At 37.3% G+C, this 57,671-nt stretch carries 49 protein-coding genes, 1 tRNA gene and 3 pseudogenes (1 of these 53 running past the window's edge); 37 read left to right on the top strand and 16 right to left on the bottom strand.

Going from position 1 to position 57,671, the window contains the following annotated elements; genetic code table 11:
- The 17 genes from FLS47_RS15665 to FLS47_RS15585 all read left to right on the top strand — a co-directional run.
- Positions 1–407, top strand: the 3' end of a protein-coding gene (locus FLS47_RS15665) for a glycoside hydrolase family 95 protein (RefSeq protein WP_223225359.1). Its footprint begins 1,990 nt before the window's first position; only the last 407 of its 2,397 coding nucleotides appear in the window; its start codon lies beyond the left edge, outside the window; the stop codon is at positions 405–407.
- A gap of 20 nt (positions 408–427) precedes the next feature.
- Positions 428–1,909, top strand: coding sequence for a xylulokinase (locus FLS47_RS15660; protein ID WP_149915269.1), 1,482 nt, complete (start codon positions 428–430; stop codon positions 1,907–1,909).
- 7 nt (positions 1,910–1,916) lie between these two features.
- A complete protein-coding gene (xylA, locus tag FLS47_RS15655) occupies positions 1,917–3,245 on the top strand; it encodes a xylose isomerase (protein WP_149915268.1) in 1,329 nt (442 codons plus the stop codon).
- Between the two features lie 148 nt (positions 3,246–3,393).
- Entirely contained in the window at positions 3,394–4,959 is a 1,566-nt protein-coding gene (locus tag FLS47_RS15650; RefSeq protein ID WP_149915267.1) for a glycoside hydrolase family 43 protein, read from the top strand.
- Between the two features lie 33 nt (positions 4,960–4,992).
- Positions 4,993–6,396 (top strand): glycoside hydrolase family 43 protein, encoded by a 1,404-nt coding sequence (locus FLS47_RS15645; protein ID WP_149915266.1) that lies wholly within the window; start codon positions 4,993–4,995, stop codon positions 6,394–6,396.
- Between the two features lie 6 nt (positions 6,397–6,402).
- The gene (locus FLS47_RS15640) at positions 6,403–7,779 is read left to right on the top strand and encodes a glycoside hydrolase family 43 protein (RefSeq protein WP_149915265.1); all 1,377 of its coding nucleotides are present in this window, start codon (positions 6,403–6,405) and stop codon (positions 7,777–7,779) included.
- A gap of 15 nt (positions 7,780–7,794) precedes the next feature.
- Positions 7,795–9,159, top strand: coding sequence for a glycoside hydrolase family 43 protein (locus FLS47_RS15635; RefSeq protein ID WP_149915264.1), 1,365 nt, complete (start codon positions 7,795–7,797; stop codon positions 9,157–9,159).
- A 15-nt stretch (positions 9,160–9,174) separates the two neighbouring features.
- Positions 9,175–11,037: a sialate O-acetylesterase gene (locus tag FLS47_RS15630; RefSeq protein ID WP_223225357.1), complete on the top strand. Its 1,863-nt coding sequence runs from the start codon at positions 9,175–9,177 to the stop codon at positions 11,035–11,037.
- Positions 11,038–11,057: 20 nt separating this feature from the next.
- Positions 11,058–13,151, top strand: a complete 2,094-nt coding sequence (locus tag FLS47_RS15625) for a glycoside hydrolase family protein (protein WP_223225355.1) — start codon at positions 11,058–11,060, stop codon at positions 13,149–13,151.
- Positions 13,152–13,417: 266 nt separating this feature from the next.
- A complete protein-coding gene (locus FLS47_RS15620) occupies positions 13,418–15,913 on the top strand; it encodes a glycosyl hydrolase 115 family protein (RefSeq protein ID WP_223225354.1) in 2,496 nt (831 codons plus the stop codon).
- Positions 15,914–15,936: 23 nt separating this feature from the next.
- A complete protein-coding gene (locus tag FLS47_RS15615) occupies positions 15,937–17,349 on the top strand; it encodes an MFS transporter (RefSeq protein WP_149915263.1) in 1,413 nt (470 codons plus the stop codon).
- 11 nt (positions 17,350–17,360) lie between these two features.
- A complete protein-coding gene (locus tag FLS47_RS15610; protein ID WP_149915262.1) occupies positions 17,361–18,506 on the top strand; it encodes an endo-1,4-beta-xylanase in 1,146 nt (381 codons plus the stop codon).
- 28 nt (positions 18,507–18,534) lie between these two features.
- Positions 18,535–19,500 (top strand): glycoside hydrolase family 43 protein, encoded by a 966-nt coding sequence (locus tag FLS47_RS15605; protein ID WP_149915261.1) that lies wholly within the window; start codon positions 18,535–18,537, stop codon positions 19,498–19,500.
- Positions 19,501–19,607: 107 nt separating this feature from the next.
- Entirely contained in the window at positions 19,608–21,653 is a 2,046-nt protein-coding gene (locus FLS47_RS15600) for an alpha-glucuronidase (protein ID WP_149915260.1), read from the top strand.
- A 7-nt stretch (positions 21,654–21,660) separates the two neighbouring features.
- Positions 21,661–23,220 (top strand): hypothetical protein, encoded by a 1,560-nt coding sequence (locus tag FLS47_RS15595; RefSeq protein ID WP_149915259.1) that lies wholly within the window; start codon positions 21,661–21,663, stop codon positions 23,218–23,220.
- Between the two features lie 3 nt (positions 23,221–23,223).
- Entirely contained in the window at positions 23,224–25,164 is a 1,941-nt protein-coding gene (locus FLS47_RS15590) for a glycoside hydrolase family 97 protein (RefSeq protein ID WP_149915258.1), read from the top strand.
- A 28-nt stretch (positions 25,165–25,192) separates the two neighbouring features.
- On the top strand, positions 25,193–26,920 hold the full coding sequence (locus FLS47_RS15585) for a glycoside hydrolase family 43 protein (RefSeq protein ID WP_149915257.1): 1,728 nt from the start codon (positions 25,193–25,195) through the stop codon (positions 26,918–26,920).
- An 82-nt stretch (positions 26,921–27,002) separates the two neighbouring features.
- Here the strand turns inward: FLS47_RS15585 and FLS47_RS18830 are convergent, their stop codons facing one another.
- The 3 genes from FLS47_RS18830 to FLS47_RS15575 form a co-directional block, all read right to left on the bottom strand.
- Positions 27,003–27,383 (bottom strand): MBL fold metallo-hydrolase, encoded by a 381-nt coding sequence (locus tag FLS47_RS18830; protein ID WP_262713888.1) that lies wholly within the window; start codon positions 27,381–27,383, stop codon positions 27,003–27,005.
- Positions 27,370–27,606, bottom strand: coding sequence for an MBL fold metallo-hydrolase (locus tag FLS47_RS19090; protein WP_394349537.1), 237 nt, complete (start codon positions 27,604–27,606; stop codon positions 27,370–27,372). The genes FLS47_RS18830 and FLS47_RS19090 overlap by 14 nt, the downstream gene beginning before the upstream one ends.
- A gap of 118 nt (positions 27,607–27,724) precedes the next feature.
- Positions 27,725–28,585 carry an AraC family transcriptional regulator gene (locus FLS47_RS15575; RefSeq protein WP_149915256.1) on the bottom strand — a complete coding sequence of 287 codons (861 nt, stop codon included), beginning with the start codon at positions 28,583–28,585 and terminating at the stop codon, positions 27,725–27,727.
- 247 nt (positions 28,586–28,832) lie between these two features.
- On the opposite strand from FLS47_RS15575, the gene FLS47_RS15570 reads away from it, so the two are divergent.
- The 13 genes from FLS47_RS15570 to arsB all read left to right on the top strand — a co-directional run bounded on the left by FLS47_RS15570 (position 28,833) and on the right by arsB (position 39,920).
- Complete coding sequence (locus FLS47_RS15570; RefSeq protein ID WP_149915255.1) at positions 28,833–30,473, top strand: alpha-L-fucosidase; 1,641 nt, start codon at positions 28,833–28,835, stop codon at positions 30,471–30,473.
- Between the two features lie 56 nt (positions 30,474–30,529).
- Complete coding sequence (locus tag FLS47_RS15565) at positions 30,530–31,540, top strand: SMP-30/gluconolactonase/LRE family protein (RefSeq protein WP_149915254.1); 1,011 nt, start codon at positions 30,530–30,532, stop codon at positions 31,538–31,540.
- A 28-nt stretch (positions 31,541–31,568) separates the two neighbouring features.
- Entirely contained in the window at positions 31,569–32,579 is a 1,011-nt protein-coding gene (locus FLS47_RS15560) for a zinc-binding alcohol dehydrogenase family protein (RefSeq protein ID WP_149915253.1), read from the top strand.
- Positions 32,580–33,014: 435 nt separating this feature from the next.
- Positions 33,015–33,593, top strand: coding sequence for a Crp/Fnr family transcriptional regulator (locus tag FLS47_RS15555; RefSeq protein WP_149915252.1), 579 nt, complete (start codon positions 33,015–33,017; stop codon positions 33,591–33,593).
- A 64-nt stretch (positions 33,594–33,657) separates the two neighbouring features.
- The gene (locus FLS47_RS15550; protein ID WP_223225352.1) at positions 33,658–34,026 is read left to right on the top strand and encodes a DUF4260 domain-containing protein; all 369 of its coding nucleotides are present in this window, start codon (positions 33,658–33,660) and stop codon (positions 34,024–34,026) included.
- A gap of 322 nt (positions 34,027–34,348) precedes the next feature.
- The gene (locus FLS47_RS15545; RefSeq protein ID WP_394349536.1) at positions 34,349–34,777 is read left to right on the top strand and encodes an ArsR/SmtB family transcription factor; all 429 of its coding nucleotides are present in this window, start codon (positions 34,349–34,351) and stop codon (positions 34,775–34,777) included.
- 4 nt (positions 34,778–34,781) lie between these two features.
- On the top strand, positions 34,782–35,348 hold the full coding sequence (locus FLS47_RS15540) for a hypothetical protein (protein WP_115170677.1): 567 nt from the start codon (positions 34,782–34,784) through the stop codon (positions 35,346–35,348).
- Positions 35,349–35,404: 56 nt separating this feature from the next.
- Positions 35,405–35,878, top strand: coding sequence for a DUF6428 family protein (locus FLS47_RS15535; RefSeq protein ID WP_115170678.1), 474 nt, complete (start codon positions 35,405–35,407; stop codon positions 35,876–35,878).
- A gap of 47 nt (positions 35,879–35,925) precedes the next feature.
- Positions 35,926–36,987 carry an ArsO family NAD(P)H-dependent flavin-containing monooxygenase gene (locus FLS47_RS15530; RefSeq protein ID WP_115170679.1) on the top strand — a complete coding sequence of 354 codons (1,062 nt, stop codon included), beginning with the start codon at positions 35,926–35,928 and terminating at the stop codon, positions 36,985–36,987.
- Between the two features lies 1 nt (position 36,988).
- Positions 36,989–37,762 carry a metallophosphoesterase family protein gene (locus FLS47_RS15525; RefSeq protein ID WP_115170680.1) on the top strand — a complete coding sequence of 258 codons (774 nt, stop codon included), beginning with the start codon at positions 36,989–36,991 and terminating at the stop codon, positions 37,760–37,762.
- Positions 37,763–37,777: 15 nt separating this feature from the next.
- Positions 37,778–38,389 carry an arsenate-mycothiol transferase ArsC gene (locus FLS47_RS15520; RefSeq protein ID WP_149915251.1) on the top strand — a complete coding sequence of 204 codons (612 nt, stop codon included), beginning with the start codon at positions 37,778–37,780 and terminating at the stop codon, positions 38,387–38,389.
- A gap of 1 nt (position 38,390) precedes the next feature.
- On the top strand, positions 38,391–38,882 hold the full coding sequence (locus tag FLS47_RS15515; protein ID WP_115170682.1) for a GNAT family N-acetyltransferase: 492 nt from the start codon (positions 38,391–38,393) through the stop codon (positions 38,880–38,882).
- Between the two features lie 6 nt (positions 38,883–38,888).
- Positions 38,889–39,920: an ACR3 family arsenite efflux transporter gene (gene arsB / locus FLS47_RS15510; protein ID WP_149915250.1), complete on the top strand. Its 1,032-nt coding sequence runs from the start codon at positions 38,889–38,891 to the stop codon at positions 39,918–39,920.
- An 86-nt stretch (positions 39,921–40,006) separates the two neighbouring features.
- Here arsB and FLS47_RS15505 read toward each other — a convergent pair whose 3' ends face one another.
- Positions 40,007–41,050, bottom strand: coding sequence for an IS110 family RNA-guided transposase (locus tag FLS47_RS15505; RefSeq protein WP_149915249.1), 1,044 nt, complete (start codon positions 41,048–41,050; stop codon positions 40,007–40,009).
- An 885-nt stretch (positions 41,051–41,935) separates the two neighbouring features.
- Here FLS47_RS15505 and FLS47_RS15495 point away from each other — a divergent pair.
- From FLS47_RS15495 to FLS47_RS15485, 3 genes and pseudogenes are all read left to right on the top strand, one after another.
- The gene (locus tag FLS47_RS15495; protein WP_149915248.1) at positions 41,936–42,475 is read left to right on the top strand and encodes an IS3 family transposase; all 540 of its coding nucleotides are present in this window, start codon (positions 41,936–41,938) and stop codon (positions 42,473–42,475) included.
- Between the two features lie 75 nt (positions 42,476–42,550).
- A complete protein-coding gene (locus tag FLS47_RS15490; protein WP_149915247.1) occupies positions 42,551–42,940 on the top strand; it encodes a hypothetical protein in 390 nt (129 codons plus the stop codon).
- Positions 42,941–42,956: 16 nt separating this feature from the next.
- Positions 42,957–43,631 (top strand): annotated as a pseudogene (locus tag FLS47_RS15485) (SDR family oxidoreductase).
- Positions 43,632–43,701: 70 nt separating this feature from the next.
- Here FLS47_RS15485 and FLS47_RS15480 read toward each other — a convergent pair.
- The 8 genes and pseudogenes from FLS47_RS15480 to FLS47_RS15445 all read right to left on the bottom strand — a co-directional run.
- Positions 43,702–44,304: an HD domain-containing protein gene (locus FLS47_RS15480; RefSeq protein ID WP_149915246.1), complete on the bottom strand. Its 603-nt coding sequence runs from the start codon at positions 44,302–44,304 to the stop codon at positions 43,702–43,704.
- A 76-nt stretch (positions 44,305–44,380) separates the two neighbouring features.
- Positions 44,381–45,070, bottom strand: a complete 690-nt coding sequence (locus tag FLS47_RS15475; RefSeq protein WP_149915245.1) for a VIT1/CCC1 transporter family protein — start codon at positions 45,068–45,070, stop codon at positions 44,381–44,383.
- 27 nt (positions 45,071–45,097) lie between these two features.
- Positions 45,098–45,673, bottom strand: a complete 576-nt coding sequence (locus FLS47_RS15470) for a cytochrome b/b6 domain-containing protein (RefSeq protein ID WP_149915244.1) — start codon at positions 45,671–45,673, stop codon at positions 45,098–45,100.
- A 2-nt stretch (positions 45,674–45,675) separates the two neighbouring features.
- On the bottom strand, positions 45,676–46,437 hold the full coding sequence (locus FLS47_RS15465) for a phosphatase PAP2 family protein (protein ID WP_149915243.1): 762 nt from the start codon (positions 46,435–46,437) through the stop codon (positions 45,676–45,678).
- Positions 46,434–47,561, bottom strand: a complete 1,128-nt coding sequence (locus FLS47_RS15460) for an efflux RND transporter periplasmic adaptor subunit (protein ID WP_149915242.1) — start codon at positions 47,559–47,561, stop codon at positions 46,434–46,436. The genes FLS47_RS15465 and FLS47_RS15460 overlap by 4 nt, the downstream gene beginning before the upstream one ends.
- A 7-nt stretch (positions 47,562–47,568) precedes the next feature.
- Positions 47,569–51,891, bottom strand: a complete 4,323-nt coding sequence (locus FLS47_RS15455) for a CusA/CzcA family heavy metal efflux RND transporter (protein ID WP_149915241.1) — start codon at positions 51,889–51,891, stop codon at positions 47,569–47,571.
- Positions 51,892–52,069: 178 nt separating this feature from the next.
- Entirely contained in the window at positions 52,070–52,399 is a 330-nt protein-coding gene (locus FLS47_RS15450) for a hypothetical protein (protein ID WP_149915240.1), read from the bottom strand.
- Between the two features lie 161 nt (positions 52,400–52,560).
- Positions 52,561–52,917, bottom strand: a pseudogene (locus tag FLS47_RS15445) (conjugal transfer protein TraG); the annotation flags it as partial.
- Between the two features lie 57 nt (positions 52,918–52,974).
- Between FLS47_RS15445 and FLS47_RS15440 the strand changes: the two are divergent.
- The 4 genes and pseudogenes from FLS47_RS15440 to FLS47_RS18655 form a co-directional block, all read left to right on the top strand.
- The gene (locus FLS47_RS15440) at positions 52,975–53,253 is read left to right on the top strand and encodes a transposase (RefSeq protein WP_149915239.1); all 279 of its coding nucleotides are present in this window, start codon (positions 52,975–52,977) and stop codon (positions 53,251–53,253) included.
- Positions 53,250–53,519: a hypothetical protein gene (locus tag FLS47_RS15435; protein WP_149915238.1), complete on the top strand. Its 270-nt coding sequence runs from the start codon at positions 53,250–53,252 to the stop codon at positions 53,517–53,519. Before FLS47_RS15440 ends, FLS47_RS15435 begins: the two co-directional genes overlap by 4 nt.
- Positions 53,520–53,523: 4 nt before the next feature.
- A complete protein-coding gene (locus FLS47_RS15430; protein WP_149915237.1) occupies positions 53,524–54,108 on the top strand; it encodes an IS3 family transposase in 585 nt (194 codons plus the stop codon).
- 63 nt (positions 54,109–54,171) lie between these two features.
- Positions 54,172–54,312 (top strand): annotated as a pseudogene (locus tag FLS47_RS18655) (recombinase family protein); the annotation flags it as partial.
- A 739-nt stretch (positions 54,313–55,051) separates the two neighbouring features.
- Here FLS47_RS18655 and FLS47_RS15420 read toward each other — a convergent pair.
- From FLS47_RS15420 to FLS47_RS15405, 4 genes are all read right to left on the bottom strand, one after another.
- Positions 55,052–55,124: transfer RNA gene (locus FLS47_RS15420), tRNA-Lys, on the bottom strand.
- Positions 55,125–55,403: 279 nt separating this feature from the next.
- Complete coding sequence (locus FLS47_RS15415) at positions 55,404–56,669, bottom strand: DUF3472 domain-containing protein (protein WP_149915236.1); 1,266 nt, start codon at positions 56,667–56,669, stop codon at positions 55,404–55,406.
- Positions 56,670–56,870: 201 nt separating this feature from the next.
- The gene (locus FLS47_RS15410; protein ID WP_149915235.1) at positions 56,871–57,410 is read right to left on the bottom strand and encodes a dihydrofolate reductase family protein; all 540 of its coding nucleotides are present in this window, start codon (positions 57,408–57,410) and stop codon (positions 56,871–56,873) included.
- A gap of 66 nt (positions 57,411–57,476) precedes the next feature.
- Positions 57,477–57,671, bottom strand: a 195-nt coding sequence (locus FLS47_RS15405; protein WP_149915234.1) for a transposase, incomplete at its 5' end; no start/stop codon positions are given.

The raw sequence follows: 57,671 nt of genomic DNA, 5'->3' as shown, positions 1-57,671 counted from the left end.
TTGGTTTGACAGCTGGGGTAGCAGAAATGCTCTTACAAAGCCACGATGGTGCTGTGCATTTATTGCCTGCAATACCAGAAGTATGGAAAAATGGTTCTGTTCAAGGAATTATGGCACGTGGTGGATTTGAAATTGATATGAATTGGGAAAATGGAAATGTTGCAAAAGTTAACGTATTGGCTAAGATTGGCGGCAATTTGCGTATACGCTCGCACGTACCATTGACGGGAAAAGGATTGAAGGAGGCTAAAGGCGCAAATCCAAATGTGTTGAATAATAGAATGGAAGTGCCTAAGGCATTAATTTCTCCGAAAGCTCAATTAAAAGGAAATAATTTGAAGAAAGTATATGAATATGATGTAGTTACTGTAGCTGGCAAGAAGTATTCATTCAATAGTGTTAAGTAAAAGTGTAGCAATAAATATATATGTTATTATTAGGAATAGATTTAGGCACTTCGTCAATCAAAGTGTCTGTCATAGATGCACATACAAATAAAAAAATAGCTTCAACTCAATATCCGGAGACCGAAGCAGCGATTTTGTCTGAGCAGCCAGGCTGGGCAGAGCAAGATCCTGCGTCGTGGTGGAATTATACGAAATCAGCTATTCTAAAATTGAATGGTTTGGGATTGTATAACCCCAAAAATATTGGAGCAATAGGTATTGCTTACCAAATGCACGGACTTGTGGTAGTGGATAAGGACTACAAACCAATACGTAATTCGATTATATGGTGTGATAGTCGTGCAGTGGAGATTGGTAATGCGGCTTTTGCCCAACTAAATCCGTCTGCTTTTTTGCATGCGCATCTTAATTCACCAGGAAATTTTACAGCTTCTAAATTAGCTTGGGTGAAGCAAAATGAGCCAGCGACTTATGAGCAAGTACACAAATTTATGCTACCAGGTGATTACCTCAGCATGTGCTTCACGGGTGAAATTAATTCAAATATCAGTTCGATATCCGAAGGCATATTATGGGATTTTCAGAAAAAAAGTGTTTCTGATACTTTACTAAATCATTATGGGATTTCATCCGAATTGGTTCCTGAGATTTTGCCTGTTTTTGGTAATTATGGAAGTGTTAAAGCAGATGTTGCCGAAGAACTAGGTTTGTCTACGGATGCTTTTGTGAGCTATAAAGCAGGTGATCAGCCTAATAATGCCTTGTCGCTCAATGTATTTGAAGCGGGAGAAGTTGCGGCTACAGCGGGTACTTCGGGCGTCATTTATGCGGTTACGGATCAATTGGTCTATGACAAAGAATCGCGAGTAAATACATTTGCGCATGTCACACATGAAAATGAAAAACCAAATTTGGGAGTATTGCTTTGTATTAACGGCACAGGGATTCAAAACAGTTGGATTAAAAAGAATACAGCACCATCATTAGATTACATGCAAATGAATCAATTGGCTGCAGATATATCAATCGGTTCAGATGGGTTAATCATCTTGCCTTTTGGTAATGGAGCAGAACGTATGTTGAATAATCGAATGGTACAAGGGCAAATAGAAAATATTGATTTTGTAAGACACAGCACAGCTCATTTGTGGCGTGCCGCACAAGAAGGCATAGCATTCTCATTCCGCTATGGCTTGGATATTCTAAGACAAAATGGTATTGAACCAAAAATCATTAAAGCAGGACATGCAAATATGTTTTTAAGTCCTGTATTCCAACAATCTTTTGCAGGCGTCACGAATACATCCGTAGAATTATATGATAATGATGGTAGTGTAGGCGCAGCATTGGGTGCGGGATTAGGTGCTGGAGTATTTACTTCGCGAAACGAAGCTTTTGCAGGATTAGAGAAACATGCAACAGTAGAGCCATCGCATGTGGCATTGTACGATGAGTTGTACGAAAAATGGAAAAATAGCTTAAACAATAAACTAATAAATTAAGAGAAAAATGGAAATTTTAGTTGGAAATCAAGAGTATTTCAAAGGCATTGGACAAATAAAATTTGAAGGATTAGAATCAGATAATCCATTTGCATTTCGTTGGTACGATGCGAACCGTGTAGTGGCAGGAAAGACAATGGCAGAGCATTTTAAATTTGCTTGTGCCTATTGGCATTCATTCAATGGAAATGGTTCGGATCCATTTGGTGGACCTACACAATTTTTCCCTTGGGATGTACGTGCGAATGTACTTGATAGAGCAAAAGATAAGATGGATGCAGCATTTGAATTTATGACTAAGATGCAACTTCCATATTATTGTTTTCATGATGTAGATTTAGTTGATTACGGAGATAATATCGCTGAGAATGAGAAGAATCTAGAGGCGATTGCTGCGTATGCTCAACAAAAACAACAAGATTCTGGAATTCAATTGCTTTGGGGAACAGCAAATTTATTCAGTCATCACCGCTACATGAATGGAGCATCTACTAATCCTGATTTTCATGTGGTATCGCACGCTGGTGCGCAAGTAAAAGCAGCTATCGACGCTACAATCAAACTTGGAGGTCAAAATTACGTGTTCTGGGGTGGTCGCGAAGGATATATGTCACTGCTGAATACGGATATGAAGCGTGAGCAAGATCATTTAGCACGTTTCTTACATATGGCTAAAGATTACGCACGTAAAAATGGATTTACAGGAACATTCTTTATTGAACCAAAACCTTGTGAGCCATCTAAACACCAATATGATTATGATGCAGCTACAGTAATTGGCTTCTTACGTAAATACGATTTATTGGATGATTTTAAATTAAATCTGGAAGTAAACCACGCCACATTAGCTGGACATACTTTCCAACATGAGTTGCAAGTTGCAGTTGATGCAGGTTTATTAGGTTCTATTGACGCTAACCGTGGTGATTACCAAAATGGTTGGGATACAGATCAATTTCCAAATGATTTAAATGAATTGACAGAATCGATGTTGATTATATTAGAAGGTGGCGGTTTACAAGGTGGTGGTGTGAATTTCGACGCGAAAATTCGTCGTAACTCAACAGATCCAGCAGATTTATTCTATGCACACATAGGTGGAATGGATAATTTTGCACGTGCTTTAGTTACTGCTGATAATATTTTACAAAAATCTGATTATAAAAGTATCCGTGCTGCACGCTATGCAAGTTATGATAGTGGAGCAGGTGCAGATTTTGAAAATGGCCGTTTGACACTAGAAGATTTAAGAAATTTTGCAGTAGAAAATGGTGAGCCTAAATTAATTTCGGGCAGACAAGAGTACCTTGAAAACGTAATCAATCGCTTCATTTAAGCGAATCAATTCTTAAATGGATTCTAATTCTAACCTCATTTATAGAACATTTCTATAATATTTTGCAAATAATGTAAAATTGAGGTTAGAATTATTATAAATAAAAAATTAAATGTTAAATTGACATTTATAACCATTTAAACTTTTTATGATGAATTTACTTACCAAAACTATTTATGTACTATTCGGGTACATGTTATTTTTCAATAGTTTTATTTTCGCGCAGAAGGCAACTAATCCTATCATTTTTGCGGATGTGCCAGATGTGTCTATGATTCGTGTCAACGATACATATTACATGAGCAGTACGACGATGCATATGAATCCGGGGGTTCCAATAATGAAATCAAAGGATCTTGTGAATTGGAAATTAATAGGTTATTGCCATGATTCGTTGGCGGATATGGATGAGCTAAATCTAAATAACGGAAAAAACACATACGGAAGGGGCACTTGGGCGAGTAGTCTTCGTTATCATAATGGCACCTATTATGTAAGTACATTTGCGCAGACTACAGGTAAAACTTACGTCTATACTACAAAAGATATTGAAAAAGGCGATTGGAAAGTAAATGAATTTAGTCCATCTCTACATGATCACACCTTGTTTTTTGAAAATGACAAAGTATACATGATATGGGGTGGTGGTAAAATAAATATCATCGAATTAAAATCTGATTTTTCAGGTGTTAAGCCAGAAACAGAACGCGTACTGATTGAGAATGCCACAGCGGTAAGTATGCCTGCTGGCAAACAAGGCGGACTTCCCGCGGAAGGATCGCAGTTATTTAAGGTAAACGGAAAATACTATTTGTTTAATATCTCTTGGCCTCCAGGAGGAATGCGTACTGTTATTGTGCACAAAGCGGATAAGTTAGAAGGACCTTATGAAGGCCGTGTCATGTTACAAGATAAAGGTGTGGCACAAGGTGGTTTAATCGATATGCCTAATGGTAAATGGTTTGCTTATTTATTCCAAGATTATGGAGCAGTAGGACGTATACCATTCTTAGTTCCTATAGAATGGAAAGATGGATGGCCAATTATTGGCATTGATGGGAAAGTACCAATGGAATTGGATTTGCCTGCAAGTCAAGGTTTGATACCGAATATCGTGAGTTCTGACGAGTTCAACAGAAATATGGATGATCCAGATTTGCCTTTAGTATGGCAATGGAATCACAATCCTACTAATGACTTATGGTCAGTGAAAGAACGTGTGGGCTACCTTCGTCTAAAAACGGATAGATTGGATACAAATTATCTACAAGCCCGTAACACGTTGACACAACGTACGATTGGACCAACTTGTACTGGATCGACTTCATTGGATGTTTCCAACATGAAGGATGGTGATTTCGCGGGATTATCACTTTTACAGAAAAATTATGGTTTAGTAGGCGTTCGAATTGAGGGTAATAAAAAATCAATTGTAATGGTAAATGCTACTACGGGTACACCTGAAGAAGTTGCTACAGTTGCATTGGATCAAGAAGTCGTTCATTTCAAAGCGGAATGTGATTTTACCAACAAAAAGGACGTTGCAAATTTCTTCTACAGTTTGGATGGCTCAGATTGGAAACCTATTGGTACGACATTAAAGATGGCTTATACGCTTCCGCATTTTATGGGGTATCGTTTTGGCTTGTTTAATTATGCTACGAAAAATACAGGTGGATATGCAGATTTTGATTATTTCCATATAAACCAATAATATATCAATAAATAACCCATTATAGTTTCTGTTATGATCAAAAGAATCATTGCATCAGTATTTCTATGCACTCATTTTGCGCTAAATCTATACGCTCAGAATCCAGTTGTGCAAACTAATTTTACGCCAGATCCAGCACCTATGGTGTATAAAGATCGCGTATATATGTATGCGGGTGACGATATTCCCGGTTATGATTTTTATTATATGACCAAATGGAGATTACATTCTTCAGCGGATATGGTGAATTGGACGGATCATGGGGTTCCGTTAGCTTTAGAAGATTTTTCATGGGCTATTGATCGTGCATGGGCGGCACAGTGTGTGGAACGTGATGGAAAATTTTATTGGTATATCTGTGCACAAACCAACCAAAATAATGTGGGAATTGGCGTTGCAGTATCAGATAGTCCAACAGGACCTTTTAAGGATGCTATTGGTAAACCATTGATCATGAATGGAAGTTGGTCAAATATCGACCCCACCGTATATGTGGACGATGATGGACAAGCTTATATGTATTGGGGAAATGGAAGTCTTTATTATGTGAAGCTCAATAAAGATATGATTTCCTATTCGGGTGATATCGTAGAAGTACCACAATCCATTGAGTCATTTGGTGGCGTGCGTCGTCCTCGAGGAAATGAAAATCAAACACCTCCAGCAGAGCAAAATAAGGATATGTTTATTGAAGGCCCTTGGTTTTATAAGCGAAATGGAATTTATTATCAACTATTCGCTGGTATGGAAAAGGGTACAGAGTGTCTTTCTTATTCGATCAGTAATAGCCCAACAGGCCCTTGGAAATACCAAGGACGAATCATGGTGAACCAACCTACAAATAGCTTTACAAATCATGGTGGAATTATAGACTTTATGGGCAAATCCTATCTGTTTTATCATACGGGTTTATTACCAGGTGGCGGAAGTTATGGGCGTTCATCAGCAATCGAGGAGTTTACTTATAATGCGGATGGTACGATACCTTTGATAAATATTTCTAAAGAAGGTGTAAAACCTGTCGGTAAACTTAATCCGTATCAACGTGTCGAAGCAGAAACAATAGCTTGGTCCGAAAAATGTAAAACTACACAAGACGACAAAATCGGTGTATATGTAAATAATATCCGCACAGGTGGATATATCAAAGTCCGAGAAGTGGATTTTGGGAATACTTCTCCTAAAACATTCAAAGCTTCCGTAGCTTCTGGGTTAGGCGCAGGAATATTGGAAGTGTACGCAGACAGTGTTGGCGGACAGAAAATAGCGACATTAAAAGTTCCTCGCACGGGAGGCTGGAATGTTTGGAAAACATTATCGACGGCTATTGAAACTCCAGTTACAGGTAAAAAAGATATTTATTTCTCTTTCAAAGGAGAAAACCTAACAGCTGGTAGAGAGCTTTACAATTTCGATTATTGGTCTTTTGAGAAGTAATTATTCATGAGAAAAGACTTTGTTTCAGCAGCTTTAATAATAGGTGGATTAGTGTTTTCTGCGTTAGCTGTGAAAGCGCAAAACCCTATAATTCAGACGATATATACCGCGGATCCTGCACCACTTGTGTATAATGACACGCTACTTTTGTATGTGGGTAGGGATGAAGCTGAAGCACCAAAGAATCATTACCTCATGCGTGAATATCGATTATTTTCAACTACCGATATGGTGAATTGGACAGATCGTGGTGCAGCTTTGCGTACATCAGAAGTGTCTTGGTCTGTAGGCGATGCAAGTGCAGCTCAAGTTATAGCGCGCAACGGAAAATTCTATTGGTATATTTCTACGATGAATAATACACCTGCCAAAGGCGGTGTATCTATTGGGGTATTAGTTGCAGATAATCCAGCTGGACCATTCACAGATCCACTTGGTAAGGCCCTTGTCACAAATGATATGACGACGCAAGCAAAGCATTCTTGGGATGATCTTGACCCGTCAGTTTATATTGATGATGATGGACAAGCCTACTTGTTTTGGGGAAATGGAATGTGTTATTGGGCTAAATTAAATTCGGATATGATTTCTTTAGCGAGTCCAATTCAGGCTATTGACGCAAAAGATAAGAAGGTATTCGGTCCTGGATTTACAGAAGCTCCCTGGGTATACAAAAGAAATGGATTGTACTATATGCATTTCGCTTCAGGTTTTCCAGAGTCCTTGCATTATGCGACATCGAAAAACATACAAGGACCTTGGAGTTATCAAGGAGAGGTTATGCCATTGGAAAAAGGAAGTAATACGAATCATCCGGGGGTGATCGATTATAAAGGCAATTCTTACTTTTTTTATCATAATGATGCATTGCCAGGTGGACATAGTTACGCCAGATCTGTCGCTGTGGAACAATTCGGTTACCTGCAAGATGGAAAAATTCCTCCATTAAAAATGACGGAATCGGGCGTTACTAAACCGGTTGGTGTATTGAATGCTTACCAACGTGTGGAAGCAGAAACAATAGCATTTGCTGAAGGTGTGCAAGCTTTAGATGATAAAGATAGTGGTGTTGTAATTGCCGGCATTCACGATAATGATTACATAAAAGTTCGTGCTGTTGATTTTGGTTCAAAGGGCGCAACAAAATTTATAGCAAATACTTCTAGTCGTTTCCATGGTGGTACTATAGAAATTCGATTGGGAAAAGTAGATGGCGAATTAGTAGGAAGTTTAAAAGCACCTTATACAGGTGAATGGTCTAATTGGATAAATAGCGAAGTGGAAATCAAAAAGACAACTGGTGTTCAGGATGTTTATTTTGTATTCAAAGGAGGTACGCCTCACGAGTTATTTCGATTTGACTATTGGCAATTTCAACACTAGATAAAAAAATTTAGAATGAAAAAGAATCTATTCATTTATTTACTATGCATACTAATAGGGAATAGCGTATTTGCGCAAAATCCATTTGTTCAGACGAATTATACGGCCGATCCTGCTCCGATGGTTTATAATGATCGAATGTATGTGTACACAACGCACGATGAGGATGAATCTACCTGGTTCAATATGAACAATTGGCGCGTATATTCTACCAATGATATGGTAAATTGGACAGATCATGGCGTTATACTATCGTATTCCGACTTTGAATGGGCAAAGGGTGATGCGTGGGCAGCACAATGTGTCGAGAAAAACGGTAAATTTTATTTGTACATACCAGCTATTTCAAAAGAAAACAATAAACCAGCAATAGGCGTGGCGGTTGGCGATAGTCCAATAGGTCCATTTTATGATGTATTGGGCAAACCATTGGTGCAAACAGATTGGGGCGACATCGATCCTACAGTTTTTATTGATGATAATGGTCAAGCACATATGTATTGGGGGAATCCAGATTTGAAATATGCGAAATTGAATGAAGACATGATTTCTTATTCTGGAAATGTGGTAAACGTTCCTATGGTAGAAAAGTCATTTGGAAAACGTGAAGGTGATCCCAAAAGACCAACAGAATATGAAGAAGGTCCTTGGCTTTACAAACGCAATAGTCTGTATTATCTATTTTGGCCCGGTGGTCCTTTGCCTGAATTTATCGGCTATTCAACAAGTAAAAGTCCACAAGGCCCTTGGGAATATGGTGGAGTAGTTATGGCACGTGAGGGCGGCTCTTTTACGAATCATCCCGGTGTAATTGATTTCAGAGGTAAAACGTACTTTTTTTATCATAATGCAGCGTTACCAGGTGGCACAGGCTTTACGCGTTCTGTTGCTGTAGAAGAATTGAAATTCAATAAAGATGGCAGCATATCACCTATCAAGATGACCGAAGGAATTGTAAAACCATTAGCTACGGTCAATCCATATGAAGTTAATCAAGCGGAAACCATTTCTTTTTCAAAAGGTGTAAAATCTTTACAAAATAAAAAGGTAGGTGTTTTTGTTAAAGCAATAAAGAAAGAAGCATACACTTCTATAAAAAATGTGGATTTTGGAAATAAAGGAGCAAATTCAATTTTTGCTCGTGTTGGAACAACACACAATGGTGGAGTTACATTAGAAGTTCGATCTGGTGCTGTTGATGGTGCTTTATTAGGTACCATAAAGGTTCCGATGACAGGTGGTGACGACAGGTGGCAAACGGTAGAAGTTAAGTTAGATAATGTAGTTACAGGCATCCATGATTTGTACTTTGTAGCCAAGGGCAATGCGCCATCTAATATTTTATTTTTTGATTATTGGAAATTTGGGAAAGCCCAATAGAAATTTAATCACGCTATGAAAAACCTTTGTCTCGTTTTATTTCTTTTTGGTATAGCACTGCAAGCTATAGCTGAGGTACGACTTCCGTCGATGATCAGCGATAAAATGGTATTGCAGCGTAATACAAAACTCAAAGTTTGGGGCTGGGCAAATCCTCAAGAAAAAGTGACTGTTCGTTTCGGTGGAAAATATTTCTATACAGAAGCAACTAATGATGGCAAATGGTTTGTAGAGTTACCGGCACAGCCTGCGGGAGGGCCACATGTTATTGAGGTCAATGAGATAATCATTCGCGATGTCTTGTTTGGTGATGTGTGGCTTTGTTCGGGACAGTCCAATATGGAAACACCTATTGAGCGATTGCTTGAAAAATATCCAGAGATAAATGTGTCAAATAACCACATGATTCGATATTTCAAAGTACCGACACAAAACACAATTTTGGCAAAGCAAGAGAATATTCCCAATGGAAGCAAATGGTTTTCGGGTGTTGCTTCCGAAGCGATTAACTGGACTGCGTTAGCGTATTTCTATGCGCACGAAGCTTATAACCATACAAAAGTTCCTCAAGGAATGTTGGTGTCTAGTTTAGGAGGATCGGCAATTGAAAGTTGGATCAGTCAAGAGAATTTGAAGGAATTTCCAACATTAACGCTAGATTTTAAAGCTTTGGATAGCATCAAATATTATGAAAGAGATCAAGGTATCCCGCAATGGATTGCCAATGATTATAACGATCAGTCATGGTCAATAGCCAAAATTCCGGGCACTTGGCGCGAGCAAGGCATACGGAATAGGGGTGTCGTTTATTACAGAAAAAGTGTACATATCGCATCTGATAAGGCGGGTCGAAACGGTAAAATTTATTTAGGCACGTTGACTGATAGCGATTCAGTATTTATCAATGGCAAGTTTGTAGGCAGTACAGGGTATCAATATCCTCCGCGCAAGTATAATATTCCAAGTGGACTGTTAAAATCGGGTGAAAATACGGTTGTGGTGCGGCTTCGATCTAATGGCGGGAATGGAGAATTTGTTGCAGATAAAGATTATAAGATACAAGTGGATGATTTCATAGCGGATTTGAAGGGCGAATGGAAATACAAAGTTGCGGTAGATTTGAACAAAGCTTCGCAATTGCGATCCAAAGTCACAAATATGCGAACAGCTGGTTCTGGATTGTTCAATGGTATGATTTATCCATTAAAAGATTACGCTGTAAAAGGAGTGATTTGGTATCAAGGTGAATCAAATGCGGGCAATGCACAATCCTATGAACGTTTGATGGAATTGCTCGTGTCGAATTGGAGAAATTTGCATAACAATGCGCAATTGCCATTTCTGTTTGTTCAATTACCAAATTTCATGCAAGTGAGAGATCAACCTACGGATTCTGGTTGGGCAAGAATTCGTGATGCTCAATTTAAAATATCTAAGCGAATTCCAAACACTTTTTTGGCTGTGACATATGATACTGGCGAATGGAACGATATTCACCCATTAAATAAAAAGGATATAGCCAAAAGACTTTTTCTTGGGGCACGTGACATAATTTTTAATGAAAAGCTAGTGAGTTCAGGTCCAGTATATCAAAATTATCGTGTAGTAAATGACAAAATTGAAATAGCATTTGAAGACAATGGAAGTAAATTAAAAGCTAAGGAAAACCAAAAACTAAAATATTTTGCAATCGCAGGAGAAGACAAAAAGTTTTTTTGGGCACAAGCGGAAATCAAGGGAAATAAAATTATTGTGAGTCACCCAGATATTAAGCAACCCAAAGCCGTTCGCTATGCGTGGGCGGATAATCCACATGATGCCAACTTAATAAATCAAGATGGTTTATTGGCATCTCCATTTAGAACTGATGATTGGTAATTACCAGTATTTAATATATTATGAAAAGATACACACATACATTTAAAAAGAAAATGGCTATTGTGATAGGCACGACATTCGCGATGTTGTCTGCTAGTTATGCACAAGCGCCAAGTACACAGCCACAACCTAGTAAAACGACTAAGTTTGTGCATCAAGCAGCAGGTAATCCATATTTGCCATTGTGGGAACATGTGCCAGATGGTGAACCCCGCGTGTTTGAAGATCCTGATCGACCAGGTAAATTCAGAGCATATATCATTGGTTCGCATGATTTGCGTCTAACCAGCTATTGTGGTCCAGACATCAGGATGTGGTCAGCACCTGTGGAAGATTTGTCCAGTTGGCGTGATGAAGGTGCAATTTTTACATACCAAATAGATGGTAAATGGGATGTGATGTACGCGCCTGATTTAGTGGAAGTGAAACGTAGAAATGGTGTGAAGGAATACTACCTGTATCCACACAGTAGAGGCCCAAATAGAGAGGCGATGGTTGCAAAAAGTCATCGTCCAGATGGACCATTTAAGCCGATCAACCTTACAGAAGATGGTAAGCGTACGCTACCAGGATCTATTCTTGGATTTGACCCAGCTGTTTATATCGAGCAAATTGATGATCCAAAAGATCCAGATTACGAAATCGGATTTAGGGCTTATGCCTATTGGGGATTCCAACGTTCATTAGCTGCTGAATTGGATCAAAATACGATGTACTCACTTCGTCCAGGAAAAAAAATAATAGATAGATTCATTCCAGCAAGTGCGCGTTACGGTGTATTGCGTGATCCTGAAGGAACTACTTATCCACATATTTTACCTGGCGAAGATTTAGGTTCATTCAACTTTTTTGAAGCATCATCTATTCGTAAGGTCGGCAATAAATTCGTTTCGGTATACAGTGGTTATTCTGGTCCTGAATACGGTATGGGAAGTTCAAACTCTACATTACGTTATTTAGTAGGCGATTCTCCACTTGGACCTTGGAAAAGTGGTGGTGTATTGGTCGACTCACGAGGTCCAGTTTTGAGTGAAGATGGTACTAGTCTAGTAGGGACGAACGGAGGGCATAATACGCACGGAAGTATTGAGTTAATCAATGGACAATGGTATGCTTTCTACCATAGACCTCCGCGTAATTTTGGATTTGCGCGTCAAGCAGTAGTAGCTCCAGTAAAAATTGAATGGGATGAAAAATCTGTAGCAGATGGTGGAACTGTACGCATTCGCGCATTTGATCCGTATGGTGAAAATAGTATTTGGACTGCAAAAGACAGTAAAGGTAATGAGTATAAAGGTGCTGAAGTGACTTCCGAAGGTTTTCATTTCTACGGCTTGGATCCATATCAATATTATTCGGCAGGATATGCGAGTTATTTATCAGACGTAGGTGCTCAACAAGATTCTTGGGATATTTGGGACAATCATATGCCTGTTCATGCTAAAAATGGTCTTATTCTTGGTTACAAATATTTTGGTTTTGGAGGTTTAGCAAAAGATCAATATGGTTTGAAAGCTTTCAAGGGAACGCAAAAAGGAAATAATACAGCTTTTAATTTGTTCTTAATTCCTAAAAGTAAAAAATCATTTAAAGTCAGCATTTGGTTAGATGGTCCATGGGCAAATGCTACTTGGAAAGGTACAAAGATTGGGGAAGTTGTAGTTCCTGCTAATGCAAGTGGAACAGAACAAAAATTTACCGTAAATGTGTCTAAATATGTAGATCATTTAGAAAAGAAGAACGCTATATTTCTGGTGACCGAAGGAGAAGATGGTGAAGTTTTATATGAATTGAGTGGATTAGGATTTAGTGCAAAAAACAAACCATTGAACAGACCGAAAGTTCCTCAAATTAATATATTGGTTAATGGTAAATCAATAGAACTTCCTAAAACTCCAGTGCGTTCGACAGACCAAAACGGTATTGTTGGTTACGATTTGTATGAAGCTAAATATGATGAAAAATTAAGTGCTTTACCAAAGGTTACTGCTTCATCGGATACGAAAAGTGTAAAGGTATCCATTACACAAGCAAAATCGTTGCAAGAGCCAGCGGTTGTGAAGTTTGATCATAATGGTGTCGTAAAAACATATCATGTAAAGTTTGCTCAATAATTAGGTAATATATTGTATCGTGAAGGTTGAGGGGATTTATTTGCGCAAGCAAATATTCCCCTCTCTTCTTTTATAGACAAAAACGTTTTATTAAAACGTAAATGTTGGATTTGAGCTATCAAATCAATTTTTTAAACATTTTTATTCTTAAATAATACATATGTACCATTTGCTATTTTATTTGACTGGTACTTTTACAGTATAAACAAAGCAGGATTGCTGTAACCTTTTATAAACTGAATTTTAAAACAAACTTAATTTCCGTAGTGATCAATCTGAAATATGCATTTCTATTTTGTTTGGCATTTATTTATACAACGATAAATGCACAAACTCAATTTACGAAACAATTCATTTACACTAAATCCGAGACAGGATTTTTCCAAGTAGTGGATAAAGGAATTCCTTTGCCAATTATTTACGATGAAAAAGACTGGAAAGGTGTGGCAAGAGCGATTCGTAATTTAGAAGTAGATTTTGAGAATGTAACTACGCATAAGCCGAAAAATAATAGTGCAAAAAAAACTATTATCATCGGAACAATTGGTCATTCAAAACATATTGATCAAATCATAAAATCAAAAAAAATTAACACCCAAGACCTTATTGGCAAGAACGAAAAATTTATAATTCAATTGATTGCTAATCCTATAGCAGGAGTTGATTCGGCTTTGGTGATTGCTGGAAGTGACAAACGCGGAACTATTTATGGTGTTTACGAATTGTCCAAGCAGATTGGTGTATCACCTTGGTACTATTGGGCGGATATTCCTGTAGAAAAACAAAGTAATATCTACTTCAAACCGGGGATATACACTGACAATGAACCAGCGGTAAAATATCGTGGTATTTTCTTAAACGATGAATACCCTGCTTTAACACGTTGGGCGAACCACACTTTTGGTGGTTACAATAGTAAATTTTATGAAAAAGTATTCGAACTCATCCTTCGTTTAAGAGGTAATTTTCTGTGGCCAGCGATGTGGGGCAGTGCTTTTTATGATGATGATAAACTAAATGGCGCATTAGCGGATGAAATGGGCATTGTGATGAGTACATCACATCACGAACCTCTAGCTCGAGCACAAGATGAATGGAAACGATTTGGAAATAAAGGTGCTTGGGATTACAGTACCAATGAAAAAGCATTGCGTGATTTTTGGAAAGGTGGCGTAGAAAGAGCCAAAGATTGGGAAACAATCTATACCATAGCCATGCGCGGAGATGGGGATGAGCCGATGAGCGAAGAGCAAAATGTATCGCTATTGGAAAAAATCGTAAAAGACCAACGTCAAATCATTGAAGACGTTACGAAGAAAAAAGCAAGTGAAACGCCGCAGGTGTGGGCATTATACAAGGAGGTGCAAGATTACTACGATAATGGTATGCGTGTGCCAGATGATGTGACATTATTATTTTGTGATGACAACTGGGGAAATGTTAGAAAGTTACCAGATTTGAATGCTAAGCCACGCAAAGGGGGATACGGCATGTATTATCATTTTGATTATGTTGGTGCGCCTCGTAATTCAAAATGGTTAAATGTTTCGCAAGTTTCCAGAGTTTGGGAACAAATGAATTTGACTTATGAGCATGGTGTAGATCGTATTTGGGTAGTGAATGTTGGTGATTTAAAACCTCAGGAATATCCGATTTCTTTCTTTTTGGATATGGCTTGGAATCCAAAACAATTTAATCCATCCAATTTGTTTGATCATACTATTGCATGGTGTACGCAACAATTTGGAGCAGAACATGCAAAGGAGGCAGCTCGTCTAATAGAACAATACACGAAGTTTAACCACCGCGTCACACCTGAGCTATTGGATCACAGAACTTATAGTCTTGAAAATTACAATGAATTTGAAAATGTTGTAACTGAATACAAAGAATTATTGGTTGATGCTTACAGACTTTATAATAAACTACCGAATACCTATAAAGATGCTTTTGATCAATTGGTGTTATTCCCGATAAATGGCATGTCAAATCTTTATGATCTTTATTATGCTAAAGCAAAACATGATGAGTTGTTTAAGAAAAATGACATTGCAGCGAACTATTGGGCGGATAAAGTTGTAGCTTCTTTCAAACAGGATTCCTTATTAACACTTCATTTCAATACACTTTCAAATGGAAAATGGAAGCACATGATGGATCAAGTGCGCATTGGCTATAGAAGTTGGAACAATCCACCAAATAGTATTATGCCTGCAGTTTCTTATATAAAACCTTCTTCAAATCCTTCAAAAATATTTGTAGAAGAAGATGGTTATGTAGCCATAGAAGCGAATAATTATTTCAAAGCCAACAATGCAGGAAATGTGAAATGGGAAGAAATTCCAAATCTTGGGAAAACAGAATCAGCTATTACTACATTACCAGTTACAGCACCTATGGACAAAGATGTCTACTTGGAATATAAAGTAGCAATTTCTACAGCTGGGGAACATAAACTTACAGTTCTTACATCTCCAACATTGAATTTTAATGCCAATAAAGGATTACGTTATGCAATTTCTATAAACGGACATCCCGAAGTTATCCATAATGTTAACGGAAATTATAAAGGTGAGTTAGGAAGATGGCAAGCACAGCGCATCATCGAAAATACGACAACGCATAAATTCGATTCTGCTGGTGAATACAACATTCGTATTCGTCCATTAGAACATGGCATAGTAATTCAAAAAATAATATTGGATACTGGAGGTCGTAAAAGATCTTATCTAGGTCCACCACAAAGTAAAATGAAACCATAAATTACCAATTATAAAATTGAGAAATGAATCAAGATGCACAAGTAAAAAGTGAATCAAAAGGCTTTTATAAGCTTTCGCAAATTCAAAGAATAGGTTTTGGCTCTGGGGACTTGGCCCAAAATCTAATTTACCAAACTGTGTCCATGTATTTGCTGATATTTTATACCAATGTATTTGGAATATCAGCGGCGGCTGCAGGTGTGATGTTCCTAGTTGTTCGTATTATAGACGTGATATGGGATCCAATTGTTGGTGCACTAGTAGATAAGGGAAATCCCAAATTGGGAAAATACAGATCGTATTTAGTGTTGGGAGGTATACCACTGACTGGTTTTGCGATACTATGTTTTTGGAATGGGTTTTCGGGGTCATTGACTTATGCGTACATCACGTATGTAGGTTTGTCGATGCTTTACACATTGATCAATGTTCCTTACGGTGCTCTGAATGCGTCGTTGACGCGTGATACCGATGAGATTACGAAGTTGACATCGACGCGTATGTTTATGGCTAATCTTGGAGGCTTGGCCGTTGGATATGGAGTGCCAATTGTCGTTCAATATTTTTCGCCAGATGGCAAAATAAATTCAAGTGCTTCTGGAGAAGCGTGGTTTATCACGATGACAATTTATGCACTTGTAGGTTTAGCATTGTTAATCTTTTGTTATACCAAAACAAAAGAGCGCGTAATCATGGACGAAAAAGACACCGAAAATGTGAAGGTATCTGATTTATGGGTAGAATTTAAACACAATGGCCCATTACGTGTTCTAGCATTTTTCTTCATTACAGCGTTTGCGATGATGGCTATTGGAAATTCGGCTGGATCGTATTATATGATTTATAATATTCAATCGCCAGAGATGTTACCTTATTTTATGGCATTGGGATCTATTCCCGCATTTATTTTTATGCCATTAGTTCCAGCTATAAAGAGAGCAATCGGTAAGAAACAAATGTTCTATGTGTTCCTTTCTGTTGCAATTATTGGAATGGTCATGCTCTACATTGTATCTGTAGTTCCGTCTCTAAAATCACAAATATGGCTTGTATTTGTTGCACAATTTATCAAATCAACTGGAATTATTGTGGCAACGGGATACATGTGGGCGCTCGTTCCTGAAGTAATATCATATGGCGAATATAAAACGGGTAAAAGAATATCGGGTATAGTGAATGCACTGACAGGTATATTTTACAAAGCGGGTATGGCGCTGGGCGGTGTAGTACCAGGATTGGTATTAGCATACGTTGCATTTGATAAAGATAATGTATTGGAACAATCTGCATTTGCACAACAGGGCATATTGTGGTTGGTAGTCGTAATACCTGCAATTCTTCTTGTCGTGGCTATGTTTATCATATCCAAATATGAATTGGAAGATGATGTAATCGATAAAATAAACCTTGAAATAGAATCTAGAAACTCTAAATAATAACATATTACATGAATATAATAAAGACAATCCTATTGGTGAGTGTGACATCTGTATTTGTTGCATGTTCATCGACGAAGTCACAGACAGTAAATAACACTACGACTTCGAGTGGTACATTAAAAGATGCTTATAAAGGCAAATTTTATATTGGTACAGCATTAAACCTAAATCAGATTTGGGAAAGAAATGATAAGGCTAAACAAGTAATTGAGACGCATTTCAATTCTATTGTTGCGGAAAACTGTATGAAAAGTGAGAATATGCAGCCGCAAGAAGGTGTTTTCAATTTCAAAGATTCTGACAAGTTTGTCGAATATGGTGAAAAACACGGTATGCAAATAATAGGACATACGTTGATTTGGCATTCTCAGGCACCATCTTGGTTTTTCAAAGATGCGAATGGAAATGATGTGTCTAAAGAAGTTTTGATCGAACGCATGCGCAAACACATCCACGCTGTTGTAGGCAGATACAAAGGCAGAGTTCACGGCTGGGATGTTGTTAATGAAGCTATTTTGGATAATGGTGAATACCGCAAAAGTAAATTTTACCAAATAATTGGTGAGGACTTCATCAAGTTGGCATTCCAGTTTGCACACGAAGCAGATCCAAAAACTCAATTGTATTATAATGACTATTCTACAGCTCTACCCGCAAAAAGAGAAGGAATCTACAGAGCGGTAAAAAAAGTTATTGATAGCGGTGTAAAAGTGCATGGAATAGGTATGCAAGAGCACAATGGTTTGGATTACCCTACAATTCAAGAAACTGAAAATTCAATCTTGAGATTTTCAAGTTTAGGCGTACAAGTGATGGTTACAGAAATGGAAATTTCGGTTCTGCCAAATGCGCGTCCAAACATGGGAGCTGAAATTAGCGATAGAGTAGCGTACCGCAAGGAATTGAATCCATACGTTGATGGTTTGCCAGAGGAGAAAATGAAAGAATTAGGTAACAGATACGCTGAATTCTTTTCACTTTACCTAAAGCATAAAGATAAAATTGATCGTGTAACACTTTGGGGTGTAGGTGATGGTGATTCTTGGAAAAACGGATTTCCTGTGCCAGGCAGAACTGATTACCCATTATTATTCGATCGTAACTATCAAGCAAAACCATTTATCCAAGATCTAATCAAATTGGGTAAGAAATAAGTATTAATATTTGAAGAGCAATTAAGTAATGAGTAAAGGAAGATATTTGTATCCAAGTGATTTTATGGCGGATCCATCTGCCCATGTATTTGATGGTAAAATATATATTTATCCGTCTCACGATTGGGAAAGTGGTGTAGAAGAAAACGACAATGGTGATCATTTCAATATGAAGGATTATCATGTTTTTTCGATGGATGATATAAATGGTGAGGTTACAGATCACGGTAAAGTGCTAGGCGTGGAAGATATCGCTTGGGCTGGACGACAATTATGGGATTCTGATGTAGCACACAAGGATGGGAAATATTACATGTATTTCTCGATGAAAGATAAAACAGATGTATTTCGTCTTGGTGTTGCGGTAAGTGATAAGCCAGAGGGACCTTTCGTACCTCAAGATGATCCGATAAGAGGAAGTTACAGTATTGATCCATGTGCATTTCAAGACGACGATGGTTCGTACTATCTTTATTTTGGAGGAATTTGGGGCGGACAGTTGCAATATTATAGAAACAATAAATTGATTGATGGCTCTGTATTACCACATTTTGATGAAGATGCATTGACAGGAAAAGTAGCAAAATTGACGGATAATATGTTGCAATTTGCAGAAGATCCAAAAGATGTTTTGATTCTGGATGAGGAAGGCAATCCACTGAAACAAGGAGATACAGAAAGACGTTTTTTCGAAGCTTCGTGGATGCACAAATACAATGGAAAGTATTATTTTTCATATTCTACAGGTGATACGCATTTATTGTGTTACGCTGTCGGTGATAATCCGTATGGGCCATTCACATACCAAGGTGTGATCTTGACGCCAGTCGTGGGTTGGACTACGCATCATAGCATCCTTAACTATCAAGATAAATGGTATTTATTCTATCACGATTCAGTTCCTTCAGGTGGTAAAACTTGGTTGAGAAGTATGAAGGTGATTGAACTGCAATATGATAATGATGGTAAGATAATTACCATCGAAGGTCAATAACAATCAAAAATAAAGTAGAAAAAGAAAGTCATTCTTGCTTTTTCTACTCTTATACAATTTCACTTTCTCGACCAATAGAAAGTTAAACCTTATAATCTACCATACTTATGATTTTGCTCAGAACTAAAATTTTGTGTATTCTTTTCACGTTTATCTGCCTTTCAACATTTGCTGAAGATGGAAGTTCATTGTGGTTACGCTTTGAAAAAGTATCGCCAGGTATTTCTTCAAAACGAACTGTTCAAACGAAATCTAAAGACGAAATTGTTCTTTTAGCGAAGAAGGAGTTGGACGAATATTGGAAAGGAAATTCGATTGAATTGGTCTTAGATCGAAAGTTGACAAGGATTAAAGATGGTTTTAAAATTTCAAGCGCTGGCAACAAGCTACAAATTATAGGAAGTCAACCTGCAGGAATTCTATATGGTGCTTACCATTTATTGCAAAAACAAGCGGTTGGTAATGAATTAAGGGCTTATAATGTAGAAGAAATTCCATCTTATGATATTCGTATTTTAAACCATTGGGATAATCTAGACCGTACGGTAGAGCGTGGTTACGCTGGTTATTCACTTTGGAAATGGGATGAATTACCCCAAGTATTGAGTCCTCGCTACGAAGCTTACGCTAGAGCAAATGCATCTATTGGTATTAATGCTACTGTTCTAAATAACGTGAACGCATCACCTCAAATATTGACAACTGCATATTTGGAAAAAGTAAAAGCTATTGCAAGCGTGTTTAGAAAATATGGTATTAAAGTGTATCTATCCATTAATTTTTCTTCTCCAAAAGTTATCGGTGGCTTAGAGAATTCGGATCCATTGAATAAGGACGTACAATTGTGGTGGAAGAATAAAGTAAAAGAAGTTTATCAAATCATTCCAGATTTTGGAGGATTTTTGGTTAAAGCAAATTCTGAAGGTCAGCCTGGTCCACAAGATTATGGACGTACGCATGCTGATGGCGCGAATATGCTTGCTGATGCGATTAAGCCTTATGGTGGCACAATAATGTGGCGTGCATTCGTATATAATCCTACTAAAGAAGATCGCGCTAAACAAGCTTATCATGAGTTTGTACCATTGGATGGACAATTTCGAGATAATGTAATCATTCAAATTAAAAATGGACCTATAGACTTTCAACCGAGAGAGCCTTTTACGCCATTGTTTGGAGCGATGAAGAATACTGCGCAAATGATTGAATTTCAGATTACTCAAGAATATTTAGGTTTTTCTAATCACTTGGCATATTTAGCACCCTTATTCAAAGAAACATTTGACAGCGACACCTACTCAGATGGAAAAGGTTCTACTGTAGCCAAAATAACAGATGGTTCACTTCGAAAAATTACTAAAACTGCTGTAGCGGGTGTTGCGAATATTGGAGAAGATACAAACTGGACAGGTCACCATTTCGGGCAAGCGAATTGGTATGCTTTCGGCAAATTAGCGTGGAATCATCAGCTATCATCTGAAGAAATAGCAAAAGAATGGCTTGGATTGACTTTCACAAATGAATCCAAATTCGTGAATGAATTAACGGATATGATGATGGCATCGCGTGAAGCAGTAGTGAATTATATGATGCCGTTGGGCTTACATCACATTTTTGCGTTTGACCATCATTATGGACCAGAACCTTGGGGTAATATGCCAGGGGGAAGAGCCGATTGGATGCCTTGGTATTACCACAATGCGGACTCTGTTGGTGTAGGTTTTAATAGAACAACAAGTGGCAGTAATGCCATAGCACAATACAATGAACCTTTGCGCACGCAATATAATGACATTAAGTCTTGTCCCGAAAATTTAATACTCTGGTTTCATCACGTGCCGTGGAATTATAAAATGAAAAGTGGCAATACATTGTGGGATGAGCTTTGTCTGCACTATGACAAGGGTGTACAAGAGGTGAGGGATTTTCAACGTGTATGGGATAGCATGGAATCTTATGTAGATAAAGACAGATTCAAGCACGTGCAGAGTAGATTAAAAATTCAAAGCCGTGATGCAGTTTGGTGGAAGGACGCATGTCTACTGTATTTCCAGACATTTTCAAAAATGCCAATACCGTATCATATCGAACGTCCGGTACATGAATTAGAAGATTTAAAGAAAATAAAACTCCCTATGAAACACCATAATTAATACGATAATGCAAAGACTTAATTTCATATTTAAATTATTTATACTGTTTGCCCTAATTGTTGGCTGTGCTAAATCCGAGGATGAAACTCCTCAAGTAGATTTAAAAGTTAAAGAGGAAGAAATACTTTTGGATGCCCAAGGTGGTTCAGGCGCATTAACAATAATCTGGAGCAATACCGAATGGGAGTTAATAATCCCTTCTGAAGGATTTTTATCAGGTTTTAATTTTCTAAAAGGTGGAAGTTTTAACCACAGTAGTCAAACGCGTGTACAATTTAATTATACCGAGAATAACACCAATACGGAACGCATACAATCCATTCAACTTAAAAATATTTTATCAGGCGAATCTAAGCAAATTACTATAAAGCAGTCAACCAAGCCTCCTGTAGTATTGCAAGTAAAACCTTCTACTTCGTATCAACAGATTACGGGTTTTGGCGGTATGTTAAATCCAGCATTATGGCAAGGCGGAAATCAATTGACCGTGGCTGAAATAGACAGATTGTATGGACCAAATGGACTTGGCTATAAAATGTTGCGAATGATGATTTATCCCAATTCAAACGATTGGAATAGAGACTTAGCAATAGCACAAAAAGCACAATCTTTAGGCGCTAGAATATTTGCGTCACCTTGGTCTCCACCGGCACATATGAAGAGTAGTAAACAACAAGGTGGAGGTAATGGTGGTTATTTGTTGCCCGAATATTATGCGGATTATGCACAGCATTTAAATGCTTTTGTAGATTACATGGCTGCAAATGGGGTTACTATTGAGGCTGTGTCTATTCAAAATGAACCAGATTGGGATCCTGAATATGATGCTTGTGTATGGACAGGACAGCAAATTTTGAATTTTATAAAAAATCACGGTAAGGATATTAAGGTGAAAGTTATTGCCGCGGAAGCAGTCAATTTCAAAAAAGAGTATACAGATCCTACTTTAAATGATCCGATAGCGCGTGAACATTTGGACATTATAGGTACACACTTATACGGTGGGGGAATAGGAGATTATCCGCTAGCACGCCAACACAATAAGGAAATTTGGATGACCGAACATTTGATGAATAACAATTCAGCTAATGACTGGAGTTGGAATGACGCGCTGATATTCGCAAAAGAGCTACATGGTTGTATGGAAGCGAATTTCAATGCCTATATCTGGTGGTACCTCAAAAGACACTACAGCATGTTGGGCGATGGTGAGTTTGGCACTGTAAAAGGAGAATTGCTTCCACGAGGATACGTTTTATCGCATTATGCGCAGTATGCCACAGACCGTAGGAGAATTGCTGTTGATAAAATAGTAAGTAATAATGATATTCTAGTAACTGCTTATGAAGGAACTTTGGATTATACATTAATCATACAAAATCAGGGTAGTGCTTTGATTCCAACCGTACAATTTGAATTACCGCAAGCTTTTACGAGCGTGACTGGCGTGGAAACTACTGCTACTAAGAATATGCAAACGGTTTCTGTTAATGTTACGAAAAATAACCAAGCTGTATCATTAACAATTAATCCAAAGTCTATTTTGTCCATTAAAATTAAAAAATAGTATATGCTAAGACTTCGTCATATATTGACTTTTATGTTGCTTGCTAGCAATTACTTGTTAATTGCGCAGGTAGCCACCGTAGAAAGTCCAAATAAGCAATTGCGTGTAGAAATACATGTTGATGCCAATAAAGCATTTTACAGTGTAACTCTTAAAGGTAAGACTATTTTAGAAAAATCACCATTAGGTTTTAAATCTAATGAAGGAGATTTTATAAGCGGTTTAGCATTCGAAAATAGTAAAAATTCGGTTGTAGAAAAGCAATATTCGCAAGATAGAATCAAGGTGTCGAACATTAGCTATCACGCTAATGCCTTGACAACAAATTTTACAAATGCAGATAAAAAATCTTTCGCTATGATTTTTCAAGTAAGCAATAATGATATTGCATTTCGCTATGAATTACCAACTTGGAAAGAAACGCGTAGCGTTGTAATACATACAGAGAACACGGGCTACAAATTTCCAACGAGCACAACTGCATTTATCTCTACGATGATGAAACCAATGACTGGTTTCGCGCGTACAGCTGTTAGTTATGAAAGTGGGTATAGTATTGATGCACCAATAGCTTCGGCAAAAAGTCAGTTTGGTTTTGTTTTTCCGAGTTTGTTTAAGGTTCAAGATAATGGATGGGTCTTATTATCAGAGACTGGTGTGACCAGTGCGTATTGCGCTTCGCACTTAAGCGAAATTTCAGCTGATGGTGTTTTTTATGTTAATTATCCGCAGCAGGAGCAAAATAATGGATTTGGCAGTACGGGAGCTGCACTTTCCTTACCTGGTGCTACGCCGTGGAGAACTATAACTGTTGGTGATAACTTAAGTCCGATTGTCAAGACTACAATTCCTTTTGATGTGGTTGATCCATTGTATGCCCCATCACAAAACTACAAGTTTGGTAAATCTACATGGAGCTGGATTGTATGGCAAGACCAAAGTATGAACTGGGATGATCAAGTAAAATATATTGATTTAGCATTGGCTTTAAACTATCCTTATATATTAATTGATGCACTTTGGGACACAAATATTGGAAGAGATAGAATGGAGAAATTGATTCAATATGCTAACTCCAAAAATGTAGATGTGTTTTTATGGTACAATTCCAATGGAACTTTCAACGATGCACCTCAAGGCCCTCGAAATTTTATGAGTACATCTATTGCGCGTAAAAAAGAAATGAAATGGCTTCAAAAAGTAGGTGCTAAAGGATTAAAAGTTGATTTTTTTGGTGGAGACAAACAAGAAACCATGCGCCTATATGAAGATATATTATCTGATGCGAATGATCATGGGTTAATGATTATATTTCATGGTGCTACGTTCCCAAGAGGTTGGGAAAGATTGTATCCAAATTTTGTGGGAAGTGAAGCTGTATTAGCGTCAGAAATGTTGATATTCTCGCAATATGCACGAGATAATGAAGCTATTTTTGCGACTTTACATCCATTCATTCGTAATGCTGTAGGCAGTATGGAATTTGGTGGTGTGTTTTTAAACGACTTTTTGACCAAAGACAACAAAAGCAGAAATAAGAGACTTACCACGGATGCATTTCAAATGGCAACAGCTGTATTATTTCAAAATCCTGTGCAGCCTTTTGCATTGACTCCTAATAATTTGACCGAGGCAGAATCCTTCCTTATAGATTTCATGAAGGAAGTTCCTACTACTTGGGATGAGACATTATTCATTGATGGTTATCCAGGACAATATGCGATATTGGCAAGAAGACACAAAGATAAATGGTACATAGCAGGTGTAAATGCCAAAAAGGAAAGTATGAAAATCAAAATAGACATCTCCATGCTTAAAACTAAAAACCTCAACATGATCAATGATGATATCAATAAGAATCCGACAATAAAGAATATCAAATTAGATAAGAATGGGCTTTACGAAGTTACCATACAATCTAACGGAGGATTTGTAATCTATTAATTGCTTTAAACATAAAACCACCAGTTACATGAACAATTTTGGAAAATTATTGAAGACATTACCTATACTAGCGACTACCATATTTATGAGTTGCCAAGAAGGTAAAAATAAAAACACCGAATTAGGTGAACCGCTTTTCACAAGTTTTACTTATGAAGGAAAGGATAAAATTTACGAGCAAAATCCGCTACAAGCAGGACAGTTTTACAGTCCAATATTGCAAGGTTGCTATCCCGATCCCAGTATCACGCGAAAGGGAGATGATTATTACATAGTAAATTCATCGTTTGCGATGTTTCCGGGTGTGCCAATTTTCCATTCCAATGATTTGGTAAATTGGAAACAGATTGGACACGTTTTGGATCGAGAATCTCAGCTCAAAGTCTATACTTCGGGGATTAGTGAAGGCATTTATGCACCTGTTATTCGTTACAATCCAAATAACGATACGTTCTACATGATTACTACGCAATTTGCTGGTGGTATCGGCAATATGGTGGTGAAAACTAAAGATCCTAAAGAAGGAAACTGGTCTGACCCAATTAAACTTGATTTTCAAGGGATTGATCCTTCTTTATTTTTCGATGATAATGGCAAAGCTTACGTTATTCATAATGATGCCCCGGATCCGGGTAAAGAATTGTATACCGGTCATCGTGTAATCAAGATATGGGATTATGATGTAGAAAAAGACCAAGTAATTGCTGGTACAGACAAAATCATTGTTGATGGCGGGGTAAATATATCCAAAAAGCCGATTTGGATTGAAGCACCACATATTTACAAAAGAAATAACAAATATTATTTGATGTGTGCGGAAGGCGGAACGGCAGATGATCACAGCGAAGTCATTTTTAGTAGTGACAATCCTCGTGGTCCATATGTTCCAGCAGCAAAAAATCCTATTTTGACGCAAAGACACTTAGACAAAAGCCGTCCGAATCCTGTAGAATGGGCTGGACATGCGGATATTGTCGAAGGTCCTGATGGCGGATTGTATAGTGTATTTTTGGCAATTCGTCCAAACGAAAAAAATCGTGTAAATACAGGTCGAGAAACATTTATGTTGCCTGTTGATTGGGCTGGAGAATTTCCAGTATTTCAAGGCGGATTAGAAGTGTTGAAGCCTTCAATTCCTATGCCTTCTGGTGTAGAAAACAAAACGAATTCGGGAGATTATTTTCCAAATGGAAATTTCGTTTTTACGGATAAATTTGACGGAAATGCATTTGATCACAGATGGGTGGCATTGCGTGGTCCAAGGGAGCCTTTTTCAGAATTATCGAAAGATGGCGTACGGATCAAACCTTTAGAAGTATCTATCAAAGAAAAGAAACCAATTTCTGCCTTATTTTATAGACAACAACACAATAGTTTTGCTGCAGAAGTTGAAATGCATTATACACCTTCTTCTGAAAAAGATTTAGCAGGCCTTACTTGTTTGCAAAGTGAAAACTTCAACTATGTGTTTGGAATTACTAAATCAGGAAATGAAAACTATTTAGTATTAGCAAGAACTGAAAAAGGTGAAACTAAAGTGTTGGCTTCGAAAAAGTTGGAAGATAATTCAGCCGTCAAATTGCAGGTAACTGCTGATGGCGATAATTATAAATTCAATTTCTCCCAAAATGGCAAAGCATTTGAAAATCTAGGTGGTACAGTTTCAGGTGATATTTTGTCAACAAATATTGCAGGAGGCTTCACTGGTGCGCTTATCGGTATGTACGCAACCAAAAGCAATGATATAAGTCTTTAATCATAATTATTAGTATAGTTAAGCTTGCGATTCATTTGATTCCAATACCCCTAGGATGATTTTGAATCGCTTTTTTGTATGGTTAATAAGGTAATGGATCTAATTCATCGATAAATTTTTCAAACTGTCTTTTCGTATTTAACAAGACTGGTCCGTGCCCAAAACAAATTACTTTGGGATTTAAGTCATAAAGTTTCTTTAAGGATTGGATATTTTGATTTTGATCTGAAGTGAAAGGGTATGGAGGCAACTGTAAACCAGGAATTGTGGTCAATAAATTCATATTGCATAATGCATCTCCAATAATGAGTGTGCCATCATCTTCTCTAAAAAATGACAAATGCCCAGCCGAATGTCCTGGCGTTTCAATTACAATAAAATTTCCTACTAAATCACCTTCTTTGAGTGTGTCTGTAACAGGATGACCTTCTCCTGCCCAATATTTTTGTTTAAATCTTGATATTTCCTGTAGGTGCTGGATAATCAGATACGGCTAAGCCGCTATCTGTTCTTTGCACTTCCTCTTTGTGGCAAAATAATGGAATATTGAATTCTTTACAAATTTGAGCACTACTTCCTTGATGATCAGCGTGTGCGTGCGTTAATACATGTTTAGTTATTGGTTTTTCGTGGATAGCTTTTTTAATATTATGGTAACTACATTTGATTCCTGCGTCAAATAATATTCCATCTGCAATAAAACAATTGATACTATGCCTAGGTAAAACTGAAATCTAATAAAGTTGAGGATTGATTTTCTTCATAACATATTGTAACGATACAATATAATGATTTCAAGTTAATTTATTGTTTTTTACGGTAAGTACTTGGGGTTTCACCCGTGATTTTCTTAAACAACCGGATGAAATAGGAAATGTTTTCAAAGCCTAATTTATAAGCGACATTTTTTAAACTGATGTTTTCCATCAAAATAAGTAACTGTGCTTTTTCAATTTTCTTTTGATTAATGTATTTTGCAGGCGTACAACCCATTTGTTTTTTAAACAGTCTAATCAAATGATCTTTAGTCAAATTGGCCAAATCAGCTAATTCTTCAATTGCTATGGTATGCTCAATACGTTCATGAATATAGGTAATGACTTTATGGATTCTTTGATCTTGTATTTCTGTTTTAATAATCGAACAATTCAAAAATCGAGATAGTATTATATTGATGATGGATTGCGTCTCTAATTTCGAAGCATCTGAATTATTGTAATTTAATGATAAATTTTTGATGAGTTCTTGGGAATTGTCATACGTTGTGGGATCGTACTTCTTTAATTCCCGTGCTGGATTTAAGGAATACAATCTATGAATAAGCATGACAAGTAATTCGTCAACAGGTATTTCAAAAGGGAACTTATACCTATCAAAAATGCTGGCTTTTCTATCTAGATTTTCGTATAAGTGAATGTAGAAAATATGAAATTCGCCCTCGCAATCATAACTGTGTTGAACATAGGAGGGGGTTAAATACATATGATTTTCTTGCAGATCGAAACTTTCATTGCTTAGATGAATCTTTGCTTTACCTTTGACCACAAAATGTAATCTAACAAAAGGACTACTTATTCCTTTCCAGTTCCAATCGGCATTGTGTTCAGCATATCCAATATTTAATAAGATAAAGTCTAAATCATTAATGCTTTCTTGGGTTTTCATATGATGTAAAAGTAGGTTTATTTGTATTGGACTAATGTAATATAAAAATATTTAAAAGTCGATAAAGTACTACTACTAGTCGATAAATTTTACATTTATACTGTTGTTTAGTACTACATTTGAAAAGAGACATCTAATAAATCCAATTATAATACGCTCAAATCAAATCACTTTCTAGAGGGTATACTTTTTACGAAGTAATATATCTGTGTAAAGTGTGGAATTTCTTGAGTAAAAAACGATTACTATGAATAGAAGGAGTGTAATAAAATCTATCGGAGCTATAATCCCAACCTTATTTTTAAGTAAGTCATTTGCTGCTACAACCATTAGCAATTGGACAAAAGTTCCATTTAATCCGACTTGGAAATCGCTGGAAGAGTATAATGTACCAAAGTGGTTTCGTGATGCAAAATTCGGTATATGGGCGCATTGGGGACCGCAATGTCAGCCCGAGCGTGGCGACTGGTATGCGCGAGGAATGTATCAAGAAGGTTCTGATCAGTACAAATACCATGTCGAGAAATATGGACATCCTTCAAAGTTTGGTTTTAAAGATGTAATCAATTTGTGGAAAGCCGAAAAATGGAATCCAGAAGAATTGATGGATCTATACAAGCGCACAGGAGCACAATATTTCATGACCTTGGCAAATCATCACGATAATTTGGATTTATACAAGAGTAGTCACCACAAATGGAATAGTCTAAATTTTGGCCCTAAGAAGGATATCGTTGGAGGATGGGAAAAGGCTGCACGTAAACGCGGATTGCGATTTGGTGTAAGTGTTCATGCCGCACATGCATGGACTTGGTACGAGACGGCTCAGCGATCGGATAAAAATGGTCCTCTTCAAGGTGTGCCTTACGATGGAAAATTAAAAAAAGAAGATGGTAAAGGAACATGGTGGGAAGGATATGATCCACAAGAACTCTATGCGCAAAATCATGAATTGAGCAAAGACAGCTTGAATGATCACAAAGTGCACGAGCAATGGCATTGGGACGTAAATACAGGCGTTAGCGTACCAACCGATGAATACTGTAAAAATTTCAAATATCGAACGATAGAATTAATAGATAATTATAATCCTGATGTAGTTTACTTTGACGATACGGCGTTGCCATTATGGCCTGTGAGTAATGTGGGTTTGGAAATTGCTGCCCATTACTACAATAAAAGTATAAAGGACAATAAAGGTAAGTTAGAAGCTGTCATTACCGGAAAAATACTGGATGAGCAACAGCGTAAATGTATGATCTGGGATATCGAGCGAGGTCAAAGTAACCGCATAGAACCCGAGCCCTGGCAGACATGTACCTGTATAGGATCGTGGCATTATGATCGTCGAGTATACGATAGGGGGCATTATAAGTCAGCAAAAACGGTCATCCATATGTTGGTGGATGTAGTCAGCAAAAATGGCAATCTCTTATTAAGTGTTCCAATGCGTGGAGATGGTTCTGTTGATGACAAAGCACGAGCAACGGTAGAAGGTATTGCTAACTGGATGCAGTTAAATAGTGAAGCAATCATAGGAACTAGGCCGTGGCACACCTTTGGTGAAGGCTCAGCCATAGCACATGCTCCAGAATTGCATGCTCAAGGATTCAATGAAGGTCGAGGAAAGCCGCTTGTTGCTGAAGATTTTCGTTTTACTCAAAAAGGTAAATCTCTGTATGCTTTCGTAATGGGTCAACCAGAATCAAAGCAAGTTAAAATTCAATCTTTGGGAACAACAACATCCAAAGGTTTGAAAGTTAGAAAGATCGAATTACTTGGTTATAAAAAGCCATTGGTTTTCAAACAAAATGCAGATATTTTACAGATTGAATGGCCGCAAGATGCACAGAAAAATGACATTGCTCATGTATTAAAACTTACATAATGAGTCGTGAAAAAAATATTTTTCCTATCTTCATAAGATACCAAAGATAAACTACCATGAAGATCACCAGAAGATACATTATTGCATTTTTAATCTCAATGGCATGTCAAATACCTGTATTTTCTCAGCAAATTAAGTTTGAAAAACTAGAGCTTGAAGTGTTGGATGAAAAGGTGAAAAATATTGTTAATGCCAATGCGCAGGTCGAAGTGTTGATAGAAGGACTGCGTTGGACAGAAGGACCACTTTGGGTAGAGTCAGAGAAAATGCTCTTATTCTCCGAAATTCCTTCCAATACGGTTTATAAATGGACTGAAGCAAAAGGCATGGAACTGTATTTAAATCCAAGTGGATATACTGAAACTGCAACAGCTGCTACGCGCGAACCAGGTAGCAATGGTTTGTTGTTAGACCCGAAGGGTAATTTGGTGCTTTGTCAACACGGGGATCGTCAAATGGGACGTATGAATAGCTCACTAAAATCACCTAAACCTAACTATGTGACAATAGTAAATAGCTATGAGAAATCAAAATTGAATAGTCCAAATGATGCGGTATACCATTCCAATGGAGATTTATTTTTCACGGATCCTCCATATGGTTTACCATCTCAAAATGATACAGATCCAGCAAAGGAGCTAGACTTTAATGGTGTTTTTGTATTCAAAAAAGATGGAAAATTGAACCTATTAACGGATAAGTTGACTAGACCAAATGGTATTGCGATTTTTCCGAAATCAAATAAAATAATTGTAAGCAATTCTGATCCACGAAGTGCGACTTGGTATGTATTAAATACAAACAATCTGAAACAAGAGCCAACGATTTTTTACGATGCAACGCCTACATTGGATGGATCTTCAGGCTTACCAGATGGACTTAAAATAACCAAAAGTAATATTGTACTGGCAAGTGGTCCTGGTGGTGTTTGGATTTTTGATGCTAATGCTAAACTTCTAGGTAAAATTAGATTCAAAAGTCCTGTATCGAATGTCGCATTATCTGCCGATGAAAAATACATGTATCTTACAAATACAGGTCGAATTGTACGTGTAAACCTTAAATAATCAAAAATACTATAGCCAAATTTATATAATGAAAACTCTTCAATGCGAAAATCCTCATAATTTTGAATACCACGAAACAGAAATACCAAAAGTAAACGATGGAGAATCCTTATTAAGAATAAGAAGAGTAGGGGTTTGCGGTACAGATATACATGCATTCGAAGGAACACAACCATATTTCAATTATCCCCGAGTTTTAGGCCACGAGTTAGCGGCAGAAATAGTCGAAACTACAGATCCGAATTTTCAGATTGGGGAATATGTGACACTAATTCCTTACAAATCTTGTGGGCGGTGCGTCGCATGTAAGAGAGGTAAGGACAACTGTTGTGTCTCTATGCAGGTGTTGGGGGTGCATATTGATGGTGGAATGACTGAATATATGGTTGCGCCAAACAAATTAATTATTAAAGGGCAAGGATTGGACTTGGATGAATTGGCTTTGGTTGAGCCTTTTGCTATTAGCGCACATGCTATTAGGAGAGCTAATGTTCAGGTAGGAGAAAATATACTCGTTGTGGGGGCAGGTCCTATAGGGTTAGGACTTATAGAATTTAGTTGTATTGCTGGCGCAAATGTAATTGTGATGGATTTCAATGTAGACAGATTACAATTTTGTAGAGAGAAATTAAACGTTGCACATACGATACATGTTGGAGTCGATGAACCGCTCGAAAAGCTACAAGAAATTACGAAAGGTGAAATGCCCACAGCTATTTTTGATGCTACCGGAAATCTAAGAGCTATAGAACAATCTCTTCAATATTTGGCACATGGAGGGACTTTCGTCCTCGTCGGTATTCAAAAAAACAATTTCAGTTTTAGCCATCCAGAATTTCATAAAAGAGAGTCAACCTTAATGAGTAGTCGAAACGCAACAAAGCAAGATTTTCAATTCGTAATGGATACTATCAAATCAAAAAAAATATATCCTTATACTTTTATCACACATCGGCTTGAATTTGAAAGCGTAGCGCAGGAATTTGACACGTTTTTTAAGCCTGAGAATAAAGTTATAAAAGCTTTAATTGAGCTTTAGAATTTATAGTAGTTAGGGTAGATTATTAAGATTTGAAATTTAGTATTCAATAATCTACCTTAATTTTCTTGCGGATTTTGTTAGCATAATTATTCTCCAAAAAATAACTAGGCATTAACGCTGCTGCGCTGCTTGTGAAAATGGTGTTAACTATATTTTTGTTGATAATAATATTCGGTATACATAATACCATTCCTAATATACAGAAAGCTAATACAGCATTGAATTTCCATATTCTTATTCTCCCTCTATACACAGAATAATCCTATACAAATTGGAATAAGATATAGGAGAAGCAAAAGAACGTCGACCATTAAGTTTTGAACTCCTGAAGCAATAAAATCATTACAAATTAAATTTAAAATAGGCTTTTGTCATTGATCGATAGCTATTTGTATCTTTGTGATTGATTTACAATAATTTCAAAATCTTACCTTGGAAGAATTTAATAAATTAATACAGACACATTTCGGACAACTCACCAATAAAGAGTTGGCAACAATTCATTCATATTTTCATGAAGAACAGCTTCAAAAAAATGATTTTTTCACAAGGTCAGATAAAGTTTGTGACAGGCTCAGCATCGTGAAATCCGGAATTTTAAGAGTTTACGCTTTATCAGATGGAAAGGAAATTACACAATGGATTTCTACTGAAAATTTCTTGATTACGGAAGTTTCAGGTTTCTTTTTTGACCAGCCTAATCGCTGGACAATACAGGCGTTTACCGATACAGAGTTATTGACTATTACCAAAACAAACTATCATAAACTTTGCAAAGAATTTCCCAAATGGAATACAATTGAAAAAAGGTTGATTCTAAAATGCTTTGCATTGATTGAGAATAGAGTTTTCTCTCATTTATCAATGACAGCAGAAGAAAGGTATGATTTGTATTTTGAACAAAATAAAGCGTTGTTTAATCAGGTACCTTTACAATACATTGCCTCTGTTTTGGGAATGTCACCCGAAACATTTAGCAGGATAAGAAAACGTCAGGCTGAAAATTCTTGATTTTTGTCAAGAGATACCGAAGTAAAGTTTTACACTTTTGTATTATAACAATAAATCAGTAGCTATGACAAACAAAATGAATAATCTTTTGAAATTGGAAGAATTGGGACAGTTAATACTTTCTATAATCCTGTTTAGTCAATTGGATTATTCCTGGTGGATTTTCCCAATCTGTATTCTATTGCCCGATTTATCAATGATTGGTTATTTAATCAATACCAAAACAGGTGCTTGCCTATATAATTTCTTCCATCACAAATTGGTAGCTATAATTATTATGATTTCTGGGTTTTTGTTAGATAATTCATTGCTCATATTAGCAGGAGTAATTTTATTCGGTCATTCATCAATGGATAGAATGTTTGGCTATGGACTAAAATTCAATGACGATTTTAAAAACACCCACTTAGGTTGGATTGGGAAAGGAGATTAAGAATTACCTTCTGTAAAAAATCGAGTAGTCTCAAGATTATTCGATTTGCTTTTTGAAACTGTATTTTAAATGATTATTTGTGTGGAGCAGGTTGTTCGGTTTTACTTCCTACTGTTGTTTCTCCTTGTCTTTTTTCATTGGTGTATATGAAAATAATAGAAAACCGATTATAACCAAAACGTAGGTTTACGGCTTATCCAATAGACAAGCTCTATCTCTATAACGAGAAGAATAATACCCAACACTAATTGAGAAGTAACCAAGCATTTGGTTTTGGATCAACTTCTTTTCTTTCCAGATCTGCGACCAAAGAAAAGATTCTGTGTTAAGATACAAGTCTTTAGAAGAATTTTTATTGAAAAAAAATGATAATATTTTTATATTTCAAATCATCATCGTAATATTGCAATATAATAATTCAAATATGGGAGCTACGAAGACAGATCATTTTACAGAAAGCCAGAACCAGATTGCGGTTATTGCTAAAGCATTGGGACATCCAGCGAGGGTTGCTATTATCGAGTATTTATTGAAAGTCAATACTTGTATAACTGGAGATATTGTGAATGAACTACCATTAGCACAGCCTACTGTATCACAGCATTTAAAAGAATTAAAAAATGCGGGTTTGATACAGGGAAGCATCGAAGGCAACTCAGTTTGTTACTGCATTGATGAAAATACTTTTGATATATTGAAAGAGTATTTTTCAAAAATAATCTTTACAGTAACCAATCAAAAATGTTGTTAAGCATATGGAAATTGCTTTCCTGATATCGTCGATATTGTTGATCAGTTATTCGCTGCTGGCAGTATTTGATGGTGTATTTTTACACTTATATAAATATCGCCTCTATCAACATGAAGAAAGCCGTTTTGAACATCTTACACATACAATAAGAGCCGTATTATTTACGGGCATCTTAATCTCGCTGTTCATCAATATTGAAAACAACAATTTGTTTTTATTTGGCTGCATTTTGATTGCAGCTGATATTATCACCTTGTTGGTAGATGCCTATGTTGAAAAAGATAGTAGAGCATTTATGGGAGGGCTGTCAAGATGGGAATATATTGTTCACCTTTTGGTAAATGGTTTCCACTTCGCTGCTATCGCTGTTTTTTTAGTGATTAAAATAAATATAAATGCTGATGGCATCAGTTTAACGGAAAATTTTCAGCAGATAGAAAACTATCAAACTTTTAAAATCATCGCATTGAATCTTTTACCGGGTGCGATAATCATCAGCCTTGTACATATTATGGTCTATGTTCCAAAATTCAAATATTATTTTGAAAAGATACAGATCAAATGCTGTTAAAAAAATTTGCTAACAAATATCGCAATATTGCATTATAACTATAAAATATTTAAACAATGAAATTATCAGAAATCAAAGAAATTCTTCCAACATTAGAGAATGTTGAATTTCAATTAGAAAACGGAACATTTGTACCTGAACATTTCCATGTTACAGAAGTGGGTCAGATCAATAAAAGATTTATTGATTGCGGTGGTGTAATCCGTGATGAAAAGGCTGTAAACTTTCAGCTTTGGAATGCAGATGATTATGAACATCGTTTAAAAACAGGTAAGTTGTTAAACATTATCAGACTTTCTGAGGAGAAATTAGGAATCGAAGATTCGGAGATCGAAGTTGAATATCAAAGTGATACCATCGGTAAATATGATCTGGAGTTTAACGGAAAAACCTTTGTATTGAAAAGCAAAACAACAGCATGCCTTGCCCAGGACGCTTGTGGCATTCCATCAGAAAAGCAAAAGAAAAACCTTTCTGAATTAACGGTAAATCAGAGCAATACATGTACACCCGGAGGTGGTTGTTGCTAACTATCCGGAGAATGTAATATATAACTTCTAAACAGTATTAAAATCCGATGGAAGAAATTTTTGATGTTATTGTTATTGGAGGGGGACAGAGTGCCTTAGCTTGTGGATATTATCTGAGACGGGCAAAACTGAAGTATATTATACTTGACAAGCAGGATATTCCGGGGGGAGCATGGCTCCATACCTGGGATAGTCTGACTCTTTTTTCTCCCAGAGAATACAGTTCATTACCGGGTTGGCTAATGCCTAAATCTGAACATCAGTTTCCGCTAAGACAAGAAGTAATTGATTACTTGGGCAAGTATGAAGACCATTATCAACTGAATGTTCAAAGGAGTACTGAAGTTACTGAAATTAAAAAAAATGAAGATTTATTTTCCGTTCATACTCTTCAAAGGATTTTTAAAACCAAAACAGTTATTTCAGCAACCGGAACTTGGGAGAATCCATTGATCCCAACGATTGATGGAATTGAAGATTATAAAGGTCTACAGATACATTCGGGAAAATATAAGAACCCTGAAAAATTTATCGGACTGAAAACATTAGTAGTAGGCGAAGGTAATTCAGGCGCACAGATTGTTGCAGAGCTTTCAAAAGTTACCACTGTAAAATGGTCAACCAAAAAGGAGCCTGAATTTTTACCTGATGATGTAGATGGTTATTATTTATTCACTGTTGCCTCTGCCCGATACAAGGCAGAAAAAGAAGGAAAACCGTTTGATTCATCGCAATACAATTTAGGTAATATCGTAATGGTTCCAACGGTTAAAGAGGCTAAACAAAGAGGCGTATTTGCATCAAGTGGTACATTCCATCAGCTATACGATAAAGGGGTAATTTGGTCCAATGGTGAAAAAGAGGAATTTGATGCCATTATTTGGTGCACAGGTTTCGGTTACAATACCTCTTATCTTAAATCACTTATAGAAACGGATGAAAAGGGCATTGCAAAAACTACAGAAAGCAAGTCCTTAGAAGTGACCGGACTATGGCTTGTAGGATATGGCAACTGGACTGGTTACGCCTCTGCAACATTAATAGGGGTAAACAGAATAGCAAAACAGACCATTGCTGAAATCGAAGAATTTTTAAACCAAAATAACTAAAATGAAAATTGCATTATTCAGCGATATTCACGCTAATTTACCTGCACTGGAAGCTTTCTTTAAAGATGTAGAAATCCGTAATCCGGATAGTATTTATTGTTTGGGAGATCTTGTAGGTTACAATATTTGGCCCAACGAGGTTGTCAATGAGATTCGAAAAAGGAAAATACCAACCATTGCCGGAAATTATGATTTTGGCATTGGGCGTATGAGCAACGAATGTGGTTGTGCCTATAAAACTGACGGTGAAAAAGACAATGGTAACATTTCCATTTCTTTTACAAACTCCATTATGAAGGACGATGAACGCTCCTATCTGCGAACACTTCCTGCACACATCAAAGTTGAGTTCCAGCTTAATGAAGACAAATTAAATCTTCTATTAGTACATGGCAGCCCAAGAAGAATAAATGAATATCTGTTTGAAGACCGGGAGGAAAAAAGCTTGCTCAGGATCATGGAGCAGGCAGATGCAGATATTATGTGTTTCGGACATACCCATAAGCCATATCATCGCATTTTAAATTCAGGTACTGAGGATCTTCCGCATTATCGCCATGCAGTTAATATCGGTTCTGTGGGAAAACCAAAAGATAATGATGTGCGTGGAGGCTATGTTATGTTAACGATCAATGATAATAGTTCTGTGCTTAATAAAGACAGTATCAAAGTTGAATTTATTCGATTTGATTATGATATTGAAAAAGCGGCACAAGCAGTGGAAAACAGCCCACTACCTAATGAATATGCAGAAAATTTAAGAAGAGGCTATTAATTTTAAAATTTAGAAATGAACCAAACACTTATAAAAAATATCGAAGCACTCTCAGCTGGTGCGATATCAGAAGAACGAAAAATAGTTTTGCAACCTTTAGTTGATTATGTGCAGAGGAAAATAGAAACTGACCAGACGATCCGTTTAAATTTCATCTGTACCCATAACAGTAGAAGAAGTCATTTATCGCAGATCTGGGCACAGACTATGGCTTATCATTTTGGCGTTAAGAACGTATATTGCTATTCAGGTGGCACTGAGGCAACAGCGATGTTTCCTAAAGTAGCAGAAACGTTAAGTAACCAAGGTTTTCAGATCCAAAAACTTAGCGAGAACGAAAACCCTGTCTATGCAGTAAAGTACGCACAAAATGAAGCTGCTGTAATCTGTTTCTCCAAAGAATATAACAGTAACTTTAATCCAAAAAATGAATTCGGAGCAATTATGACCTGCAATAATGCGGATGAAGGCTGTCCAATTGTGTTTGGAGCAGAGGATAGATTTCCAATAAAATACGATGACCCCAAAGCTTCTGACAATACCCCGGAACAAACGCAGGTCTACGCAGAAAGAAGTTTACAGATAGCATCAGAAATGCTTTATGTCTTTTCACAAATAAAGAAATAATATGGATATAATTTCATTTGGTCAAGAACAGTTTCCTGAAATCGCAGAAATCTATAGACAGGGCCTCGAAACTGGAAATGCGACTTTTGAAACCTCCGTTCCTAATTGGGAACATTGGGACAAAAGCAAATTAAATCATAGCCGTTTTGCTGCTATGATTGATAATACTGTAGTGGGATGGGCAGCATTGTCTGCTGTTAGTGATCGTTGCGTCTATGGCGGAGTGGCAGAAGTGAGTATTTATATTTCTGATGATCATAAAGGTAAAGGAATAGGAAAAGCACTCATGGCAAAATTGATAGTCGAAAGTGAGATTAATGGAATATGGACATTACAGAGTGGAATGTTTCCAGAAAACGAAGCAACAATAGCTCTTCATAAGAGTGCCGGTTTTAGAATAATTGGTCGCCGAGAAAAAATCGGAAAGCTCGGAGATACCTGGCGTGACACGGTTATTATGGAAAGAAGAAGTAAAACAATAGGAATAAATTAAAATAGTATGCAGCCAAAATTAAAATTTCTTGATAGATACCTGACCTTATGGATATTCCTTGCTATGGCAATAGGTGTCGGGTTAGGGTTCATATTTCCCGGAATTTCAAAGATCACTGATTCATTATCAGTGGGCACAACCAATATTCCATTAGCAATTGGATTGATACTGATGATGTATCCACCACTTGCCAAAGTGGATTATTCCCTTTTACCTACAGCTTTTAAGGATAAAAAGGTCATTAGTATCTCACTCTTGTTAAATTGGATTATCGGACCTGTTTTAATGTTTGTCCTGGCCATTTTGTTTTTGAGAAATGAGCCTGACTACATGATAGGTTTGATCCTTATTGGCTTGGCAAGATGTATTGCTATGGTTATTGTATGGAATGATTTAGCAAAAGGAAATAGAGAATATGCAGCACTTCTGGTAGCTTTGAACAGTATCTTTCAGGTATTCACCTACAGTTTTTTTGTGTGGTTATTTATCAATGTTCTACCCGGGAAATTAGGTCTTGCAAATTTCAATGTCAGCGTTTCCATGAAAGACGTTACAGAAAGTGTACTTATTTATCTTGGTATTCCATTTCTGGCGGGATTCTTAAGCAGATACATTTTAGTAAAATCAAAAGGGATCGAGTGGTACAATAGAAAATTTGTTCCAAGAATTTCACCAATAACACTGTACGCACTGTTGTTCACGATTGTATTAATGTTCAGTCTCAAAGGTGAAAAAATAGTGGAGCTGCCAATGGATGTATTAAAAGTAGCTATTCCACTTGTAATCTATTTCATTCTTATGTTCTTCGTAAGTTTCTTTGTAAACAAATCCTTAAAAGTACCTTACGACAAAAATGCATCAATTTCCTTTACTGCTACAGGAAACAATTTTGAGCTGGCCATAGCGGTTGCAATTGCTGTATTTGGTATTAATTCTCCACAAGCTTTTGTTGGTGTCATTGGACCTTTAGTGGAAGTTCCTGTACTCATACTACTGGTCAGAGCAAGCCTGTGGCTGAAGAAAAAATACTATTCTTAAGATAGTGCAATAAAATTCAGGGGTAGTAGTATAATCTAAAACCTTTTAAATAAATTATAGGGAGGTCGATTTGGAACTGATTAGTTTTAAATCGACCTCCCTCTTTTTAATTCTATGGAATAATCTACAAATTGCGGATTATAATATGAATTATTTTTCCATAAAATAAAAGTTAACTCTAATAGTTTTCTTTGTATGGCCACAACAGCTTTCATTTTAATTCCATGCTTTGAAACTAATCTTAAAAAAATCTCTCTGAACCCTCCGTCTGTTCTGATTGCAGCTAGAGCAGGAAAATGCATTACCTTCCTTAAATAGCGATTACCCCGCTTGGAGATTCGGGGTTTCGATTTCACTGAAGTTCCAGAAGTCTTTTCTTTTACATCCAATCCTGCATAGCTGACTAACTGTCGTTTATTTTTTATCAACTCAAAGCCATTTGTTTCAGCTATAATTGTTACAGCTGTTAGGCTTCCTATTCCCGGAATAGAAGATACTATTGTCATCTTATCCGCTAAAACGTGATCTCCTTTGATGAGTACAGCTATTTCTTCACGTATTTCTTTTTCCTGCAGATCTATTATGGATATTCTTTTTTTTGTTCTCTTCACTGAACTGGCATTTGAAGTTTCAGAAGTATGGTCTGCATGCAATTGATTTTTTAACATTGTACGCTCCTGTATCAACTGTTCACGCTCTCGACAAAGTTGCTTCAAATCATTGTATATTTTTAAAGGAGGTTCCCAAACTTCCAATTGTCTTTCCAAACCAAATCTCGCAATGGCTTGTGATGCACTCTTGTCCGTTATCGTTTTTATGTCTAGTGTTCTCGAATAATTGCTGATCTTATTCGGTAAAACGATACTGACTTGTTTTTTAACATTGTATAGATAGTATGCCAGGGATTCATGGTAAACACCTGTCGCTTCCATTACATACCGTATCTCTATTGAGGTCGATGTCTGCTTATTGACCCACGATACAAGAGCTGAATAACCTTTTTTAGTATTTGCAAATACTTTATAAGCATAAACTTCTATACTGAGCTGCTCATCCATTCGGCCAAGTGATACAACCAATTCGTTTTGTGCCACATCGATGCCTACCGTTTGTTTTAATAATACTCTCATCTTATTTTTTTTTAGATAAGTGAAAACCTTTCGTCATCTTTTCTCCTGAGTGGATATACTGGCTATACGACTCTTGATAATGAGTGGATTCCTTACATTCTGTTCAGATTCTAAAAGGTAAAGAAGAGGAGGCAGTCTCTTTTCCCGAATATACCGTACGGCTATTTAAAGCAAAATCTACTCTCACTCTTCTTCACTTAGATTATAATTATACAAACATAGGAGAAGCAAAAGAACGTCGCTTGGTTAATTTTTGATTGCTGTTTGTTGAAGACAGTATTAATTCATTAAATTTGTTTTCCAATATAGAACGGTGAATTAATAAAATGGGAGGAGTTAAACAAAGATGGCTTGAATTAGAAAATAGTAATCTAAGCAACATTCCTGATATACATATTTGTATCAAACATTTGATGACAAAAGCATTAATCGTTTTTTTTAACAAAATTATGAAGATGGTTATTGTGATTATTGTGGAAAAGAATTAAAAGTTGTAGGCTTTAAGGCGAAAGTAGCCATCGAAGCCATCAAAGAACAGCAAACGGTCCACGAACTGGCGGCCAAATATGAGGTTTATGCTACGGAAATCAATACCTGGAAACGTGACTTTCTGAATAATGCGGAATCGGTTTTCATTAAGGACCAAGACCGGCCCAAGGATGATTCCGCGGAGAAGAAGGAGCTTTATTCGAAAATCGGGGAATTACAGATACAAGTGGATTTCCTAAAAAAAGTATTGGGCAAATGAGTTTGGATGATAAACGCAGGCTTGTTTGCCCACGGTACAGAAAGTTGAGTGTTTTCCAGCAATGCAAGGTCATCGAGTTGCCGCGCAGTAGCTACTATTTCAAGCCCCAAGGCTAGTCGTTATTCAACCAACGGGTGATGAAGGCCATTGACCGGAAGTTTTTGGATTATCCGTTCTATGGTGTGGAGCGGATGACCGCCTACCTGAAAATGGACCTAGGATATTTTGTTGGTAAAAAGCGTATCAGGCGATTGTATAAGGTCATGAACCTGAAGGCTATCCACCCCAAGAAGAATCTCAGCAAGGCAAATAAGGCTGATTATAAATTCCCTTATCTGCTCAGGAACCTTAAGATAGAAAGGCGCAATCAGGTCTGGCAGGCGGATATCACCTACATTCCGATGTCCCGCGGATTCATGTACATGTTTGGCATCATCGATGTCTATAGCCGCAAGATCATGGGGTGGAACGTTGCCAATACGATGAGTGCAGAATTGTGCCGGGAGGTAATGACGGATGCCATACACAGGCATGGCAAATCGGAAATCTTCAATACGGATCAGGGCTCCCAGTTCACATCTGCGGTATTCATCAAAGCACTCAAAAGCCATGAGGTGAAAATATCCATGGACGGCAAAGGCAGTGCGTTAGACAATATCTATATCGAACGGTTCTGACGCTCGCTCAAAAGGGAGAAGATATACCTGAACCCACCAAACGGAGGGGCGATTTATACCGACAGGTGAAAGATTATGTGCGGTTCTATAATACCGAAAGACGGCATAAGTCAATCACCTAAAATAAAAGAACCGGTTGAAAAGGCTATTGAACAGCATTTAAGAAATCAGCAAGAAGATGGTATCCGAAGTTTATATTTGTATTCTAATCTTACATTGGCATTGGCTACTCACCAAGCTAAATATGGAACTACGGCTACCAGCAAAGAGTTTTGGGGCGTGCGGAAAGAGATGTTTCGTACCAAACAAGAAGAACGTTTGTGGGAAAATGAAATTAACATTTTAAAGCACAGTCCAGTTTTTATCTTTTTCGGCTTCCTTATAAAGAGGACTTTAGATCTGGACAATACAACCATAGATTTGGAAAACTCAATCATTTTCATTCTAACCAACTTTGTATCATAATCAAATACAAAGAAATATGAATACAAATAAGGTATGGTTCATTACTGGTGCTTCCAAAGGATTGGGATTATCACTGGCAAAAAAATTATTAGCAAATAACTACCGGGTAGCTGCAACATCCAGAAAAATTAGGTCTCTGAAACAAAATATTCCAAATTTTTCCGATTCCTTTTTACCATTGGAAATGGATATTACTAACGATGAAAACGTAAAAGCTTCAATTGAAAAAGTAATCGCTCATTTTGGTTAAATTGATGTTATTGTTAATAACGCTGGCTATAGCCAGATTGAAACGCAAGAAGAATTATCAGATAAAGAAGTCAAACAGAACTTTGAAGTCAATGTCTTTGGCTTATTAAACGTGATCAGACATTCAACGCCTTACCTACTAAAACAACAATCAGGTCATGTTTTTAATATTTCTTCTATAGGAGGATTTGTCGCAAATTTCCCTGGATTTGGTGTTTATTGCGCTATGAAATTTGCCGTTGCCGGGCTGAGCGAATCTCTCGCCGAAGAATTGAAGTCTTTTCAGATCAACACAACACTTATATACCCTGGATATTTTAGAACAGATTTTCTCTCTGGGGACTCTGTTAAGACACCTCAATTTCCAATTGGAGAATATGAGAACGCTAGACAGGTTGAGCAAGCACAAAAGTATCATTCATCTCTATTACATTATTTATGATATGGCTGATTATTAATGAAAAAATCAAAAATAATCAGCCGCGATGACCTGTTAATAATGTCATTAGTTTTTATAGGGCTTTCATTTTATTTTCTATACAAACTACATTTTTATTTTTCCCATTATGCAACTTAGTATTACAGTACGTTGTATAAAAGCAATGCTTTTTTAGAAAATCCAATGTTCTTTCTAACTTGTCTAAAGTGGGCTCTGTAGAAATATTTTCAATTTCTTTCCAAACAAGGCAATCCATTTCAATAAAATCACTTGTACCTAGATGATAGACATCTGAATCCTTTATGATTTCTTCAATCAAGCTTCTTGGTTTCCTGTTTGCTTCTGTGGCGATAATCGTTTCTCTTACTCTGTCAATAGTCTTGAAATTAATTTTAAGCTTACAAAGAAAATGTTCCATAATAAAGGTACTTCTTATTTCATGTCCTTCATTTGCTCCAATTAAATGTCCAGTATCATGAAACCAAGCCGCAACCAATAAAACAAATCGATCTTCTTCGTTTAAATGATAGAAGTCTGCCATTTCCGATGCATGTTTTACAACTAGCCTGGTATGATTTAAATTATGATAGCAAAGCTTGGGGTTCGTATATGATTTGAAAAGTGATTCAACATATATTGCTATCTTCTCTATTTTTTTATTCGTAGATCCGCTCATTTTTATTAAGATGTAACAAGTCAACTAATTAGTACTATGTTTATGTGCAAAGTCAAATTCTTATTGGGTTTGTTTTTTATGCCACCTGAACCCCAAATATATGTCCCACTAATGCGGATGCAACCATTGCGCCTGTCCCCCATAAACATATTCTTAATACTGCTTTAAAGATATTTGAACCACCGGTTTTTGCAGTGACTATTCCCAATAGAATTAAGAACAATATTGTACATATATATTGTGTATAAATCATTGTTGGAACTGGTACTAATAATGTCACGAGAAACGGTAGAGCCGATCCTAATATAAATGATGCAAATGAAGCAAAAGCCGCTTGAAATGGCTTTGCTTCTGTAATTTCATTAATTCCCAGTTCATCCCTTGCGTGGGTTCCTAAAGCATCGTGTTCAGTCAATTGTTTGGCAACCTCCATAGACAGTTTTTTGTTCAGACCTCTTTTTTCGTATATTTTAGCAAGTTCGATAAGCTCAATTTCTGGCATTTCTATCAGTTCTCGCTTTTCCCTTTCAATATCCGCTTTCTCTATATCAGATTGTGAACTCACTGATACATATTCACCTGCAGCCATAGACATAGCCCCGGCAATGGCTCCTGCTAAAGCAGCTAAAATGATTGTTTCTCTAATTTCACTGGCGGCTGCCACACCGACTATTATACTTGCAGTAGACAATATACCATCATTGGCGCCTAATACTGCAGCCCTGAGCCAGCCTGCTTTGGTAACATAGTGTTTTTCCAATTCCATGATTCTTGTGTTTAAGTAAATTGGTTATTAGTTTCCTCCAATCATCTTTGAGGTAATTCCTTTTTTCTTAGACAATTCGCCTAATACAATCCCACCAAAATGCATGACTATAAATAACGGAAACCAATATATAGCCCATTTATGAATAGCTTCCATTGGTTCTTTATACGTTCCATTTCCCCATTGAAGATAGGCTCCTGTAACTATAGAAATCGCTACAAACAGATAAAAAACAATGTAGGTAATACCTTGTAGGCGCTCATTCAGCGGTTGGTTTCTTGTGAATGGCTTAGGAAATTTTATTCCTTTTACAACCATATAAATAATCCTACAAATGAATGCAATAAACATAATGTAGGCCGCATACTCATGCCATTTCCACATAGGTGACTGAATACCTTTTACAATAGGAATTATTTGTTGTTTTTCAATAAAAATGTTTTGATTTTGAATTTGTGAAGAAACTATATCAATAATTGATTTTTTGCTCATCCAAGTCATTCGCAGGAACCCAGTTGCGAACAAAATCCCCATTAATACTGCTATTGTCCAGTGCAGAATACGATGGATTAATGCAAATTTATTTTTGTTTTGTGTTATCATAATTAGAATGTTTTTAAAATTGTTAATCCTATTTGTTTTGACTGATATAATGGCATTATCGCCATTGAATTTTTACTGTTATTTGGTGAGAGCCATTTTGATATTGTCGGAAACAACCAATAAGCAATCTCTGTAGACAATATGCCAACTCCGACTCCGGCAACCACGTCGCCCACCCAGTGTTTATCATTTAGCACCCTATAAATTCCAGTTGCTGCCGCAATTGGATAACCGGATATTCCCAGCCAGAAATTACTGTCTTTGTATTCTCTAAACATAAAATGAGCAGATGAAAATGCTGTTGCCGTATGCCCCGATGGAAACGATAGGTTATTTGAACCATTAGGTCGTTCTTCTCCGATTATTCGTTTTGTTGGCAATACGATTGCTGACGTGATTAGCTGCGATGTGGCATAGATTATTGTTCTGTCTTTAAAATTATGTTTGCCTTTTATTCCGGCAATATTAAGTCCATATACAGCAACAGCAGGTGCGTATTGCATGTAATTGTCTATAATTGCCCCTGCAATAAAATGTTCTCTAACCTCATGACGGGTGTGCGTGTTTATTTCTTTCAAATTGTCTGACACTAGACTTAACGTGCCATAAGAAATCAGTACACTAGGGACAATCAGCTTTTTATATGAAAATTTGTAGGCATTACTGTCTATGGCAACTTTCATTGTGTCTGGCTTTTTCCAAGGCTGTGCTTTAGCACTCAAAGAGAACAATATGGATACATAAAACATTACTATTCGCATCATTCTTCCGCTTTATTTTTTAATGACATGAGTAAGGTGTAAGCACCTTTTTGGGCAATTTTTTTATTGTTTAACTCATTACTATTAACGATCTCGATCCAGCCATCTCCTGAATTTCCGGTTTGTACAGGTATCATTTTAAATCTGTTCTTATCCTGTATCTCAAACACATATTTTTTACCTTCAAAGGCAAGAACACATTCTTCAGGCAATGTCAAAGCATTGGTTTCAGGTATTTCAATATCAGCGTTCATATACATTCCGGGTATTAGTTTTTCATCGAATTCCCTAAATCTAGCCTGTACCTCGACCGCACGATCTGCCGATATATTTTTGCCTATCAGGAATATTTCTCCGTTATATTTTTTGCCCGGATTATTGTTTGTATAAGCAATTAGCGGTTGACCTATTTTAATTTTATCCCAGTCTTTTTCAAATATTTTCAGATTGAGATGAAGATTATTAGGGTTTAGTAATTCAAACAATACATCAGATGGAGAAACATATTTACCTACGTTTACAAAAACTTGCGATACAAAACCATCAAAAGGTGCATATACATTTGTTGTCTGTTGAATATTGCCAACCGAAACACTCCCCGGATTGATCTGTATAAGTTTCAGTTTTTGCTCCAAAGACCGTTTGCTGATCTGCAATGTTTCGTAATCTGACTTAGCCTGAAGGTAAACTTTGTCACTGCTGGCCTTGCTCTTATTAAGATCCTTTTGTCTGAGGTATTCTGCTTCTGCATTCTGTAATTGCGCTTTGGCAGTAAGATAATCCTGCTGTAACTGGATATATTGGTTGTCTTCCATTACTGCTATTACTTCACCTTTCCGAAAGTGCATTCCGGGCAATAGTTTGGTGGATTTTACATAACCGCCCAAAGCACTACTGACAGATACCAGATTTTGTGGCGGCACATCGATCTTACCGTTTATTTTAAGTGTCTGGGTGATGTTTTTGTTCTGTAAGGTAACAGATGAGAGAGCAAAGGATTTCAATTGTTCATCTGATAATTGCAGGATATTTTCTGTATCCGGCGAAACGGCTTCTTCTGTTGTATTCTCCTTGTTACCGCAACTAAATAAAGTGAGGATAACAAAAATGCTGACTATGTATTTCATTTATTGTCTATTTTGAAATGAAGTAATGAATGTTAATAATGCTTTGGTTGAGCTGCATAACGGCTGTGTAATAATCACTTTGTATCTGAATGGCTTGATTATTAAGCATAACCCAATCCAGATAATTGATTTCTCCATTGGCAAACTGTTCCTGAGCGGTTTTGAATATCTGTTCTGATCCGGGAAGCTGTTTTTGCCGATAGGTTTCTACGATTTCCTGCTGTATCTGAAACTGCTGTAGAGCCATTTCATAATCGGTTTTCCATTGGGCCTTTGTGTATGCCAGTTCATTTTCTGTAAACAGGATGCGATGTTCCTCTGCTTTAATCTGTGAACGTTGGGCTTTGGAAAATATAGGGATACCTACACCGATTTCTATAGAATTGAACCGGTTACGGTTCAGATCAGCAAAACTTTGGTTGAAATACCCAATCGATAAGTTGGGTAGTAGTTTTGATTTTTCGAGTTTTACGTTCGCCTTTGCTTTTTGGATTTCCTGTGCAGCTAATTGTATGGCAGGATGGCTGTCCATTTCCACTGATGGATCAAATAAAATGTTTTCGATGATGATGCGGTCTGCCAATGGTTCGTACCGTTCTTCCGCATTGAGCATCAATTGAAGTTGGATCTTAGCCAGCTCGATTTCCTTCAGCAAGGATTTTAATTGAATGGCGATGTTTTCCCGTTGCACTTCCGCTGCCGTTTTTTCAAGAAGGTTGCTTGCACCTTTATCAAAGCTAAGATTTGCCATTTCCAAGAACTGGGCATACATTTTATCCGATTGGATCAGGATTTTTTCCTTTTCCCTCAAAACCAAAATGTAGTAAAACAGTTCAGTAACCGTTTTCTTTATTTGGATATTATTGAGGTTGACGGTTATCACAGAGGAATTCCATTCCTCTGTGAGGAGATTTTTCTGGTTACTGTAAACAGTTGGAAAACTTATGGACTGTGAAACGCCGAATTTATTATCAGTTGCAGCACTGTTTATCTGTCCAAACTCGCCTGTAATAGCTGTTTGTGGGATATTACTGCCCGTAGAAATACGTTTTTGGTAATATTCGGACAGGAGCGTTTTGCTCTTTATGGATAAATTGTTTTTTATTGCCATATCTACAGCCTGTTCCAGTGATATTTGCTGAGCATAGGTTGCAGTGCTTAAACAGATAAAAGTAACAATGGCAGCCCCTTTTTTATTGAATTTCAATTTGGGAAACTTCATCTTATCAAACAGTATATAGAGGATAGGTAAGACAAATAAGGTTAGGAATGTTGCGATCATCAATCCTCCGATGACAACAGTTGCCAAAGGACGTTGTACTTCAGCACCAGCACCATTGCTTACCGCCATCGGCATAAACCCTAATGATGCCACAAAAGCTGTCATTAATACCGGACGCAAACGTGTACGTGTTCCGTTCAGAACGATAGTTCTCAAATCTGTTTCACCCGCCTGTCTTAATCTGTTAAACTCAGCAATAAGTACAATACCGTTGAGTACAGCGACACCAAACAGTGCGATAAATCCAACGCCTGCACTAATGCTGAACGGCATTCCTCTCAATGCCAAAAAGAAAATACCACCGATTGCAGACAAAGGGATAGCACTGTATATCAGAAGACTTTGTTTGAAAGAATGAAAAGCGAAATATAATAGTATAAATATCAGGATCAACGATACGGGAACGGCTATCATCAGTCTGTCCTTGGCCTGATTTAGGTTCTCAAACGCACCACCATAGGTAACGTAGTAACCAGGCGAAAAAGCCAATTGCTTGTCTGCTTTTAATTGAAGTTCGTTAACGATACTCTGAACATCCCGTCCTCTCACATTAAATCCTACTACAATCCTTCTTTTTGCATCTTCCCGTTGTATCTGTGCAGGGCCATTCTGAATGGAAACATCTGCCAATTGATATAATGGTATTTGATTGCCATTGGCAATAGGAATAAGGAGATTTCGGATGTCTTCCAATTTTTCGCGTTGGTTTTCATCCAATCGAACGATCAGATCAAATCGCTTTTCACCTTCATAAACTTTTCCGGTACTCTGTCCGGCAAAGGCAGTATTGACGATTTTGTTTATCGCCGTGATATTTAGATTATACTGTGCGATATTCGCACGATTATACCGGATGATGACCTGTGGCAATCCTGTGACCGGTTCAATATACAGGTCTTGAGCACCGTCAACTGTTTTGATGATCTCTCCGAATTTATTGGCATAGCTGGCCAAGCTGTCAAGATCTTCTCCAAATATCTTACAGACGACATCCTGCCTTGCACCCGTCATCAATTCATTAAAACGCATTTGAACAGGATATTGAAAACCTGTACTGATCCCCGGTACAGCTTCAAGGGATTTACCCATTTTTTCGGCCAGTTCAGGAAATGTCTTTGCTGAAGTCCATTCTTTTTTGTCTTTAAGGATGACCATCATATCACTGGCCTCCATAGGCATCGGGTCGGTCGGTACTTCGCCGCTACCGATTTTGGTGACTACTTTTTCAACCTCCGGATACTGTGTTTTTAGGATATGGGCTGCTTTTTGGGTATAGTCAATAGTGGTCTGCAAATTACTTCCGGTCAATACCCTTGTGTCCACTGCAAAATCTCCTTCTTCCAGTGCGGGAATGAATTCACCACCTAAATTGGATAAGATAAAGACAGCTACGGCAAAACATGCTACTACAATTGAAATAATCGTCTTTGGAAAATGCAATACTTTTTCAAGTGTGATGTGATGGAGTTTTTCCAACCGTTCCATTAATCTGTCCGAAAGATTGGGCTTGTGTTTTATTTTTTTGCTCAATACAAGCGAACTCATCATCGGTATATAGGTGAGAGAGAGGATAAAGGCTCCGATCAGGGCAAAGGCAACAGTTTGTGCCATTGGTTTAAACATTTTTCCTTCAATACCTTCCAATGAAAAAATGGGCAGATATACGATCAGGATGATGATCTGACCAAATACAGCACTATTCACCATCTTTGTAGCCGAAGAGCCTACCTGCTTGTTCATCTCTTTTTGGGATATTTTGTTGAGCACGGCAAATTTTTTACCGTAATGAAGCTGGTATAGTACGGCCTCTACAATAATAACGGCTCCATCCACGATCAGTCCGAAATCCAATGCACCCAAGCTCATCAGGTTGCCGCTAACACCAAACAAATTCATCATAATGATCGCAAAGAGCATCGCAAGAGGGATTACCGAAGCCACTAAAAGTCCTGCCCTGAAATTACCGAGGAAAAGCACCAGTACGAAAACCACAATGAGTGCACCTTCTGCAAGATTGGTTTCAATAGTGCCGATCGCATTATTTACCATTTTTGTACGGTCTAAGAACGGCTCTAATACAACACCTTCGGGGAGTGTCTTGCGAATAATTTCAATCCGTTCTTTTACATTTTTGATGACTTCATTGCTGTTAGCGCCTTTTAACATCATCACTATTGCACCCGATACTTCTCCCTGATCGTTGTAGGTCATAGCTCCGTATCGTGTAGCATATCCAGTTTTCACCTCGGCAACATCTTTCAGCAGAACAGGTATACCGTCCGAAGTTGCGGTAACGGATATGTTTTCTATATCTTCTTTGTTGCCTATCAATCCCTCGCTTCGGATATAAAGCACTGTAGGGCCTTTCTCTATATAGGCGCCTCCTGTATTTTGGTTATTGTTCTCCAAAGCGGTGAACACATCACTGATGGTCAAATTGAGAGATTGGAGTTTATTGGAATTGACCGCTATTTCATACTGTTTCAGCTTTCCCCCGAAACTGCTTACTTCGGCAACACCTTGTACACCTAATAACTGTCGTCGGACAATCCAGTCCTGAATGGTGCGCAGTTCTGTGGCGTCAAACTGTTGTTCATAGCCTTTTTTCGGTCTGATGACATATTGGTAAATCTCCCCCAATCCGGTGGAGATTGGCCCCAGTTCGGGTGTTCCAACTCCTTCGGGAATTTCATTGCGTACATTTTGAAGACGTTCGGCTACCTGCTGTCTTGCCCAATAGACGTCTGTTTCATCATCAAAAACAATCGTGACCAGCGACAAGCCAAATCTCGAAAAACTCCTGATCTCGGTAATTCCATTGATATTGCTGTTGGCTTGTTCAATAGGAAACGTGACCAATCTTTCAATGTCTGTTGCTCCCAATGATGGAGCCACTGTGATGACCTGTACCTGATTATTGGTAATATCTGGCTGGGCATCAATAGGTAATTTGGTGGTTTCGTATACACCCCAACCAACCAGAGCTAAGGTAAATAGCCCTATGATGAGTTTATTCCGGATGGAAAACTCAATTATTTTATGTAACATATTATTTTATCCTGTTAATGATTAAATGGAATAGAAGGAAAGCAGGTACAGTATGAATTTATCATACTACCTGAGACCACAGCTTTTTCAGTTGATCTGCTTAGAAACGGAGAGAATACTCCATACGGGAATACCTTTCGCAAAAAGCAAAATCAACAACAAATCAATCCAATAAAAATTAACAGGATTTTGGTGGCTGCCAAATAGAAGAAAGTGAAATACGGTCTATGAAAAGGTCGTCGCGGATAATGATTTTATGATTGTCATTAAGTCTAACCTTTGAGCTTATATCAATCGGGATGGGATTTGGGGTAATACAGACAATACTTATCGGAGACCCATGCATCATGAAAGGTAATTGTTGATCCTGATCATAGTCATCATCGTGTGGATGATTTTCTAAGTGATTGCCTTTATAGTGCAATGCCAGAAATTCGACAACCGTCATTTCCGGTGTTTTTTGTTTATGTTCGAAATAATGTTCTATCAATAACGGGAATCTCAACAACTGTGACACTTCAGTTGCCGAAAAGAGGTATATTGATAGAAAAAATATAGCAAACATCTTTTTCACATCACAAATTTAGATAAAAAAGAATATACAGACTATTAAGTTGTTGTAATTTAAAACTTTTCAAAATAGGAAGGTATAATTATTAAGAAATTACTTTAAGATTGATCATGTACCAAATGCTTTAAATCGGGGTCATTTTTAATCCGTTCCATTTCGCTTTCCACAATATGTACAACATCCGTTTTGACATGTCTGTAATTGGCTTCAATGACCTGTTTCATATTGTCCATTCCTTTTTCGTCTCTGAATGATAAAATCTGCGGTATTTTCTTGTATGCTTTGGTTTCTGCAGAAACCTTTTCGTTGTCCACCACGATTTCAGCATGAAATATTTTCTGCTCGATGCGCTCCTCGAAGTTGTCCGATACTGCTCCGACAAACATACCCTGCGTGAGCGTAGATATTTTAGATGCAGGTATAAGGCTGTCCAATTGGGTGGATATAGAAGTAGATATAATACTCCCCAAATATTGGACAGCTGCTTAAATGTTTAACTTAGCAGTTGTAAAATGAAAAAGGAACGTAGAAAATTCAGTGCAAGCTTCAAGGCGAAGGTGGCCATCGAAGCGATCAAGGAACAGCAGACAGTTCATGAGCTGGCAACCAAATACGAGGTTCATCCCACCCAGATCAACACGTGGAAGCGGGAATTTCTGGATAATGCGGAATCGGTATTCAGCAAGGATCATGTGGTAACCAAAGACGAATCCAAGGAGAAGGAGCTTTATTCGAAGATCGGGGAATTGCAGATACAGGTCGATTTCCTAAAAAAAGTATTGGGCAAATGAGTTTGGAGGAAAAGCGCAGGCTTGTTTGCCCACCCTACAGGAAATTGAGTGTTTACCAGCAATGCAGGGTCATCGAGCTGCCGCGCAGCAGTTATTATTTCAAGCCCAAAGGGGAATCCCTGTACAACCAGCGGGTGATGAAAGCGATTGACCGTAAATTCCTGGACTGTCCGTTCTATGGCGTTGAGCGGATGACCGCGTACCTGAAATGGACTTGGGGTATTGGGGTATGCTGTTGGGGAAAAGCGTATCAGGCGCTTGTATAAGGTCATGAACCTGAAGGCTATCCATCCCAAAAAGAATCTCAGCAGGGCAAACAAAGGTGATTATAAATTCCCTTATCTGCTCAGGAACCTGAAAATCGACCGGGCAAACCAGGTCTGGCAGGCGGACATCACCTACATCCCCATGTTCCGTGGGTTTATGTACATGTTTGCCATCATCGATGTCTATAGCCGCAAGACCATGGGATGGGACGTTTCCAATACGATGAGTGCCGAATGGTGCCGGGACGTAATGCGGGATGCCATACACAGGCATGGCAAGCCGGAAATCTTCAATACGGACCAGGGCTCCCAGTTCACTTCCTCTGTATTCATCGAAGCACTCAAAAGTCATGAGGTGAAAATATCCATGGACGGCAAGGGAAGGGCGTTGGACAATATCTATATCGAACGGTTCTGGGGCTCGCTCAAAAGGGAGAAGATATACCTGAATCCACCAAACGGAGGGGTTGATTTATACAGACAGGTAAAGGATTATGTAAACTTCTATAATACCGAAAGACGGCATAAATCCATCGGTCGGGTAACACCCGATCAAAGGTTCTATCAGCAAATCAAAAATGTGTCGTAATTATATCTTAAATTAGTGCAAAAGTTGTCCAACAAATAGGGAGTATCATAGTTCAGCAAAAATAACTTTTGGGTAGCCGTCCGAAACCCCTTGTACTGTGGCAAAATATTCATTCCTCCCTACAAAGAGGAAAAGGGATATTCTGTCAAAGGACAGCATGAGCCATTAATCAGCGAAAAGACGTTTGCGGATGTACAGGATATTCTCGATGGGAGAAAGAGGGCTGTAAAGCCTAAAATCGTGGCTATGGACAATCTACCGCTTAGAGGGTTTATTAAATGCCCTAACCCTAATTGTAATAGGATGCTCACAGGATGTGCCTCAAAAGGCAAGATGGGCAATTACTATTACTACTATCATTGCACTTCCTCCTGCGGAGTACGGTTCAAAGCCGAAACCGCCAATGAGGCTTTCTTAAAACAGTTACGGTATATGTCGCCAAAAGAGGGCATGGTCGATGTTTTTATCGAAGCCTTTATAAAAGATTTCAATAACAAAACCAAAGCCCAAAATACCGAACGGGCAAATATCATAGGTGAGATTGATGCGTTGAACAAACGCTATCAAAATGCGCTTTTAAAAAATGCCGATGGAGAAATGGCAGATGACGATTTCCAAGAAGTAAAGAAATTGACCAAAGGAAAGATAGAGGTTTTGGAAAGAAGATTAAACGACTTGGCAGTAGTCGGAACGGAGATAAAAGATTTGGTAGCTTCTACCTTAAAAAAGGTTGCAAACATTGATAGACGCTATGAAAACGGCGATATTGAGGAAAAAAGGCTTATAGTGAGTTCGATGTTCCCCGAATTTTTGGAATTTGACGGAACACAACATCGAACTCCGAGGCTAAATTCTGCGATTGCTCTTATCTATCAGAATAACAACAAGTTACAAGGCAAAAAAAATGGGACAAGTCTTTCTTTTTTAGACTTGTCCCAAGAGGTGATCCCGCTGGGATTCGAACCCAGGACCCATACATTAAAAGTGTATTGCTCTACCAGCTGAGCTACGGAATCTTACTCTTTTTCTTGAAGTTTCCTTCGTTGTTTGGAGTGATGCAAAGGTAGGTTTTTTAGTTGTAATTGCAAATTATAGCCAAATAAAAATTCGATTTTTGTTGTAAATGGCTCTTTTTGTGTTGATTATTTTTGAAAATAGTATTTCTAATTCTCAACCGTAAGCAAAAACACATGGCCAAACATTCAATTATAAGCTAATTACTGTAATATTTATAACCTAAAAGAGCAGATTTGGAATCAAATCTGCTCTTTGTATCAACTTTAAAACAAGCTAAACTAGGGTAATTCAGCGAAATTAATTGACGGTGCTACTTGTTGATTTTCGAATTTGAAAATCGTAGCAGGTTGCTCAACCTCGTCAAAAAAACCACCCATTTTTAGGAAGTAGCCATTCGATGTTTTACCTCCAGTTGCATCAACACGATTACCCTGTCTGTAGGTGGCATCTACTGTTAATCTTGCTTGTTCCATTTTGTGCCACTCGCCATTATAGACCCATTGATTTTTGAATTCAACCTGACGTGTCAAATATCCTTGGTTAGGGTTGAAGTTTTCTAAGAAGCTATGAAAACCTTTCAAATAGGTGTTTGTTTTAGGACGCTTGAAACTTGCAATTAAATCCCATTTGTTTATTTCTGGTGCAAAAAACCAAGCTGTATAATCTGTATTTCCTTTTCCGTCAGGTTCTCCTTTTAATAAGAATTTGTAGGTCACACCAGATTTCCAATTATAACGTCTAAAACTTTGACCACCTGAGCCTTCGTTTCCAAATTCGCCGGTGTTGACATTTTGACCTTTTTTCAAGAGTTTGATCTTTTGATCTTCAGGAATGGCATTAGGATCATCTGTGTGAAAAGGACTCCAAACTGAAAATAAAATTCGACGTTCCGTTTCAGAGTTCACTTGAATACCGAAATAGCCTTCACTAAATCCATTTGCCATAAAATAAGTCCCAATTATGTCTTGACCTTCTGAAACCAAAATTTCATTGTAGTAATAGGTTGTGTTTTCAACCTGTGGACCGTACCCCAAGTGGCACGATGGACCTCTGCGTGTCCAATAGAAGTTATCAGCATCACGGCAGTAAATAACACCATTTGTGGTAGCAGCTCCTTCTAAAAGCACAGCTTCAATATCAACATTACCTGTCGAGGAAATAAAATCAACACTTTTATAACCGCTTTGCGCAATATTATACGTTCCTAAATCAATGGTTTGATAATCTTTTGATGCAATCTTAATTTTTCTTTTCTCCTTTCCAACAGCAATTTCTACTGTGGAAGGGGCTTCATCAAGCGTTTTAGCGGTTAATTTCACCACTAAATTTCCTGTATTAGCTAATTTAAAATATGTACTTACTTTCTTAGAATTTGAAGAAAGTTGTACACTATTTTTCTGCACAGCTGATTTACCATTATTGTAGCTAATTTCAAAAGAGTTGCCTGCAACAGGAATTAAAAATGTTGTTTTTTCGGATTGTTGAGCTTTGCTACTTGCTAGGAATAATACAATTAAGCAAACCGTATTGAATAATCTAATCATAAAAGTTATAGTTATGAAGTGAATTTATTCATTTTTTACAAGAAAATACTTGTTCTACTGACGCGAAAGGGGAGAAGTGGCTAAGAATCGTATAATCAAACGGTTGTCTTAAATTGTAAAATTTTAGTGCAGATCAAATAAAGAATTTTAATTTTCTAATTTCCTCAAGTCATTAACTTTTCATTGTGAATTATTGATTCGCTAATTGCTCAATCTTCGCTTGTAATGAATTTGTACTAGACCTGTATCGAACGACTTGGAACTAATGAATTCTAAATTTTGTTCAGGTCTATTATCTTGAAATAATCGTATGCCATCTCCAAGTAAAACTGGCACGATTGAAATTGTCATTTCATCAATCAAATCTTCCTTTAGCAAGGAATTAATTATTTCAGCACCGCCATCACAATAGATATTTTTGCCGGGTTGAGATTTTAATCTGACTATGAGATTTTTTAAATCTTCACTATAGAAAAATGTTCGGCCAACATTGGTCAGCGGAGTCCTGCTAATCACATATACATCACGATCACCATTATCATAATGCGTTGTGCCTATATTATTCTTTACCCAATCGTAGGTTTTACGTCCAATAATTAAAGTGTCGATGGTGGCGATGAAGTCATTGTAACCATAATCTTCGCCATTTTTTTCTACTAATTTTAGAAAACTTAGGTCATCGTTGGGTTTTGCAATATAGCCGTCTAAGCTGCAGGCAATAAATAAGCAAAGTTTACGCATGGATTGAAATTTCTGATAAGATATTGGTATTAGAACTATACTTTTCTAATAACCTGAATTCGATAATTAAAAAGCGTACAATTGGTTAGTTTTTACCGTTTGATATTTGATTGAAGGTTTCTTAGGGAAGAAACTGTATGCTGCTAATCCAGCTAAGATATTTACGATAAAGTTGATGAATGAACGATGTCTTGAATGCTCAATCTGACAGATGTTTTTAAGTTCGTCGTTCACAGTTTCTATAACTGATCTTTTTCTAAG

This window comes from Sphingobacterium cavernae, assembly GCF_008520265.1.
GTDB lineage: Bacteria > Bacteroidota > Bacteroidia > Sphingobacteriales > Sphingobacteriaceae > Sphingobacterium > Sphingobacterium cavernae.
Note: the sequence above shows the minus strand (reverse complement) of the source record. Positions and strands in the feature narration are given on the sequence as shown.

Bases quoted from the DNA above. Each gene is read 5' to 3' on its own strand.
- FLS47_RS15530 (WP_115170679.1), top strand. From the start codon at position 35,926: ATGGAAGAAATTTTTGATGTTATTGTTATTGGAGGGGGACAGAGTGCC.
- xylA (WP_149915268.1), top strand. From the start codon at position 1,917: ATGGAAATTTTAGTTGGAAATCAAGAGTATTTCAAAGGCATTGGACAA.
- FLS47_RS15490 (WP_149915247.1), top strand. From the start codon at position 42,551: ATGTGCGGTTCTATAATACCGAAAGACGGCATAAGTCAATCACCTAAA.
- FLS47_RS15650 (WP_149915267.1), top strand. From the start codon at position 3,394: ATGATGAATTTACTTACCAAAACTATTTATGTACTATTCGGGTACATG.
- FLS47_RS15605 (WP_149915261.1), top strand. From the start codon at position 18,535: ATGAGTAAAGGAAGATATTTGTATCCAAGTGATTTTATGGCGGATCCA.
- FLS47_RS15505 (WP_149915249.1), bottom strand. From the start codon at position 41,050: ATGAGAGTATTATTAAAACAAACGGTAGGCATCGATGTGGCACAAAAC.
- FLS47_RS15495 (WP_149915248.1), top strand. From the start codon at position 41,936: ATGAAGGCCATTGACCGGAAGTTTTTGGATTATCCGTTCTATGGTGTG.
- FLS47_RS15430 (WP_149915237.1), top strand. From the start codon at position 53,524: ATGAACCTGAAGGCTATCCATCCCAAAAAGAATCTCAGCAGGGCAAAC.
- FLS47_RS15410 (WP_149915235.1), bottom strand. From the start codon at position 57,410: ATGCGTAAACTTTGCTTATTTATTGCCTGCAGCTTAGACGGCTATATT.
- FLS47_RS15625 (WP_223225355.1), top strand. From the start codon at position 11,058: ATGAAAAGATACACACATACATTTAAAAAGAAAATGGCTATTGTGATA.
- FLS47_RS15540 (WP_115170677.1), top strand. From the start codon at position 34,782: ATGGAAATTGCTTTCCTGATATCGTCGATATTGTTGATCAGTTATTCG.
- FLS47_RS15475 (WP_149915245.1), bottom strand. From the start codon at position 45,070: ATGGAATTGGAAAAACACTATGTTACCAAAGCAGGCTGGCTCAGGGCT.
- FLS47_RS15610 (WP_149915262.1), top strand. From the start codon at position 17,361: ATGAATATAATAAAGACAATCCTATTGGTGAGTGTGACATCTGTATTT.
- FLS47_RS15600 (WP_149915260.1), top strand. From the start codon at position 19,608: ATGATTTTGCTCAGAACTAAAATTTTGTGTATTCTTTTCACGTTTATC.
- FLS47_RS15590 (WP_149915258.1), top strand. From the start codon at position 23,224: ATGCTAAGACTTCGTCATATATTGACTTTTATGTTGCTTGCTAGCAAT.
- FLS47_RS15460 (WP_149915242.1), bottom strand. From the start codon at position 47,561: ATGAAATACATAGTCAGCATTTTTGTTATCCTCACTTTATTTAGTTGC.
- FLS47_RS15535 (WP_115170678.1), top strand. From the start codon at position 35,405: ATGAAATTATCAGAAATCAAAGAAATTCTTCCAACATTAGAGAATGTT.
- FLS47_RS15635 (WP_149915264.1), top strand. From the start codon at position 7,795: ATGAAAAAGAATCTATTCATTTATTTACTATGCATACTAATAGGGAAT.
- FLS47_RS15645 (WP_149915266.1), top strand. From the start codon at position 4,993: ATGATCAAAAGAATCATTGCATCAGTATTTCTATGCACTCATTTTGCG.
- FLS47_RS15440 (WP_149915239.1), top strand. From the start codon at position 52,975: ATGAAAAAGGAACGTAGAAAATTCAGTGCAAGCTTCAAGGCGAAGGTG.
- FLS47_RS15570 (WP_149915255.1), top strand. From the start codon at position 28,833: ATGAATAGAAGGAGTGTAATAAAATCTATCGGAGCTATAATCCCAACC.
- FLS47_RS15520 (WP_149915251.1), top strand. From the start codon at position 37,778: ATGAACCAAACACTTATAAAAAATATCGAAGCACTCTCAGCTGGTGCG.
- FLS47_RS15550 (WP_223225352.1), top strand. From the start codon at position 33,658: ATGACAAACAAAATGAATAATCTTTTGAAATTGGAAGAATTGGGACAG.
- arsB (WP_149915250.1), top strand. From the start codon at position 38,889: ATGCAGCCAAAATTAAAATTTCTTGATAGATACCTGACCTTATGGATA.
- FLS47_RS15640 (WP_149915265.1), top strand. From the start codon at position 6,403: ATGAGAAAAGACTTTGTTTCAGCAGCTTTAATAATAGGTGGATTAGTG.
- FLS47_RS15525 (WP_115170680.1), top strand. From the start codon at position 36,989: ATGAAAATTGCATTATTCAGCGATATTCACGCTAATTTACCTGCACTG.
- FLS47_RS15630 (WP_223225357.1), top strand. From the start codon at position 9,175: ATGAAAAACCTTTGTCTCGTTTTATTTCTTTTTGGTATAGCACTGCAA.
- FLS47_RS15455 (WP_149915241.1), bottom strand. From the start codon at position 51,891: ATGTTACATAAAATAATTGAGTTTTCCATCCGGAATAAACTCATCATA.
- FLS47_RS15595 (WP_149915259.1), top strand. From the start codon at position 21,661: ATGCAAAGACTTAATTTCATATTTAAATTATTTATACTGTTTGCCCTA.
- FLS47_RS15660 (WP_149915269.1), top strand. From the start codon at position 428: ATGTTATTATTAGGAATAGATTTAGGCACTTCGTCAATCAAAGTGTCT.
- FLS47_RS15435 (WP_149915238.1), top strand. From the start codon at position 53,250: ATGAGTTTGGAGGAAAAGCGCAGGCTTGTTTGCCCACCCTACAGGAAA.
- FLS47_RS15575 (WP_149915256.1), bottom strand. From the start codon at position 28,585: ATGAAAACCCAAGAAAGCATTAATGATTTAGACTTTATCTTATTAAAT.
- FLS47_RS15560 (WP_149915253.1), top strand. From the start codon at position 31,569: ATGAAAACTCTTCAATGCGAAAATCCTCATAATTTTGAATACCACGAA.
- FLS47_RS15515 (WP_115170682.1), top strand. From the start codon at position 38,391: ATGGATATAATTTCATTTGGTCAAGAACAGTTTCCTGAAATCGCAGAA.
- FLS47_RS15565 (WP_149915254.1), top strand. From the start codon at position 30,530: ATGAAGATCACCAGAAGATACATTATTGCATTTTTAATCTCAATGGCA.
- FLS47_RS15585 (WP_149915257.1), top strand. From the start codon at position 25,193: ATGAACAATTTTGGAAAATTATTGAAGACATTACCTATACTAGCGACT.
- FLS47_RS15615 (WP_149915263.1), top strand. From the start codon at position 15,937: ATGAATCAAGATGCACAAGTAAAAAGTGAATCAAAAGGCTTTTATAAG.
- FLS47_RS15480 (WP_149915246.1), bottom strand. From the start codon at position 44,304: ATGAGCGGATCTACGAATAAAAAAATAGAGAAGATAGCAATATATGTT.
- FLS47_RS15465 (WP_149915243.1), bottom strand. From the start codon at position 46,437: ATGATGCGAATAGTAATGTTTTATGTATCCATATTGTTCTCTTTGAGT.
- FLS47_RS15415 (WP_149915236.1), bottom strand. From the start codon at position 56,669: ATGATTAGATTATTCAATACGGTTTGCTTAATTGTATTATTCCTAGCA.
- FLS47_RS15470 (WP_149915244.1), bottom strand. From the start codon at position 45,673: ATGATAACACAAAACAAAAATAAATTTGCATTAATCCATCGTATTCTG.